Annotated in this window: 47 protein-coding genes, 2 tRNA genes, 1 pseudogene and 1 riboswitch (1 of these 51 running past the window's edge); of the genes and pseudogenes, 43 read left to right on the top strand and 7 right to left on the bottom strand. The window is 51.9% G+C overall.

Annotated features, from left to right (window positions below; all coding sequences use genetic code 11):
* Window positions 1-415, top strand: partial view of a hypothetical protein gene (locus DWX59_RS06855; protein WP_117557477.1) — the 3' portion only. The gene continues 92 nt to the left of window position 1, outside the view; only the last 415 of its 507 coding nucleotides appear in the window; its start codon lies off the left edge, out of view; its stop codon occupies window positions 413-415.
* 154 nt (window positions 416-569) lie between these two features.
* Window positions 570-2,126: a DUF4454 domain-containing protein gene (locus tag DWX59_RS06850; protein ID WP_166460182.1), complete on the top strand. Its 1,557-nt coding sequence runs from the start codon at window positions 570-572 to the stop codon at window positions 2,124-2,126.
* 57 nt (window positions 2,127-2,183) lie between these two features.
* On the opposite strand, the gene DWX59_RS06845 is transcribed toward DWX59_RS06850, so the two are convergent.
* Complete coding sequence (locus DWX59_RS06845) at window positions 2,184-2,948, bottom strand: alpha/beta fold hydrolase (protein WP_117557472.1); 765 nt, start codon at window positions 2,946-2,948, stop codon at window positions 2,184-2,186.
* Window positions 2,949-3,268: 320 nt separating this feature from the next.
* Here DWX59_RS06845 and DWX59_RS06840 point away from each other — a divergent pair, with 320 nt between their 5' ends.
* The 8 genes from DWX59_RS06840 (at window position 3,269) to DWX59_RS06805 (ending at window position 13,396) form a co-directional block, all read left to right on the top strand.
* Window positions 3,269-4,162, top strand: a complete 894-nt coding sequence (locus tag DWX59_RS06840) for a carbohydrate ABC transporter permease (protein ID WP_117557470.1) — start codon at window positions 3,269-3,271, stop codon at window positions 4,160-4,162.
* The gene (locus tag DWX59_RS06835; RefSeq protein ID WP_117557468.1) at window positions 4,159-4,995 is read left to right on the top strand and encodes a carbohydrate ABC transporter permease; all 837 of its coding nucleotides are present in this window, start codon (window positions 4,159-4,161) and stop codon (window positions 4,993-4,995) included. Before DWX59_RS06840 ends, DWX59_RS06835 begins: the two co-directional genes overlap by 4 nt.
* 11 nt (window positions 4,996-5,006) lie before the next feature.
* Window positions 5,007-6,407: an ABC transporter substrate-binding protein gene (locus DWX59_RS06830; RefSeq protein WP_117557466.1), complete on the top strand. Its 1,401-nt coding sequence runs from the start codon at window positions 5,007-5,009 to the stop codon at window positions 6,405-6,407.
* A gap of 70 nt (window positions 6,408-6,477) precedes the next feature.
* Complete coding sequence (locus DWX59_RS06825) at window positions 6,478-7,662, top strand: MGH1-like glycoside hydrolase domain-containing protein (RefSeq protein ID WP_166460181.1); 1,185 nt, start codon at window positions 6,478-6,480, stop codon at window positions 7,660-7,662.
* Window positions 7,652-8,695, top strand: a complete 1,044-nt coding sequence (locus tag DWX59_RS06820; protein WP_117557462.1) for an aldo/keto reductase — start codon at window positions 7,652-7,654, stop codon at window positions 8,693-8,695. The genes DWX59_RS06825 and DWX59_RS06820 overlap by 11 nt, the downstream gene beginning before the upstream one ends.
* Window positions 8,696-8,755: 60 nt before the next feature.
* Window positions 8,756-9,949 carry an oligogalacturonate lyase family protein gene (locus tag DWX59_RS06815; protein ID WP_235844941.1) on the top strand — a complete coding sequence of 398 codons (1,194 nt, stop codon included), beginning with the start codon at window positions 8,756-8,758 and terminating at the stop codon, window positions 9,947-9,949.
* 1 nt (window position 9,950) lies between these two features.
* The gene (locus tag DWX59_RS06810; RefSeq protein WP_117557460.1) at window positions 9,951-11,750 is read left to right on the top strand and encodes a sensor histidine kinase; all 1,800 of its coding nucleotides are present in this window, start codon (window positions 9,951-9,953) and stop codon (window positions 11,748-11,750) included.
* 56 nt (window positions 11,751-11,806) lie between these two features.
* The gene (locus DWX59_RS06805) at window positions 11,807-13,396 is read left to right on the top strand and encodes a response regulator transcription factor (RefSeq protein WP_117557458.1); all 1,590 of its coding nucleotides are present in this window, start codon (window positions 11,807-11,809) and stop codon (window positions 13,394-13,396) included.
* Window positions 13,397-13,479: 83 nt separating this feature from the next.
* Here the strand turns inward: DWX59_RS06805 and DWX59_RS06800 are convergent, their stop codons facing one another.
* A complete protein-coding gene (locus DWX59_RS06800) occupies window positions 13,480-14,430 on the bottom strand; it encodes a DUF4397 domain-containing protein (RefSeq protein WP_235844940.1) in 951 nt (316 codons plus the stop codon).
* A 395-nt stretch (window positions 14,431-14,825) separates the two neighbouring features.
* On the opposite strand from DWX59_RS06800, the gene DWX59_RS06795 reads away from it, so the two are divergent.
* The 11 genes from DWX59_RS06795 to DWX59_RS06750 all read left to right on the top strand — a co-directional run bounded on the left by DWX59_RS06795 (window position 14,826) and on the right by DWX59_RS06750 (window position 22,997).
* Window positions 14,826-15,350: a hypothetical protein gene (locus DWX59_RS06795; RefSeq protein ID WP_235844939.1), complete on the top strand. Its 525-nt coding sequence runs from the start codon at window positions 14,826-14,828 to the stop codon at window positions 15,348-15,350.
* A 126-nt stretch (window positions 15,351-15,476) separates the two neighbouring features.
* Window positions 15,477-15,971, top strand: coding sequence for an NADH-quinone oxidoreductase subunit NuoE family protein (locus tag DWX59_RS06790; RefSeq protein WP_117557454.1), 495 nt, complete (start codon window positions 15,477-15,479; stop codon window positions 15,969-15,971).
* Window positions 15,972-16,077: 106 nt separating this feature from the next.
* Complete coding sequence (locus tag DWX59_RS06785) at window positions 16,078-16,488, top strand: DUF2500 domain-containing protein (RefSeq protein WP_117557979.1); 411 nt, start codon at window positions 16,078-16,080, stop codon at window positions 16,486-16,488.
* An 89-nt stretch (window positions 16,489-16,577) separates the two neighbouring features.
* Window positions 16,578-16,665 (top strand) — tRNA-Tyr (locus tag DWX59_RS06780).
* 47 nt (window positions 16,666-16,712) lie between these two features.
* Window positions 16,713-16,799: transfer RNA gene (locus tag DWX59_RS06775), tRNA-Ser, on the top strand.
* Window positions 16,800-16,920: 121 nt separating this feature from the next.
* Window positions 16,921-17,046, top strand: a complete 126-nt coding sequence (locus DWX59_RS29585) for a hypothetical protein (protein WP_264469739.1) — start codon at window positions 16,921-16,923, stop codon at window positions 17,044-17,046.
* Window positions 17,047-17,111: 65 nt separating this feature from the next.
* Window positions 17,112-17,378: a hypothetical protein gene (locus DWX59_RS06770; protein WP_117557977.1), complete on the top strand. Its 267-nt coding sequence runs from the start codon at window positions 17,112-17,114 to the stop codon at window positions 17,376-17,378.
* A gap of 325 nt (window positions 17,379-17,703) precedes the next feature.
* Window positions 17,704-19,164 (top strand): Na+/H+ antiporter NhaC family protein, encoded by a 1,461-nt coding sequence (locus tag DWX59_RS06765; protein ID WP_117557452.1) that lies wholly within the window; start codon window positions 17,704-17,706, stop codon window positions 19,162-19,164.
* Window positions 19,165-19,219: 55 nt separating this feature from the next.
* The gene (locus DWX59_RS06760; protein ID WP_117557450.1) at window positions 19,220-20,392 is read left to right on the top strand and encodes an NAD(P)/FAD-dependent oxidoreductase; all 1,173 of its coding nucleotides are present in this window, start codon (window positions 19,220-19,222) and stop codon (window positions 20,390-20,392) included.
* Between the two features lie 33 nt (window positions 20,393-20,425).
* Window positions 20,426-22,234, top strand: coding sequence for an aryl-sulfate sulfotransferase (locus tag DWX59_RS06755; protein WP_117557448.1), 1,809 nt, complete (start codon window positions 20,426-20,428; stop codon window positions 22,232-22,234).
* Window positions 22,235-22,325: 91 nt separating this feature from the next.
* Window positions 22,326-22,997 carry a Crp/Fnr family transcriptional regulator gene (locus tag DWX59_RS06750; protein WP_117557446.1) on the top strand — a complete coding sequence of 224 codons (672 nt, stop codon included), beginning with the start codon at window positions 22,326-22,328 and terminating at the stop codon, window positions 22,995-22,997.
* 9 nt (window positions 22,998-23,006) lie between these two features.
* On the opposite strand, the gene DWX59_RS06745 is transcribed toward DWX59_RS06750, so the two are convergent.
* The gene (locus tag DWX59_RS06745) at window positions 23,007-23,651 is read right to left on the bottom strand and encodes a GntR family transcriptional regulator (RefSeq protein WP_180215618.1); all 645 of its coding nucleotides are present in this window, start codon (window positions 23,649-23,651) and stop codon (window positions 23,007-23,009) included.
* A gap of 220 nt (window positions 23,652-23,871) precedes the next feature.
* On the opposite strand from DWX59_RS06745, the gene DWX59_RS06740 reads away from it, so the two are divergent.
* From DWX59_RS06740 to DWX59_RS06730, 3 genes are read left to right on the top strand one after another with little or no spacing between them, the layout of a single operon-like run.
* Window positions 23,872-25,131 carry a 3-isopropylmalate dehydratase large subunit gene (locus tag DWX59_RS06740; RefSeq protein ID WP_117557442.1) on the top strand — a complete coding sequence of 420 codons (1,260 nt, stop codon included), beginning with the start codon at window positions 23,872-23,874 and terminating at the stop codon, window positions 25,129-25,131.
* Window positions 25,132-25,142: 11 nt separating this feature from the next.
* Window positions 25,143-25,658 (top strand): LeuD/DmdB family oxidoreductase small subunit, encoded by a 516-nt coding sequence (locus DWX59_RS06735; protein WP_117557440.1) that lies wholly within the window; start codon window positions 25,143-25,145, stop codon window positions 25,656-25,658.
* 43 nt (window positions 25,659-25,701) lie between these two features.
* On the top strand, window positions 25,702-27,036 hold the full coding sequence (locus DWX59_RS06730; protein WP_117557439.1) for a GntP family permease: 1,335 nt from the start codon (window positions 25,702-25,704) through the stop codon (window positions 27,034-27,036).
* Between the two features lie 407 nt (window positions 27,037-27,443).
* Here DWX59_RS06730 and DWX59_RS06720 read toward each other — a convergent pair whose 3' ends face one another.
* On the bottom strand, window positions 27,444-28,484 hold the full coding sequence (locus tag DWX59_RS06720) for a DUF2156 domain-containing protein (protein WP_227115747.1): 1,041 nt from the start codon (window positions 28,482-28,484) through the stop codon (window positions 27,444-27,446).
* Between the two features lie 138 nt (window positions 28,485-28,622).
* Between DWX59_RS06720 and DWX59_RS06715 the strand changes: the two genes are divergently transcribed.
* The 5 genes from DWX59_RS06715 to DWX59_RS06695 all read left to right on the top strand — a co-directional run bounded on the left by DWX59_RS06715 (window position 28,623) and on the right by DWX59_RS06695 (window position 35,115).
* Window positions 28,623-28,988 carry a winged helix-turn-helix transcriptional regulator gene (locus tag DWX59_RS06715; protein ID WP_117557437.1) on the top strand — a complete coding sequence of 122 codons (366 nt, stop codon included), beginning with the start codon at window positions 28,623-28,625 and terminating at the stop codon, window positions 28,986-28,988.
* A gap of 50 nt (window positions 28,989-29,038) precedes the next feature.
* Window positions 29,039-29,147: riboswitch (TPP riboswitch) on the top strand.
* A gap of 108 nt (window positions 29,148-29,255) precedes the next feature.
* Window positions 29,256-30,563 (top strand): phosphomethylpyrimidine synthase ThiC, encoded by a 1,308-nt coding sequence (gene thiC / locus DWX59_RS06710; RefSeq protein WP_117557973.1) that lies wholly within the window; start codon window positions 29,256-29,258, stop codon window positions 30,561-30,563.
* Between the two features lie 250 nt (window positions 30,564-30,813).
* A complete protein-coding gene (licT, locus tag DWX59_RS06705; protein ID WP_117557435.1) occupies window positions 30,814-31,659 on the top strand; it encodes a BglG family transcription antiterminator LicT in 846 nt (281 codons plus the stop codon).
* Between the two features lie 5 nt (window positions 31,660-31,664).
* On the top strand, window positions 31,665-33,647 hold the full coding sequence (locus DWX59_RS06700; protein WP_117557433.1) for a glucose PTS transporter subunit IIA: 1,983 nt from the start codon (window positions 31,665-31,667) through the stop codon (window positions 33,645-33,647).
* Window positions 33,648-33,672: 25 nt separating this feature from the next.
* Window positions 33,673-35,115 carry a family 1 glycosylhydrolase gene (locus DWX59_RS06695; RefSeq protein WP_117557431.1) on the top strand — a complete coding sequence of 481 codons (1,443 nt, stop codon included), beginning with the start codon at window positions 33,673-33,675 and terminating at the stop codon, window positions 35,113-35,115.
* A gap of 109 nt (window positions 35,116-35,224) precedes the next feature.
* On the opposite strand, the gene DWX59_RS06690 is transcribed toward DWX59_RS06695, so the two are convergent.
* Window positions 35,225-37,207, bottom strand: coding sequence for a sodium-translocating pyrophosphatase (locus DWX59_RS06690; protein WP_117557429.1), 1,983 nt, complete (start codon window positions 37,205-37,207; stop codon window positions 35,225-35,227).
* Window positions 37,208-37,429: 222 nt separating this feature from the next.
* Between DWX59_RS06690 and DWX59_RS06685 the strand changes: the two genes are divergently transcribed.
* A complete protein-coding gene (locus DWX59_RS06685; protein ID WP_117557427.1) occupies window positions 37,430-39,364 on the top strand; it encodes an EAL domain-containing protein in 1,935 nt (644 codons plus the stop codon).
* Window positions 39,365-39,461: 97 nt separating this feature from the next.
* Here DWX59_RS06685 and DWX59_RS06680 read toward each other — a convergent pair whose 3' ends face one another.
* Window positions 39,462-40,400: a hypothetical protein gene (locus tag DWX59_RS06680; protein ID WP_117557425.1), complete on the bottom strand. Its 939-nt coding sequence runs from the start codon at window positions 40,398-40,400 to the stop codon at window positions 39,462-39,464.
* A 280-nt stretch (window positions 40,401-40,680) separates the two neighbouring features.
* Between DWX59_RS06680 and DWX59_RS06675 the strand changes: the two genes are divergently transcribed.
* The 9 genes from DWX59_RS06675 (at window position 40,681) to DWX59_RS06635 (ending at window position 51,409) form a co-directional block, all read left to right on the top strand.
* Window positions 40,681-41,385, top strand: a complete 705-nt coding sequence (locus DWX59_RS06675; RefSeq protein WP_117557423.1) for a DUF5058 family protein — start codon at window positions 40,681-40,683, stop codon at window positions 41,383-41,385.
* 15 nt (window positions 41,386-41,400) lie between these two features.
* Entirely contained in the window at window positions 41,401-42,096 is a 696-nt protein-coding gene (locus tag DWX59_RS06670; protein ID WP_117557421.1) for a hypothetical protein, read from the top strand.
* Window positions 42,089-43,510: an amidohydrolase gene (locus tag DWX59_RS06665; protein ID WP_117557419.1), complete on the top strand. Its 1,422-nt coding sequence runs from the start codon at window positions 42,089-42,091 to the stop codon at window positions 43,508-43,510. The genes DWX59_RS06670 and DWX59_RS06665 overlap by 8 nt, the downstream gene beginning before the upstream one ends.
* A gap of 119 nt (window positions 43,511-43,629) precedes the next feature.
* Window positions 43,630-44,631 carry an ornithine cyclodeaminase family protein gene (locus DWX59_RS06660; protein WP_117557417.1) on the top strand — a complete coding sequence of 334 codons (1,002 nt, stop codon included), beginning with the start codon at window positions 43,630-43,632 and terminating at the stop codon, window positions 44,629-44,631.
* A 26-nt stretch (window positions 44,632-44,657) separates the two neighbouring features.
* Window positions 44,658-45,833 (top strand): MalY/PatB family protein, encoded by a 1,176-nt coding sequence (locus tag DWX59_RS06655; protein ID WP_117557415.1) that lies wholly within the window; start codon window positions 44,658-44,660, stop codon window positions 45,831-45,833.
* Window positions 45,830-46,744, top strand: coding sequence for a DMT family transporter (locus tag DWX59_RS06650; protein ID WP_117557413.1), 915 nt, complete (start codon window positions 45,830-45,832; stop codon window positions 46,742-46,744). The genes DWX59_RS06655 and DWX59_RS06650 overlap by 4 nt, the downstream gene beginning before the upstream one ends.
* 191 nt (window positions 46,745-46,935) lie before the next feature.
* Window positions 46,936-47,691 (top strand): FCD domain-containing protein, encoded by a 756-nt coding sequence (locus tag DWX59_RS06645; protein WP_165641066.1) that lies wholly within the window; start codon window positions 46,936-46,938, stop codon window positions 47,689-47,691.
* Between the two features lie 197 nt (window positions 47,692-47,888).
* A complete protein-coding gene (locus DWX59_RS06640) occupies window positions 47,889-50,657 on the top strand; it encodes a translation factor GTPase family protein (protein ID WP_117557409.1) in 2,769 nt (922 codons plus the stop codon).
* Between the two features lie 8 nt (window positions 50,658-50,665).
* On the top strand, window positions 50,666-51,409 hold the full coding sequence (locus DWX59_RS06635) for an HAD family hydrolase (RefSeq protein ID WP_117557407.1): 744 nt from the start codon (window positions 50,666-50,668) through the stop codon (window positions 51,407-51,409).
* 108 nt (window positions 51,410-51,517) lie between these two features.
* Here the strand turns inward: DWX59_RS06635 and DWX59_RS06630 are convergent, their stop codons facing one another.
* Window positions 51,518-52,384 (bottom strand): AraC family transcriptional regulator, encoded by an 867-nt coding sequence (locus tag DWX59_RS06630; protein WP_117557405.1) that lies wholly within the window; start codon window positions 52,382-52,384, stop codon window positions 51,518-51,520.
* Between the two features lie 267 nt (window positions 52,385-52,651).
* Here DWX59_RS06630 and DWX59_RS06625 point away from each other — a divergent pair, with 267 nt between their 5' ends.
* The 4 genes and pseudogenes from DWX59_RS06625 to DWX59_RS06610 form a co-directional block, all read left to right on the top strand.
* Window positions 52,652-53,953: an ABC transporter substrate-binding protein gene (locus DWX59_RS06625; RefSeq protein ID WP_117557403.1), complete on the top strand. Its 1,302-nt coding sequence runs from the start codon at window positions 52,652-52,654 to the stop codon at window positions 53,951-53,953.
* A 57-nt stretch (window positions 53,954-54,010) separates the two neighbouring features.
* Window positions 54,011-54,892 (top strand): carbohydrate ABC transporter permease, encoded by an 882-nt coding sequence (locus tag DWX59_RS06620; RefSeq protein WP_117557401.1) that lies wholly within the window; start codon window positions 54,011-54,013, stop codon window positions 54,890-54,892.
* A gap of 23 nt (window positions 54,893-54,915) precedes the next feature.
* Window positions 54,916-55,749 carry a carbohydrate ABC transporter permease gene (locus DWX59_RS06615; RefSeq protein ID WP_117557399.1) on the top strand — a complete coding sequence of 278 codons (834 nt, stop codon included), beginning with the start codon at window positions 54,916-54,918 and terminating at the stop codon, window positions 55,747-55,749.
* 21 nt (window positions 55,750-55,770) lie between these two features.
* A pseudogene (locus DWX59_RS06610) lies at window positions 55,771-57,671 on the top strand (alpha-galactosidase); the annotation flags it as partial.

Genomic DNA, 57,671 nt, shown 5'->3' with positions numbered 1-57,671 from the left:
ATCGTTTACCTATATGGGTGAAAAAGAGGCAGGGCCGGTGGAGATGAAGACAGAATCCTTTGAGTATGCATTTGAGCCGAAGGAAGAAGGCCGGTTTCGGATTGGCTGCTATGGCGGCTATCAATTCGAAAAAGAACTGGTTCAGGACCCGGATGTGCCGGAGAACACGGTAAGGTTCCTGCTGACCTACAATTCCAAGGCCATAAGACCGTACCTGGAGTATGGGGACGGGGATGGGGCATGGATTGATTACAATTATATATCCGATGATTTTGTGACATTCATGGAATGCAAGGACCAGATTATGAAGGACCTGAAGGAGAGGAAGATAAGCTCATACCATACCCCCACCATCCAGGAGTTTAAGGTGCTGGTGAATCCGGCAACCGTGGACCGCATAGAGCTTATCAGATGATGGGGGTCTGCCCTGGCGGCAGACCGGCGGTAATGAATGTTTCAATTATCGAAAGGGAAAATTAAGAGTTTCCTGCTGCTTCCTGTAGTATACTTTTAAGTAATAGAGGCGTGGATAGTATTTACATGGAGAAATGTGGGCAGGTGTTGGTTGTATGAAAAGAAAAAGATGGTTGTGGTACATATTAGCGGCAAGCCTGGTCCTTTCCTCCTGCCAGGCAGTAAATCCCGGCATGGACGGACAGAAGACGGACGGGGGATATGGGACCGGGGATGAAATCGGACATGGGAGCGGAAATGAGAGCGGAAATGGGACTGGACATGAGAGCGGGAATGAGACTGGAAATGCGCCAGGACATGAGCCAGGGCAGTCCCCGCAGCCAGGGGGCATGGAATCAGCGCCAGGACAGGATCTGACCGCGGGCCAAGATCCGGTTGTTATCAGCGAAGCAGCCCGGAATCTTGGGGCGGACAATGGGATACTGACAGGCACTTTCTTTCAGGCTGGGGATATCCGGCGGCGCCTTACCCTGCGCCCGGCAAAGGGCGGCATGGAATCCGAATGGCTGGAGTGCGGTTTTTCAGTCCAGGATGAAAATCATGCAGATGCTTTTTCCGGTACGGGCAGCGCTGGGATTTTGACGGAGAAAGGTAAGGTTTCATATGAAATCCGTCCTCAGGCCTATGGGGCGGACGAAGGAAATGGGTCGGAGGCGCCTGTATATACGGTTACATTCCACGTGGCCCCTGATTTGTCGGATAGACACATCTCAGTTGAGGGAAGCGGTGCTCTGGCAGGGGATTACTATCCCATGGAAGGAAGCTTCCTGTTCCCGGATGTTTTTGTCAGGTATCTCAGCAAGGCTGATTTATGCATGTGGCCCACAGAGGACCTTTCATTGCTCAGAAATGAGATATATGCGGCCCACGGGAGGATATTTAAATCAGATATACTGAACAGCTATTATTTAGGTAAATTGTGGTACAGGGGAATCATCCAGCCGGATGTGTTTTCCGAGTCAGTTTTATCCGATGTGGAAAAGAAGAACATTGCTTTTATAAAAGAAATGGAGGCGGATCCGGACAGGAACCGCCTGGACGGTCAGACGAAGTACGGTCTGGAGGACCTTCCGTTTGCACCGTATCTGCCCCTGCTGGGGGCGCATGGTGAGACAGGCCTGTACGCGGATTTATCCACGGCCAGGGATATGGGGGCGTATTATATTGTGCAGGGATCCATTTCCATACCTGCATCCATTACTGCAAGGCAGAGGGAGCTTTTAGATGACGGCAGCGAAGTTTTGGTGGTGCTCAATGAACTGACCGGGGAATACAGGACGCTGGCCCCAGATCCCGGGGCGGAGGGTCAGGAGACCGCATATGGATATCTGCTGTATGAGGAAGACGGCTATCCGGATGGGAGGGGATGCGAGACAGGGCTTAGCCTGAACCATGGGACCGGGAACTATGAACTGTGGCAGACAAGCGCGGATACGGTGATGAAGACAATCTACGAAGGGGATATCTATATTCTGAAGGGGGCGGTGCAGGGGGCTTATACCAGTGTATCCATGGCCTCCAGGGACCAAAAGGAGATACTGCCTGCAGATGGGGAACAGGCCATGGACAGGATCTGGGATGTGTTGGCAGGCAATTGCCTCTGCTATAATTCAAGAGGCCACTTTACCGCAGTGTATTCTCTTGGGGATTAATAATGGTAAGTAAAGGGGCAGACAGGGCCAGAGGAGCAATCCTCTGGCCCATGTTCTTTAATCCTCTAAGAAACGGCTGCTTATTTCAATAAATCCCTGCTGGTTGGAGAGCATGGCCGGATGGCCGCCCGTATCAAACAGATGGATCCTTCCGTGCCCGATTTTCCTTATGATCTCCCCATAGACGCGTTCAAAGTAGTCCTTCTCAAGGGAACAGATAAACTCGTCCTCCCTGCTGCCGGTCAGCAGTATATCCGGAACAAAACCCTCCAGGGGTTTGTGGAAGAACCTGCCAATGGTCTCATCGTGGCGCCGGATGGCCTGGGTGTCGCAATCCACCACATGCTCCCAGTCATCACCATTCATGTAGTAATAAAACATCCTGGCATTTTCATCCTTTTTGGAAGCTTCGCGGTCCTCTGTGATGTTCTGGGTAAACGCCTTCAGGGGTGTTTCTCCTTCAAAGCTGTCAGCAATGACTTTCCCTACCAGCTCCGGCGCTTCCAGGGCCACGTTGATTGCAGCCAGTGCGCCCCCGCTGCTGCCAATGATATCTGCTTTCCCGTATTGCCTGGACTTTATAAGCTCTATGACCTGCATGGCCTCATCAAACCATAGGTCTGCCGGGAATTCAGGCAGCCTGTCCGACCTTCCGTGTCCCAGGAAATCCATGAGGATTACTTTGTGATGCGCTGCATATTTTCCGGTTATCTCATAAAACATATTGGATGAAGCCGTGTTTCCGTGCAGCAGGAGCAATGGCCTGCCGTTTCCTGTTTCTTCGTAATAGATATTCTTTCCCTGATATTTAAAATATGACATATTGGCCTCCTAATCTGTTGTCAATCAGCAAGGCCCCTGACAGGAACCCTGCAATGTTATCTGGAAGCTGTGATCCTCATGTTTCCACCCCTTTCCGCTTATGACGCCATATTTCCAATCCTTCTTTATTTTAACATGTCCAGAGGTAATTAACAATCTGATATGCGTGATTGGAAGGAATGGCAGCGGCTTCTGCATAAAAATATTATAGATTTTTGTATAAATTATTTCATTTCAAATTTTCCTTTTATCCGGTACTATAATGTTACAGTTCAGACATGACCGGATTCGGAATCAGAATGGAAAAGGGGGATGAGGATATGAATAAGAAGATTGGAAGCAGATACCTTCCATATTGTTTTTTAACGCCGGCAATCGTGTTTTTGCTGCTGTTCATGGCATACCCGATCCTGAATGTGTTTTATTACAGCCTTCAGAATTATGCGACGAACAAGCCTTACCTGAGAGGGTTTGTGGGACTTGACAACATGATGAAAATCCTGACAGGGGATAAGGTATTCAGGGCCAGTCTTCTTGTTTCAGTTAAATGGGTGGTTGTCCAGGTGGGGCTTCAGCTGGTATTCGGGCTTATGATTGCCCTGGTCCTGAACCAGAGGTTTAAGGGGCGCGGCATCCTGAGGGCCATTGTATTCGCGCCATGGGCCGTGTCAGGTGTGCTTACATCCATGATGTGGTCGCTGATGTACAATGAGAATATGGGGGTGGTCAATGACCTCCTCATGAAAATGGGAATCATCAAGAAAGGGATTGCCTGGATATCGGGTTACGGAACATCCTTTGCAGCGCTGACCGTCGCGGAGCTGTGGCGGGGCATCCCGTTTTTTGCCATCATGCTTCTGGCAGGCCTTCAGAGCATACCGGATGAGGAGTATGAGGCGTGTTCGGTTGACGGAGGGACCAGATGGAGCAAATTCCTCTACATTACCATGCCGCATCTTAAGGAAACCATTGTGCTGTCCACCCTATTGCGGGCGGTATGGGAGTTTAACAATGTGGATGTGATATATAACCTGACGGGAGGCGGACCGGTGAACCGCACCATGACCCTGACCATGTACATCACCCAGACAGCAATCCGGGACAGTAACTTTGGATATGGGTCCGCCATTGCAGTGATTTCATTTATCATCCTGGCGGTGTTTGCAGCGGCCTACATTAAGCTGACAGGATTCGGGGAGGAGGAGAAGGCATGAAAGCCAGGAAATGGAAGGATTTAATCATATACCGTCTGCTGCCGCTGGCAGCATTTGTGGGCTTTATCTGTTTTCCCTTTTACTGGACCTTGGTCACGTCCCTTAAGGTGGAAGGGGACATCATAAAGCGTCCGGTGCGCTACCTGCCTGACCCGGCAACCATCCAAAATTATGTTACGGCCTGGAGGGATGTGGGCTTTTCACAGTATTTCCTTAACAGCCTCCTGGTATCTGCCGTGGCCTGCCTCATGACGGTTGCCAGCGCCCTGTTGGTGGGATACGCCCTTTCCAGATTTAAGTTTAAAGGGAAACAGCCGTTTATGCTGGTACTTTTATGTACCCAGTTCATACCCAGCGCCATGCTGATCATCCCCTTGTTCATTACTTTTTCAAAGCTGCACCTGATTAACAACCACTGGTCCCTGATCCTGGTTTACACCACGTTCCAGATTCCGTTTTCATCCATCATGATGAAGGGGTTTGTGGAGAAGATACCGTATCATCTGGAGGAGGCTGCCTATGTGGACGGATGCTCCAGGTTCCAGGCCCTGGTTAAGGTGGTGCTGCCGGTGCTGACACCGGGAGTGGTGGCGTGTGCGTCATTTTCCTTTATATCCTGTTGGAATGAATTCCTGTTTGCCCTGATGTTTGTGAACAATACAAAGAAATTCACCATACCGGTAGGGCTTTCATTCATGCAGGGGCAATTTGATATTAACTATGGGGCGCTGGCAGCAGGAAGCATGATTGCGCTGGCCCCGGCGATTCTGATGTTCATATATGTGCAGAAGTATCTGGTCGGCGGTTTGACGGCCGGAGCTGTAAAAGGATAAGGAGGTTCATTATGAGGAAGAAATTATTAGCAGTAACACTGGGGGTGTGTATGGCAGGTTCCATGCTGTACGGATGTGGTTCCAAGGAGGCGCCGGCTGCCCCGGACGGACAGGCCGCCATGTCCCTTGACAGCGCGCAAGAGGACGGGGATGCAGGAAAGGCGGATAAGGACAAGGCAGCTTCAGGGGAGGTCAGGACCGTTGTTTTCTGGGATGAGAATGCAGGCCCTAACCGGACGCCGTATTATGAAGAACTGATCAAGCGGTTTGAGGAGCAGAATCCGGATATCAGGATTGAGTATGTGGGCCTTCCCAACAGTGATGCAAAAAATAAGATTGAGGTTGCGGTAACCGGCAACGCTGCCCCGGACGTGTGCGGCATGCCGCCCCAGTGGCAGGCGGGATTTATCTTGAATGACGCCCTGGAACCGCTTGATACGTACTTTGACTCATGGGAGGAGCATGACAAGATTAACCAGTCCATCGTGGAATCCCTGCGCACCTTGTCCGTGGATGACAAGCTGTACTGCATACCAAACACATCTACCTTTAACCCTATGTTCTGGGGAAGGAAGGACTGGTTTGAGGAGAAAGGGGTGGAGGCGCCCGGGACATGGGATGACTTCTATAATCTGGTTGAACTGTTTACGGACAGCGATGCAGGCACCTATGGGTTCAGCATCCGCGGCGGGGCAGGAGGGCCCATGCAGCTTCAGGAATACCTTTACGCATATTCCGGCATCACACAGCCATTTACAGAAGACGGGAAATCCACGATTAATGATCCGAAGAACGTGGAGGCCCTGGACCGGCTTAAGGACATCTATAACAAGTACACACCGGAAAGCGATATTTCCAACGGTTATAAGGAAATGGTAGCTGCTTTTGATACAGGAAGCGCGGCAATGATACAGCATAACCTGGGGTCCTTTGGCGAACACAGCAAAACCCTGGGAGAAGGCAAATTCTTTGCATTCGCACCCCCTGTATCGGCCACGGGGAAACGTGTGATTTCCGGCGGTTATCCGGTCAATGGCTATGTCATGTTCAAACAGTCCCAGGTCAAGGATGAGGCATGGAGGTTCATCAGTTTCTTATGCTCCGCAGGGTCACAGAGCTACTGGAACCAGAATATCGGGCAGGTTCCTACCCATACGGACCTGACAAATGAAGACTGGGTAGTAAATACCCAGCACATCAATGAGGCGATGAAGATGCAGTCTGATGACAATACGGTTGCATTCCCGTATCCGCTGTATCTGCCGGATTACCAGTCCATCCAGGATTCCATTGCAGCGCCGGGATTCCAGGCAGTACTGGCAGGACAGAAATCCTCGGAGGAGTTCCTGACAGAATGGGCAGATGCCATGACAGGTGCACAGGCAGAATACACGCAGCTGATTAAGAAATAGCGGACCGCAGGGAGGGGTACGGATGACAGGAATCCGTATCCCTTCCTGCAGGTATATGAGGAGGAAAATCATGAATTACGGTAAAAGTGAATGGAGGCCCCTGCTGGATTATGTGGAAATGCTTCATGGAAAAAGCCAGTTCAGGCCCCGGGGCGTGCTGCCATATCCATGGGAGGATATCGGCCCCGGCTATTGCTATGGTCCGGCCTTCGGGCATTGGGATGCAGTACACATTGCACTCGACCTTCTGGAAGACAATCCGGACCAGGCCAGGCACCAGGTTGACAACCTGATAAGCCTTCAGCAGGAGGATGGTATGATCCCAAGTATCATATGGATGAGGAGGGATGCCCCGGCGGACTGGGCGCCGGGCCAGACCCATCCCCCGGTATGGGTGTCTGCAGCGGATATGATATATCAGATAAGCAGGGATAAGGCGTGGTTAAAAACCTGCGCAGATGCCCTTAAACGTCAGGTATCATGGTTTGAACACAGCCGCAGCACGGCAGATGGGGGATTTTATTATACGGATATAAAAAACCATCTCTGGGAAAGCGGCGTGGATGAGGGAATCCGGTTCATGCAGGTTCCGGAAGGGGAAAAGTCCTGTGTGGATGCTTGCTCCCATGTGTATCTCATGTATGACCGGCTTCTGGCGTGGCAGCAGGAACTGTACGGTATCAGGGACAGGACCCTTGAGGAAAAAAGGGATTATCTTGGGCAGTATATACGGAATGTCCTGTATGACCGGGAAACAGGTTTCTTCTATGACAGCTGGTCCGTGGACTGTCCGGAAAACAGGCATCTTTGCTTTGAAGGATTCTGGCCGGTGATTGTGGGCGCCGCAGATCCTGAACAGGCTGGATCTGTCATTGAGCGCCATATGATGGATGAACAGGAATTCCTGTCACGGCACCCCATGCCCACAGTCTCCCTGACAGATCCCTTGTATGAGAAGCGGATGTGGAGAGGCCCTGCCTGGAATTCCATGACCATGTGGGCTGCCATGGGGTGTATGCGGTATGGAAAATATGAGGAGGCAGGGCGTCTGCTGGAAGCAGCCCTTGACGGGACTTACCGGATTTATTCCCAGACCGGCTGTATCTGGGAATTCTATGATTCCCTTGGGGGAAGGCCGGAACAGGTACAAAGGAAACCACAGACAGGATTTAACATGCCCTGCAGGGATTATCTGGGCCATAATCCATTGCATTACATGGCAAGGCTTTGGGAGGAGTGCAGGCATGGAGGATGAGAGAGGGGGCTGCGGCCGGCCAGGGGACTTTGTCCATATAGAGGGCTGCGGTCAGATGAATGACAACCCAAGATACAGCGCAAGGTTCAGCTGCGCGGATGGTTCCCCTGTCAGCACCATAGCGCTGGGAACCATGTACTTCGGCAGCCGGATAAACATGACAAAGTCCGAGGAGCTGCTCCATACATATACATCCCTGGGCGGGAACCAGATTGACACGGCCAGGAGTTATGCCAGCTGGCTGGATGGACGGGACGGCACAAGCGAGCAGGCCATCGGCAGGTGGCTGAAGGAATACGGACAAAGAGAAACGCTTTTTATAGGAACCAAGGGCGGACTGATGCCAAGAGGATATAACAGGGACAGGGGCTGTCTGTCCTGTTCCCATCTGGAAGAAGAACTTCATAAAAGCCTGGATGCCCTGGGCACAGGATATGTGGATGTGTTCTGGCTTCACAGGGATGAGAGGGAGCGTCCGGTGGAGGAGATTGTGGATACCTGCGATGCATTGGTCCGGCAGGGACTGGTCCGCTATATGGGCGCTTCCAACTGGAGTACGGAGCGGATCCAGGCAGCCAATGCCTATGCAGGGGCAGCGGGGAAACACGGGTTTTCCATGAGCCAGATACAGTTTGGCCTAGGCGTCTGCACACCCAAGGCATGGGGGGACGGATCCGTTGTATGTATGGATCCCCTATCCTATGAATGGTACAGGACAGCTGATATCCCCCTGTACGCCTATTCGGCCCAGGCCCAGGGATTTTTCAGCCTGTACCTGGAACAGGGGGAGGATGCATTAAATGAAGACACAAGGAGAAAATATCTCACAGAGGAAAATATAGCAAGGGCCAGGCGGCTCAGGGAAGCCAGCCTGAGGACCGGAATTGGTGTATCCGCCCTGGTCATACAGTATGTGCTGACCAGGGAGTTTGAAACCTTCCTGGTCCTTGGATGCAGCAGGGCTGCACGGATCCGGGAGGCATTTGCGTCCATGGATGTGAAGATACCGGATATTCTGGATGTGAGGGAATAAATGTGATATAAATGGTATATGCGCCGTCCGGCCGGCAGCCACACTGACCGGATGAAGCATATGGAAGTTTTTACAGGAAAGGGGACCGCCATGACAGGTGACAGATTTCCGTCAGAGATTAAAACGTATACGGACAGGAAAAGCGGGCTGCGCATCAAACAGCTGACGGACAGACATGTGAATTTCCATATGTATTTTACAGATAACTCCTTTGATGGGGATAGCGGATCCATATACTTTTTCTCGGACCGCTGTAATGGCAGAGGTATTTATAACCTGTTCCATATGGACCTGGATACAGGCGTGATGACCCAGGTAACGGATGAGCCCGAGGGGGTCTGGCTGAGCACGGCCACCAAGACAAGGGACAGCCGGTATCTTGTATACTGGTCCGGCTGCCGGTTAAAGGTAATGGATACCGTGGAGAAAACAGTGAAAACAGTATATGAGGACCACGATATGCTGGTCCAGAATTTTTCGGTCAGCAGCGACAGGAAACGGATTGGATTCATACGCAATGAGGATGTGGGGGCCGGACAGGACGGCGGCCCTAATTATTCAGGATTTAAAGATAAAATGTATGCAATCAAGGACAGCCGGATTTCTGTGGTCAACATGGATGGCACGGGCTTTCATGATGTATGGAGGGATACCAACTGGCTGTCACATTTCCAATTTTCACCGGATGATCCCTCCCTTGCCATGTTCTGCCATGAAGGGCCCTGGAACTGCGTGAACCAGAGGATATGGCTTATCAACATGGACAGCGGGGATGTGTGGCCCTGTTTCCGGCAGGGGGAGGAGGACTGCGTGGGACACGAGTTCTGGACAAAGGACGGGATGATTGTGTTTGATAACCGGGGGGCAGGCCATGACGGCACCATTTCCTCGGACAGGACCCAGGTATTTACACCGCCTTCCCCGGGAAGCCGGCAGCCGTACTTCGGCATTGCGGATAAGACAGGACAGGTACAAAGGACGGTGCCCATGCCTTTTTACTGTAACCATTACATGGCCAGTCCGGTAAAGGATGAGTTTGTGGGGGACGGAACAGATGACATCGTATTAATCCGCATGGGAACGGATGGGAAACCGTGCCTGCGGGTGCTGGCAAACCATAATACCACATGGCTGTACCAGCATTCCCACTGTCATCCCACGTTCAGCTGGGACGGCCGCAAGATCCTGTATGCGGCTGATACGGATGAAGGACACTGTAATCTGTTTTTGATTGAGGATTGGGAGCAGGAATGAGATGGGAGGAAATGGAACCGGCCGGAAAACGGCAATGAAGCACATACCGGTTATGTGGCTTTTAGTGATTGTGTTCGTGCCTGTGATGGTGGCGACAATCCTTATTATGGGCACTACGTTCCAGCGCATGTCATATAACCAGGTGACGGAAAGCTCAAGGGCCAATATGCTTAATTCGCTGACCCAGTCAACCAGCGTGCTGGACAGCCGCATGGCGGATCTGATGGAGCGGTTCCAGTATATTGAGAACAGCAGTGACATGCTGTCCCTTGCCCTTGTGATGTCCCAGGAAAATGTGGACAGGGACAAAGGACAGTATTATATCAATCTGAGGAAAAGCATTGATGACCAGTTTGTGTCATCCGGGTCTTTTTTGGATTCCGTAATCATTGATTTTAATGACGGGCGGTTCAGGATGTACCGATGCGGGGATATACCGGTAAAGATAGATTTTAACTATGACGCATGGTATGAACACAATCAGTCCATCTATAACTGGAGCTTTCTTCACGATGATACGGTTTTTCAGGTGACGGATGCGGAAAACAACCGCAAGAACAACCGGGTGTTTTCCCTGTACAGGCTGTATGGCAGGCCGGGGCAGCCCGGACAGGGCGGAATCGTGTTTAATATCAGGGAATCCATGTTCCGGGATATGCTGACCATACCGGATATCAGTGAAAATGGATATGTGGCCCTGATACATGACGGCAGTCTTATATGCTATAAGGATGTGGATGAGTCTTATACGCTGTCAGCACAATCCCTGCGCCAGCTTCAGCAGATGGCGGATATATCCGGAGGAATCAAGGTCAGGAGCGTATCCGGACAGGAAATGATGGTCTATACAAGGCACCTGAAGACAAACGGATGGCTTGTGGCTGCCTTACTGCCAACCAATGAGATGTTCCACGATGTGCGCATGATGCAGAATTCCATCCATTTTACCATGATTGCGGTGATTGTGTGCAGCGTACTGGCCTGTGTGGTGCTGAGCCGTCTGATTGTGCTGCCCATCAAGCGGCTGACCGATACCGTATCGGTTGAGGATGTCACCTCAATATCCAATGTTTCCTCAGGCGGCGCCAGGGAGATACAGATCCTCAGCGGCAAAATCAATGAATTGCTGTCCAGGGTAAGGCAGCTGATTGAGCAGGTGAAAGAAGAACAGGAAAAAAAGAGGGAGGCAGAGCTCTCCCTGATGCAGGAGCAGATTAACCCGCATTTTCTTTATAATACGCTGTATTCCGTGCAGCAGCTCTGCGAACTGGATGAATCAAAGGAGGCCAGCGCCATGGTCCTTGCTTTGTCCAATTTTTTCAGGACCGGATTAAGCCGTGGGGAAGATGTGGTAACCATAGATACGGAAATCAACCATGTGAAAAACTATCTTGTAATCCAACACATGAAATATGGGGACAAATTTGAATATGAAATAGAAATCGGGCCGGATATACGCAGCTGCCGTATGCTTAAGCTGACATTGCAGCCCCTTGTGGAGAACGCACTGCATCACGGGATACAGAATCAGGCGGGAAAGGGAACCATCACCATTGCCGGGAAACGTGAGGGCGGGCGTATCCTATTTGAAGTAAGGGATACAGGAGCCGGAATGAGCCGTGAACGGCTGGAACAGGTCCAAAAAAGCATGAATCAGGAAGAGGGATACAGCCAGATAAGCTTTGGGCTGAGGAATGTGTATTCCAGGCTTATGCTTTATTATAACGGGGAGGCCGGGCTGGAAATTGAGAGCGGTCCGGGGCAGGGAACGGTTATAAGGGTGTATATCCCGGTAACCTAACATACCTGGAACCTAACATACCTGGAACCAATTCCGGCTGTTGAAAAGGAGGTTTTATGTACCGTGTATTGATTGCAGATGATGACGCCATCATCCGCAGAGGACTTAAAAAGACAATTGACTGGGAAATCTATGGAATGGAAATCGTGGGAATTGCATGTGACGGTCAGGAAGCCCTTGCCATGTTAAAGGAACTTGCGCCCCATCTGCTGCTGACGGATATCAAGATGCCGCAGATGTCCGGAATTGAACTTATGAAGGAGGCCCGCAGGCTTTACCCGGATATCCAGGTCATCCTCCTGACTGCGTATGAGGATTTTGAGTATGCAAAAGAGGCAATTAAGCATAAGGCATGTGATTATCTCCTGAAGCCGCTGGCAAAGGAGGAACTTTTAGAATCAGTCCTGAATACAAAAAAACAGTTTGAGAGCCGTATGAGGGATACCCACCGGAAAAATAAAAGCATACCGCTTTTAAGCCGTCAGTTTATCAATGACCTGATGGCAGGGTATTATGGGAAAGCCAGGATAGAGGAAGCTGTTCAGGAATTGGGGCTGAAGATATACAAAGAGAACCTGATTGCCCTTGACCTGCTTATCGTGGATTATTATGATAAGACCAGGGATTTATGGGGGGAACTTCTCAAATATGCGGTTTATAACTGTGTCCAGGAACTGGGGCAATCCGTGGATATCTGTGCAGTGGAGGTATTCCAGGGAAATGCCGACCATGTGTATATCATCCTGTCCAGCCAGGATGGGGGATGTAACCTGGAAGAACAGGGGGCAGGATTTGCAGGGAGGATACGGGGGACCATCCTGGAGGTGCTGGAGGTGGAGACAGCGCTGGGAATTGGAAACCGGTATTCCGGCCTGGAACGGATGGGGGACTCCATACAGGAGGCGTTTACAGCCTTAAAATACAGACATTTATCAGAGCGGGACGGTTACTCTGTGTTTCATGAGGCCGTTTCCTGGGAATCCGGGAAAAAGGCGGAACTGGGCGAGGGAAATAAGCTTCTTATCCAAAAAGTCCTGATGGGCAACCGTGAGCAGGCCCTGGGACTTCTGGAGCAATGCAGGGCCAAGGTGCTGAAGGAGGGGATTACCTTTGGGAACCTCCGCATGTGGTGCATCGGCCTTACCGCCCATCTGCTGCAGGAAACAGGGAACTGGAGCCGTCTGGAAGGGAGCCTTGATTATTATGAATACTGTGACAGGATCTGTGCCAGCTCAGACTTATCACAGATATTCGGGATTGTGGCAGACCTGATCCGGGATATCTGCACAGGGGTTAACGAGACACAGGCAGACTCAAAAACAGTCCTTGCGCACAAGGCGGAAACGTATATAAGGAATAATTATCCGGATAGTGAGCTGTCCCTGAATGATGTGGCAGAGGAACTTCATGTAAGCCCGGTCTACCTGTCCATCCTGTTCAAGAAGACAAAGCAGGTTACATTTTCCGATTTCCTGTCGGAAATCCGGATGGAAGCAGCCAGGGAACTGGTGGAGCATACCGGTCTTAAGGCATATGAGATTGGGGAACGGGTAGGATATGTCAATGCCAATTATTTTTCCTGTCTGTTTAAACGGCGCTACCATGTGTCGGTGTCGGAGTATAGGAAACAGTTGGGGGCCACATGATGGGAAAGCAATTTTCAAACTTCAAACATACCCTAAGGGACACCAGGCTCAGCCCGGTGTCCCTTTTAGGTCAGATGGTCCCCTTACTGTACCGTTGTCTGAAGCCAGAAGTTAGAGCCTGAGCCGGCCAGGGTAACGGTCGTGGACGTGTTCCTCTGGAATGACATCCAGGTATCCACGATTGGCGTGCGCATGTTATTGCCGCTGTAAATGGTAATACGGTAGCGGCCAGGAGCCACATTATAGAACCTGGTGAAATCCATAAAGCCAAGATTGGATACAACCAGACGGTTATTCACATAGATTTGAACGGGGCCTCGGAGTGCCGCATTATAAAACCGTACCCTCGCAATGGAAATAGGGAAGACCGTACCTGGAAGGATGAATCCCCAGTTCCATGACCAGTCCGGATTCAACACAGGAGGAATGGGCCTTGGAGGAATGGGCCTCGGAGGAACGGGCCTCGGAGGAATGGGTCTCGGAGGAACGGGCCTTGGAGGAATGGGTCTCGGAGGAACCGGCCTCGGAGGAATGGGCCTTGGAGGGATAGGCCGGTCAGGCCGTCCGGGAGGATTAGGCCGGTCAGGCCGTCCGGGAGGATTAGGCCGGTCGGGCCGTCCGGGAGGATTAGGCCGGTCAGGCCGTCCGGGAGGATTAGGTCTGTCAGGAATAGGGGGAACCGGCCGGTCCGGTAAAGGAGGGACCGGTCTGTCCGGCCGGAACATTGCGGGCTGGTCCTGCATGGGCTGGGCAGTGCGTCCGGTCATGGGATTGCCAAAAGCCTGGTCATCTTCCTGGTTGTCTTCATACGGGATGATCGGGTCATACTCCTGGGAATTAACCCAGTCTTCTGAATAGCCCATATCAGGTGATAAATCATCAGGCTGCAATTCATCTGCCTGCAGATCATCAGGCATGGTTTCATCTGTCTGCAGATCATCAGGCTGTAATTCAGAACCTGCTGCAGGGTAAGGATAAATGTCTTCCGGCATGGAAGGATAGTATTCGTCGTAATACATACAGTAACCTTTCATAATATGCTTTGTCATATCTTATGCAGCGGAAACGAAATGGTGAGTTGGCTATGTGCCTCCAGGCGGTTTTAGGACGATTCGCTGAATAAAAAAACGAAATGGCGTTCTGCTAATGACAATCCTGAAGGGATGTTCTCCCGGTGATTCCAAAGGTGTGATGAAAGAATATGGTCCAATTGTCAGGTGGTGGTTTAATGGGTGTGTAAAAGTGTATGTTCTTGCAACAGATGGAAAGATTGATTATAATAAAAGGAGATACATATGGAGATGGCAGTGAAAAACAGGCAGACCGTTAAGCGTCTTAAGGAACTGACCCTGCTGGACCGCTTTTTATTTGCGGAAACCATGGAGGATAAAAGGAACCTTCAGTTAATACTATCAATCTTATATCCGCCATGCCCTTTGATTTATGGGGGTATGGGAGATATAAGTATACCTTCAGGATGGCCTGCCAGGAACAGGCAGGATTGCTGTTGGAGGATGGGGCAAGCAGGATATTCTTAAACACCCATGGGACAAATGGGGAGGGAGTGGACACGGAACTGATAGAACTGCTCCATTATATGGAACAGACTACAGACCAGGCGGCATCCCACAGCACCAGCCAGCGTATCAAGGAACTGCACGGACGGGTCAGCCAGCTAAAAGCAAGTGAAGAGATTGGGGTGAAGTATATGCAGGAGTGGGAAGAGAAGATATATTTACAACAGGAAGCCAGGGCAGCAGGCGAGGCAGCAGGTGAGTCCGTGAAGTTAATCAGGCAGGTAAGGAAGAAGGCTGCAAAGGGGATTCCGGCAAAGGAGTGTGCGGATATGCTGGAAGAGGAGGTTTATCTGATAGAAAAAATTTATGACATGGTGAAAGCAAACCCGGACTGGGATGAGGTCAGGATATATGAGGCTTTGAAAACCACCGGATAAAGGAAGTGGAGGCGCCTTTTTTGGGATATCCGAAATCCTGCATGCATCATAGGATGAATAGAACAATCCGGAAAATCAGAAGATATGGATAAGAGAAAAAGGATATTTTGGAAAAGGAGTATGTATATGCAGTCAGGCCATGATGAAAAGATGGATACGGAAGTAAGGGAAATACTGGATTATTACAGAAGACTTCCGGATCGCGGTTCCCAGGAGGTGATCGTAAGCATGCTGCGGGAGCTTCAGGATGTATGCGGATGGATTGGACCCTCCATCCTGGAGGCGGCGGCACAGGCGGCCGGGGTTAAGGTATCCCTGATTCAGGTCATAATGAAACGGTATCCCAGCCTGAAAAAATCCCCTTATGTCCATGAGATTATTGTCTGCACAGGCAGAAACTGTGCAGGCAGGGACAATCTTAAGGTCCTGCAGGAGGTGAAGCGGCTGCTTAAGATAGGCAGTGACGGCATCTCTGAGGATGGAAGGGTTTATATGAAAACAAGGGCATGCCTGAAACAATGCAGGACAGCACCTAATATTATGGTAGATGGGAAAATATGCAGCGGAAAAAGTGCAGAGGAGATTATTTCCATGGTCATGGGCCATGGGGCGGATATATAAAATAGTCAGATTATATTAATCAAAATGTAAGACAGCCTCCTTACCGATGTGCTACTATGTAAATATAAAATTTCTGGAAGTGGACCGGAACAGGAGGGATGTACATTTGTTTATGGATTCTTTTTTCTGGGGAGGCGGTTTTGAAGTGATATTTTCCCTGATGTCTGTCATTGTGATTGGCATGTTTATAGTAGTGGCGGTAAAGGGAATCGGGCAGTGGAATAAGAACAATCAGTCGCCAAGGCTGACCGTTCCTGCGTCGGTAACCGCAAAGCGTACCAACGTGAGCCGTCATCAGCATGCCAATGCAGGGGACGTGACCGGCGCCCACGGATTCCATTCCACCTCGACCACCAGTTATTATGTAACATTCCAGGTGGAGAGCGGGGACAGGATGGAGCTGTCCGTGACCGGCAGGGAATATGGGATGCTTTCAGAGGGCGATGCAGGCAGGCTGAGTTTTCAGGGAACCAGGTATCTTGGGTTTGAGAGACAGGATGTGGGGTCCGGGATATAAAAATCTGCATAAAGCAGTAAAATAATGCATATCTGCACAGGTTGCCGTGTTATATTACATTCATCGGAAACGTAAATAACCGATAACACGCGCCGGTATGCAAATGGCTGAAGCAAGCGGTCTGTAAAACCGTGACCCTGGTGGCAAACATTGTTGGTTCAAATCCAACCCGGCGCATGCGTGTATTTGGGAGTCAGGTCCTGATGTCCTGATACACCGTTCGGGCAAATGTGGCAGAGTGGCTGAATGCGGCTCCCCGCTAAGGAGTTGGCCGGGTAACCGGCCCGAAGGTTCGAATCCTTCCATTTGCGTACTTGACATGGATAAAGGATTATGTATATACTGTAACCGTGAAATGCAGGGGGGTCATCACACCCCGGCAAAGAGTGTAAAGAATCGTATAAAGAATCATGGAAAGGAAATGAGTGGATTATGGCAGTCAGGAACATGGTCAGGGAATTGAGTTATGGGCAGTCCGGTGTCAGCAGTTATGAGTATGGCTGCGGCAGCGGACGGATTGGCGTAACAGAGAACCAGGACTGCCAGGGCGCCCATTAATAAAGAATGGAAATATGGGGCCTTAATGCAGGCCCTTTTTGATGCAGAAAGAGAGGAAGGTTACCGTGCATCAGACCATGTTTCCATTACTGATCATGAACATACTTGAAAACCATGCCACAAAGGACCATCCCTTAACCATTACAGAGATTACGGATTTCATTAACCGGGAATTTGCCCCGTTTGCAATGGAAAAGGATAACGTTGTGAACCGTTCCACTGTCATGCGGATCCTGGATGCAATGGAGTTCTGGACAGAAGGGAATCTGTTTAATTTCCATGTGGTGCAGTGCGGGACAGACGGCAAGAAAATGTTCTGTCTGGAACGTTGAAAAATAAACAATCAACTGGCAAAAAGATAAGCAAACGTGATATGAAAAGGGCTTCCAGGCATCCGGGCGGATGCGGGGGTTCTTTTTTTATGAAAAACAGTGGTTAATTATGCACAATTAATAATGGATAATGGAACATATAATGGCAGTATTGACATTGAATTGACGAACCAATGCCCGACAGTACCCGCACTAATGACCTTATTATATAAAAAACACGATAATAAATTATAAAATTTTCATAAGTGTTGGAGCTCCAACATATCTCCTGGAAAAAGCCTGTTATAATTTTAACTATCTTAAGGGAGGGATTGGTGGAACAGATATGAAGACAGAGGAAACGAAACTTACATTTTATGGTAACCAGGCGTTTGCCATGCTGCCGTTGGTGGGATATATACTGATTGGCGGGACTTTTTCAGTCGGACTTCACTATTATTCCATGAAAGGCCTGTCCTTTGCAGCGGCGGTCTCCCTCTTTGCAGGCTTTTTCCTTTGCAGGGAGAAGGACAGATATTGGGACAGCGTGGTCCATGGTCTGGCCCAGTATGGCAATTCCAGGCTGATATTTGTTTTTATGGTCATCGGCATTTTTTCCAAGCTGATGAATACAGGAGGGATTGGGGACGGGTTTATCTGGCTCAGTCTCAAACTTGGGATTTCAAGAAGCGGATTCGTGGTATTCAGTTTCCTGGCCTCAGCCATGATTTCCATGGGCGCAGGTGCACCGATTGCAGCCATGTTTGCAGTGATACCGATTTTCTATCCGCCGGGAATCCTGCTGGGAGCCAATCCTGCCATGCTGGCAGGGGCTTTAATCAGCGGTATTTTCTTTGGGGATGCAATCTCCCCAAGCTCACAGGTCATCAATACAACCGTGATGATACAGCATGACGGCGTGACGGGACATCCCGCAGACCTGTTGGAGACCCTGAGGATGAGGACACCCTACATCCTGGCGGCAGGCGGGTTAGCCATGGTGGTTTATCTGATTTTTGGCGGACGCGGAGGCACCATGGGGGATATTTCCCAGATATCAGCCATGTCCTCCCCCCAGGGACTTTGGATGCTGATTCCGTTGGCAGTGCTGCTGCTTGTCTGTTTCAGGACCGGTAACCTGTTCATGGGATTGTCCTTTGCAATTGTGTCGGGATTCGTGGTGGGACTTCTGACCGGGGTTCTTTCCCCTTCCGACATCGTGGCCATTGATTATGGCACTTTGGGACTGAAAGGCGTTATCTTTGAGGGAATCAGCGGAATGCTGGATGTGGTGGTTTCCACCATCCTGCTGTATGGACTGATAGCGGTGGCCGTGGATGGAGGTATGATGGAGCGGTGCTGTACCTGGCTTTTACGCAGGAATATCATGGGAACCGCCCGCGGCGCAGAGACCGTACTGACAGCCGGAATCATCCTTACCAATATACTTCTGGCAGGCTGTGTGCTGCCGTCCATCCTGATGTTCGGCGGCATGGCGGACAGGATTGGGCAGGAAAGCGGCATATCCCCGGAACGCAGGAGCATTCTCCTGACAGCCAATGCCACCAACTTCAGCGCCATTATCCCTATCAACAGTGCATTTGTCATGGGCAGTGTGACAATTATCAATGAGATGGTGCAAAAGCATGGTTATCTTCCAACGGTGTCCCCATTCCAGATTTTCAGCGCGGCGTTTTACTGCCTGTTCCTTACAGGAATCTGTGTGATCTGGGTGGCTTTGGGAGAAAGGGCCGGAAAGGGCGGACGCCAAAAGGCACAGGAAATTTCCCCGGTAAGGGGGAGCTGAAACAGGAACTGATATGGATTGAAACCGTGTTTTATGATAGAAAGGAGAGTTGGTTATGGACGCAGTATATGATCTTATTATCGTTGGCGGCGGACCGGCAGGGCTGTCAGCGGCTATCTATGCCGGACGTTCCGAGCGCCGGACACTGCTGCTGGAAAAGGGAAGTTATGGCGGAAGGATTAATGATACGTATGAAATCAGGAATTATCCGGGAACCAAAGCGGACAGCGGGCAGCACCTGATGGAGCTGTTCAGGGAACACGCTGCCAGCCATCCCACGGTAGAACTTAAGCGCACCACCGTGACAGGAGTCCGGAAAGAGGACGACACGTTCATTGTGGAGACAAAGCGGCGCGGGGATTTCATGGCGCGCAGCGTCATCCTGAATCTGGGCACCAGGCCCAGGGAACTTAATATCAAGGGCGAGAGGGAATTTACCGGGCATGGGGTTGCCTACTGTGCGACCTGCGACGCGGAATTCTTCAAGGGAAAGGAAATCTATGTGCTGGGAGCCGGTGACCAGGCCATTGAGGAATCGGATTACCTGACCGGCTTTGCATCCAAGGTGACCATTGTAGTGCTTCATGAGGAAGGACATCTGGACTGTAACGAGGTTGCGGCCGAGCATGCGTATAAGAACCCGAAAATTGATTTTGTGTGGAGTTCCACGGTACAGGAAATCAAGGGAAGCGGCCATGTGGAGTCACTGGTATTAAAGAATGTTGACACGGGCCGGGAAACAGAGGTGAAGGCTGACGGGCTGTTTCTGTTCGTGGGCATGGTGCCCCAGACCGAACTGGTGAAGGACATGGTGGACTGCGACAAGGCCGGTTATATTAAGGTCAATGAGAAAATGGAAACCAATGTTCCGGGACTTTATGCGGCGGGCGATTGTACCCAGACGTTCCTGCGCCAGGTCGTTACCTCGGCGGCGGACGGCGCGGTGGCGGCAGTTGCGTCGGAGCGCTATGTAAAGGAACTGGAACAGATACAGGCAATCCTGGGGCCGGATTCGGGCAGGACCGCATTTTTATTCTACAACCCGTACAGCAATGAGGAGATTGAGAAGACCGCCCGGCTGGAACAGGAGTTAAGCGGACAGTGGAAGTTATACAGGCAGGACGTCACAAGGCAGAACCTGCTCTACAACAGCCTGAAGCTGGAACGGACGGTGGCGGGGGCATTTTACGATAACGGAAAGCTGGTTGAAATCAAACAGGCTTTTTAACAAATAATAATAATATGATGGAGGATATGAAATATGGGACAGCCACTTGTTTTTCCACACGGAGTCACTGTTTACAACCCTGAAAAATGCTGGAGCGGTTATACGATTGTTCCGTTAATCAATGATGGTGTGTTATTGTTTGACATGAACGGCAACGAGGTAAGGCGCTGGAACATACACGCCATGCCGCCAAAGCTTCTTCCCGGCGGATATGTGATGGGCCTTTCCGGATACCGCCATCCTGACTATGGCATGCAGGACGGGGTCAACCTGATTGAGATTGACTATGACGGCAATATTGTATGGGAATTTGACCACTTTGAAAACATCGACGACCCTGGCAGGGACCACAGATGGATGGCGCGCCAGCATCATGATTACCAGAGGGAGGGCAACCCGGTTGGTTATTACGTACCCGGAATGGATGCAAAGCCACTTTCAGGCAACACCCTGATCCTGGTACACCAGACCATCCACAATCCTAAGATTTCCGATAAAAAACTGCTGGATGACGCCATGATTGAAGTGGACTGGGATGGAAATATCCTATGGAAATGGTCCATCAGCGAGCATTTTGATGAACTGGGATTTGACGAGGCCGCCAAGAACGTGCTGTTCCGCGACCCCAACCTGCGCGCATCGGACGGCGGTGTGGGCGATTACCTGCATGTGAACTGCATGAGCTACCTGGGACCGAACAAATGGTATGACCAGGGAGATATGCGTTTTAAGCCGGACAACATAATCTTTGACTGCCGGGAAGCCAATATCCTGGCAATCCTGGATAAGGAAACCGGAAAGATTGTATGGCGGATCGGACCTGATTTTAACGCAACACCGGTGCTTAAGAAGCTGGGATGGATTATCGGGCAGCATCATTTCCACATGATTCCCAAGGGGCTGCCGGGTGAAGGCAACCTGATGGTCTTTGATAACGGCGGCTGGGGCGGCTACGGGACCCCCAACCCATCCTCTCCAATCGGCGTCAAAAATGCATTGAGGGATTACAGCCGTGTGCTGGAGTTCAATCCCGTTACACTGGAAGTGGTATGGAAACTGACTCCCAAGGAACTGGGCCATGCGATTCCCACGGACGCCAGCAAATTCTACAGTCCCTATGTCAGCAGCGCGCAACGTCTGCCCAACGGCAATACCCTGGTAACCGAAGGCTCGGACGGCAGGCTCATTGAGGTAACGCCGGACCATGAGATTGTTTGGGAGTGGATTTCACCGTATTACACGCACAATGAAAAGGGGCCCAGGAACAATATGATTTACAGGGCCTACCGTTACCCCTACAGTTATGTGCCGCAGGAGCCGGTTCCGGTGGAGGTACCCATTGAGCGCATTGACAATGTGACCTACCGCGTTCCGGGCGCAGGCGCGTTTGGGGCAAAAAAGGTGATTGACGTTGAGGGGACTTTGCCGTATTATCAAGATGTGGCGCTCTGCGTGGCAACGGATGATGAGGAAGACCTGTCACAGAGGGAAAAGGTTTTTGAAGTGGATACGCAGGTATTCCATCCCGCCGACGCGGCCAGCTGGAAGGATGAGGTCCTGGCAGTGGAGGATAAACCGGTCCTGGTACTGTTCGGCGCAGAACGCTGCGTTCACTGTAAGGCCCTGCACCCTGTGCTGGAAGAGGCCCTGAAGGAAGAATATGACGGGGCATACGAAATCCGTTATGTGGATGTGGATGCAAACCAGGATCTGGTGGACACCTACAATGTGGGAGGTATCCCGGTGGTAGTCATATTCCGGAATGGAAAGGAAGTACTGAGGTTTAACGGCGAGATGGATTATGACGATCTGTGTGATATCCTGGACCGCCCATTGGGATAAAGCCTGAACCTGCCATAGGCAGTGATAGAAAAGACCAGAAGAGGAGCTGTTTGGAACAGCCCCTCTTTCCGTGGTTCATGGAGGAAGGAATATGCGCGATTTTTTCACGATTTCAGATAATGCATGCAGGGTCCCCTTTGCAGACCTCTGCAAAAGAAATGAGGAGTACCGCACCTATTTTGTGCGCAGGACCTATGAGGCATCCCAGTGCATACACCCCCAGGGAACAAAAATCAGTTGTTTCGGGATCGTGGAGAGCGGTATCCTAAAGGCTGTGAACAATACAATCAATGGCGTGGAACAGTGCCATTCGTATTTTGAGGCCAAGGACCTTTTTCCTGAATTCCTTTATTTTACCGGCAGGAAGAATTATGTATATACATTGATTGCAGAGAAAAAATCAACGGTTCTCTGGATTCCGGTCCATGTGCTGGAGGAAATGCTGGAAAAGGACCAGGGGCTGATGTATGCGCTGCTGCTCTATGTCTGCCAGCGGGGACTGAAGGACCAGCTGTACCTTAACTGCCTCAACTATCAGACCATTCGGGAACGGATTGCCTACTGGATTGTGGGACTCCACAACCTGTCTCCCGTGGAAAGCGTCCATATGCCCGGTTCCCAGTTGATCCTGGCCAATATGCTTCATGTGAGCCGTTCATCCCTGAACCAGGAGCTGAAGCTGATGCAGAAGGATGGATACTTTAAGGTCAGGGGGCGGGAAATGTATGAGCTGGACGAGGAGAAGCTGAATGCGCTGCTTTAAGCTTATGGGCTACTGGGCGGCGCGGTAGCTTTTCAGGATATTGTTCATGCTTCGGGTAATATGCTGCTCCATCATCTGACGTGCTTTTGCCGCGTCCTTGGAGCGTATGGACTGCAGTATCTGTATATGCTCCTCGGTGGATTGGACATAGTGGTCCAGCTCTGAGTTGGCGCTGCCGGTGCTGGGGCCATTCCAGAGACTCATCAGGAAATTATACAGTTTCTGGTTATCCGCAGCTGTCCAGATGGAAGTATGGATTTCCTGATTCAGTTCCGTGTAATAGGGACGGTCCAGGGTGGAGAGGTTGTCCGTCAGATGATACAGTCTGGCAAGCAGTTCCGATACATCCATGCCGTTTCTGGCCGCCCTTACGGCTGCTTCTGATTCCAGAAGGATCCTCATCTCATAATGGTCCGTGATGAATTTCTGGTCAATCTGTTTAACGATTGCCCCCTTATTCATACGCAGTTCAATCAGGCCCTCGGCAGCAAGGGTCTGGAATGCTTCACGTACAGGAGTCCTGCTGACTCCAAGTTTTTCTGCTATCTCGGTCAGGCTCAGTTCCTGGCCGCTTTTATATTCCCCTGCAAGGAGTGCTTTTTTTAATATAGATGTAATACGGACCCTTGCAGGCATCATTTCCAGAGATTCCATTGATTTCACCTCGAACGTTTTGTCTTTATCATCATACCATACCCCTATTTTTATTGTCAAATGCCATAACTGAGTGCAGGATGAATTGTGGAATATACACAAAAATATAAAGAAAATCAAAATAAATGTTGCGTTATTTATTCAAATATGATAATGTTTAACACGTAGATTGAATATCGTATACGATATACGATTTTTACGGAGTGAAGGAGGAGAAAAAATGCATGCAATTGAAAAGATTCTTGCAAAGAACAGCGGCCGTACCCATGTAAAGACCGGGGAAATCATCACTGCAAAGATTGATTTTGCTGAGATCAACGACCTGTATCTGCAGACCGTGTATTCCTTTTATGAAATGGGCGGGGAGAAGGTCTGGGATAACACCCGGGCAGCATTTGTATTTGACCATTATGCACCTGCGCCAGATATTAAAAGTGCGGCCAACCACGGGGAAATGAGGGAATTTGCCAGGAAGAACCAGCTAAAGTATCATTTTGACACCAATTGCGGGGTCTGCCATCAGGTGATGCCTGAGGCCGGGGTGATTTATCCGGGAATGATAATCGTGGCTACGGACAGCCATACCACGACCCACGGCGCCTTTGGAGCCATGGGAACGGGCTGCGGTGCAACAGATATGGCCACAATCCTGATGACAGGGGAGCTGTGGTTCCGGGTTCCGGAGATAATTGAGGTACGTCTGGAAGGAAAAGCGCCTGAGGGAGTATTCCCAAAGGATGTCATCCTTAATGTCCTGGGCAGGATAAAGGCGGACGGCGCTGTTTATAAGGCCATTGACTTTACCGGAAGCTATGTGGAGAGCCTGAATGTTGCGGGCAGGATGGTCATCTGCAACATGGCTGTGGAGATGGGGGCGAAGACCGCATATATGCAGCCGAACCAGGATGTCCTTGATTATGTGTCAAAACGTGCGGTACGCCCTTTTGAGGTACAGGATACGGACCCTGGCTTTGAGTATGGCGAAAGCCATGTGTTCGATGTGTCAGGAATGGAACCCCAGCTGGCATGCCCGCACAGCGTTGATAATGTGGATACGCTGGCCCATGTGACTGCAAACCGGGAGATAAAGCTGAATCAGGGATACATAGGAAGCTGCACAGGCGGACGTGAGGAGGATATCGCAGTTGCGGCCAGGATCGTGAAGGGAAGACACATACCTCCGTACAGCAGGCTGGTGGTGGTGCCGGCATCTTCTGAGGTCATGCTTTCCTGTATGGAAAAAGGATACATACAGGATTTGATGAATGCAGGGGCAACCATAACCACGCCTGGGTGCGGCGCTTGCCTGGGCGCCCATGAAGGAATCATTGCGCCGGGTGAAACCTGCATCAGCAGTACCAACCGGAACTTCCCGGGACGGATGGGATCCAACCAGGCATCCATATATCTGGCGAGCCCGGCCACCGTGGCGGCCAGTATCATCAATGGCCGTATTACAGACCCGCGGGATTATTTATAGGAGGCAATAAGATGAATACAGAGATGACAGGAAAAATCATTGTTTTGGGCAATAACATCGACACGGACCAGATTTATCCGGGAAGGTTCCTGGCAATTACGGACCCTGGGGAGATTGGCAGCCACTGTCTGGGCGGGGTGGATGAATCCATTGCCTCCTCATTCCCGAAAGGAGGTATGGTGGTCGCAGGCACTAATTTCGGATGTGGTTCCAGCAGGGAACATGCGCCCATTGCCCTGCTTAACATGGGTGCGTCTGCTGTGCTGGCTGATTCATTTGCACGGATTTTCTTCCGCAACTCCATTAACCTGGGGCTGCCCCTGATTATATGTAAGGGCATAAGCAAAGAGGTCCGTGACGGCCAGACTTTGAAGCTGGACATAAGAAAAGGCACGGTTACAGTGGAAGAAACAGGTAAGGTTTATGCCTGTGAGCAGCTGGGTGAGCATGCGCTTAACATCCTGGAGGCAGGAGGAATCAAGCCCTTGATGCGGGAAAGGTTTAAGAAGGATGAAAAAGAAGGATGAAAAAAAGGACGAACACAAATCAATAAAATAGGGGGATTCAATTATGCCAATGGAGTTTGTATTTATAATAGGTATGGCCGTGCTTTTGTTCCTGTGCCTCAAGGTAAGGGCCAATGCGTTTATTTCACTGCTTGCAACCGCACTTGTCATGGGACTGCTGTCCGGAATGACAGGAGCTGACACAATCGGGGCCATCACAGGCGGATTTTCCGGAACCGTCAAAAGTATTGGCATCATCATTATTTTCGGGATCATGCTGGGCAATTATCTGGATGCGGCAAAGGGAACCAACCGCATGGCGCTGGACGCGGTCCGGCTGGTGGGACAGAAGCGCGCAGGACTGGCCATGGCAATCACTGGTTATATCGTGTCCATACCTGTATTTTCAGATGCAGCCTTTGTCATCCTGACGCCGCTTGTAAAGGCAATCCACAAAAAGACCAGGATACCCCTGGCAATCCTGGCGGTCAGTCTTTCAGCAGGCCTGCTGGCAACCCATGTGTATGTTCCGCCAACGCCAGGCCCTCTGGCAGCGGCAGGGCTTCTTGGGATTGATATCGGGCAGGCAATCATGTACGGGGCGTTTGCAGCGGTTTTCATGACCTTATTCGGATGGGGGTTTGCAGAGATATATTTCCGCAACAAACCTTCCAGCTTTTATTCCTTCCAGGAATCTGGGAAAAAAGAGGAGGAGGGTCTGGATATTGAGGATGAAACAGACCTTCCGGGAACCATGGCAAGCCTTCTTCCATTGGTTGTGCCGATTCTTCTGATCCTTGGAAAGACAACATGCGACATGCTGTGCCCGGAAGGTTCTCTGCTGCTTACCGTCACATCTTTTATCGGGGACTCCAATATTGCCCTGGCAATCGGTGCAGTGCTTGCTATGGCAACCCTTGGAAAAAGACTGGGAGGTAAGAAGGTGTTGGAAATCATGGACAAAACCTTAAAGGATGCCGGACCCATTGTATTCATCACTGCTGCAGGAGGTGCTCTGGGACAGGTGTTAAAGGTATCCGGCGCAGGTGACAGCCTTGCTGCGATGGTAGTGAATACCGGGCTGCCATTTATCCTCATACCTTTCGTGATTTCCGGACTGTTAAAGATAGTCCAGGGCTCAGGCACCGTAGCCGTGACAACCGCAGCCACCTTGTGCGCGCCCATTGCAGCCAGCCTGGGTCTTAATCCAATCCTCATATTCCTGGCATCCGGCGCAGGTGCGCGGGCCTGCTGCCATGTAAATGACAGTTATTTCTGGGTATATACCAACTGTATGGGATTTGATATGGAGACAGGACTTAAGACCTTGTCCATCAGCAATGTGATGATGTCCCTGGGGGGCCTGTGCGCCACCTTTATCTGCAGCCTCTGGCTGTAGGGAATATTAAAATCAACTATGCTTTCCAGTCAGTTTCAGATATAATCATCATAGGGGAATAGGACTGGACAAAGGATTTTATCTGCGCCCGTGCAGGGGTGCGGACGGAAAAAACGGAGGACAACACTGCCGATATCCTTTTATGGGACAGGGATGGTGCTGAGGGGAATGGGTACAGTGGGAAACTGGCCATTGTGGGGCATACGCCTGTGGTTGACCCTGTTTATCTGGACGGAGTTTCTGTGCCTGCGTGGAGCGGATTGGATACGCGCCCGCTGCATTTGAGGCAATCAGGAAAGGGATACTGGAGGCGGACAGGAAGGGGATGGAACAGGGGAGATGAAGCAGGGTTACAGGAAGCAGGGGTGAAGGTTCCGTCTGCTCCCATATATGGATATGCGGTCCGCTTATTCCCAGCGGGCCGCATATTTATTCAGCATAAATGCAGGATAGTAGGATTCCTTGGCCTTTCTCAGGTTCCCCATCCCCATATCTTCCTCGCGGTTGATATAACGCAGTCCGGGGTAGGCCTTAAGCAGGTGGCGGACAAACTCACGGTTAATCATCTGGTATGTGCCGTGGACCGTGATATCGGCTTTTTCGAACCGCACATCAAATCCATGCCTGCCCACCGGCTCCCCAAAGGTAAATGCCAGAAGCCGGTCACCGGCATAGAGGACGCCGCCTGTAAGTCCCAGGGCATCATAATGCCTGAAGGCTCTGAGGATGGCTTCTTTTTCCGCTTCCGGCATACCGCTTTCAAGTCCTTCATGATTATCTTCCCAGCTTTGCAGCAGTGCAAGGCAGGCCTCTATGTGTTCCTGCCCCAGCACTTCAAAATGCCAGTCCGGACATTCCTGCTCAAAGCGGTTGCAGTGGTTCCGTTTATTGTGCAGCTTTTTCCCGCCAAGACTGGCAAGGGTTCCGGCCTCATAGATATAATCCGCGCTGTCCCGCAGCTCCTCAAATTGGAACTGCGCGGGGAATTCAGCCAGGAGGCACTGCTTCTGTGCTTCGGTCACGCCTTTGATTAAGAGAGGCTGCCCCAGCTGTTCTGCCAGCCGCTTCATATGGGTGACCGCAGGCTTCAGGGTATTGCTGCCGGCCGGATAGGAGAAGAACAGGCCATCCTCTGTACGGTACTTTGCAATCATCCGGTCACCTGCATCCGCTACAGTCATCCCATAGGCCCTGCCCCAGAGATAGAATGTGCCAAAGCATCCGTCGGATGCCAGGCTGTCCTCAGCCGCAAGGATTGGGGCCATCCATGAACGGTCCCTGATGGAAAGTTCCCTGAATGTAAGGGGGGTGCTGTGGAGGATGCTTGGGGCATTGCCGTCCCAATCCATGGACAGGGCCGTATTTCCTGAAACCTGATAGCTGCCGGTCTTTGCACAGCATTGGCTGACACAAGGGCAGCCCTGTTTTTTAGTGCATGTTTTATCCATTATCTGATTACGCTCCGTCATTGACTTTTCTTTTTAGACATATTATAATTTTAACAGTATCACTATAAAATACAAGTACGAACATCAAGGTGCGGTACTAACATAAAAGTATAGTACTTACCTGAAGGAGAGTGTACTATGGGAAAATGCTCCATATCACAGGCCAACCTTGGAGAGACCGGATTCAGCTATACCCTGTCCCTGATCAATGGCAAATATAAGATGACGATTCTCTACACCCTTATGGAATTTGGGGTGGTGCGGTTCAATGAGATGAAAAAGTACATTGGGGAAATCTCATATAAGACGCTCAGCGTCACGCTGAAGGAACTGGAGAGCGACCAGCTGGTGCACCGCGAAGAATATCCCCAGATACCGCCCAAGGTGGAATACAGCCTGACAGAACGGGGCAAATCACTGATTCCCATCCTGGACATGATGTGCGAGTGGGGGGAGAAGCACCGCCTGCCTTCCAGGAGGACGCAGAAAAAGGTTGACATTTGAGACAATACCGAATAAACTGATGATACGGATATCAGAAGTTTTAATATGATATGACTACAACAGGGAGCTTGTGAAGCAGGCTGAGAGGAAGTAATCGAACTTCGACCTATTATACCTGATTTGGATAATGCCAACGTAGGGAAAATATGGAAATACATCAACCGTGCATCAGACTGCGCGGCAGATGCAGCGCATGAGTTTATTCATGGTCCATTCCTTGACGGAGCGGGCCATTTTTATTTACCAAAAAAGATGAGGAGGAAAAACATGGACTACACAACACAGATGGATGCGGCCAGAAAGGGAATCCTGACAAAGGAGCTGGGAAAGGTGGCTGCAAAGGAACAGTTTGAACCAACAGAACTGATGAGGCTGGTGGCGGAAGGGAAGGTGGCCATTCCTGCCAACAGAAAGCATGGATGCCTTGAACCAAACGGAATCGGCTCCATGCTGAAAACAAAGATTAATGTTAACCTGGGGACGTCCAGGGACTGTAAGGACCTGAATATGGAACTGCACAAGGTAAATGACGCGGTCCGTATGGGAGTGGAATCCATCATGGACCTAAGCTCCTTTGGGGACACCCGTACCTTCAGGAAGATGCTGACCCGTGAATGCCCGGCCATCATAGGCACGGTTCCCATTTACGACGCCGTGGTGTATTATCACAAGCCGCTAAAGGATATCACCTCCCGTGAATGGATTGATATCGTGAAAATGCATGCGGAGGACGGGGTGGATTTCCAGACCATCCATGTGGGCATAAACAGGCGGACCGCGCAGCGGTTTAAACAGGCCAAGCGGCTTACCAATATTGTTTCCAGGGGCGGTTCCATCATATTTGCATGGATGGAGATGACAGGGCAGGAGAACCCGTTTTATGAACATTTTGATGAGATACTTGACATCTGCCAGGAGTATGATGTGACATTGAGCCTGGGGGACGCATGCCGCCCCGGATGTATTGAGGACGCTTCGGACATTTCCCAGATAGAGGAGCTGGTGACATTGGGGGAGCTTACCCAGAGGGCATGGGATAAGAATGTCCAGGTCATCATCGAAGGCCCGGGTCACATGCCCTTAAACCAGATTGAGGCCAATATGAAGATACAGCAGACCATCTGCAAGGGCGCGCCCTTTTATGTCCTGGGGCCGCTGGTAACGGATATTGCGCCGGGATACGACCATATAACTGCCGCCATCGGAGGGGCATTGGCTGCTGCCAGCGGGGCCTCCTTCCTCTGCTACGTGACCCCGGCAGAACATCTGCGGCTGCCGGACCTGGAGGATGTGAAAGAGGGAATCATGGCATCCAGGATCGCGGCCCATGCAGCAGATATTGCAAAGGGCGTCAAAGGAGCCTCCCGGTGGGACCATGAGATGAGCACTGCCCGTAAGAACCTGGATTGGGAGCGCATGTTCCAGCTCTCCATTGACCCGGAAAAGGCCAGGAGGTACCGGGCGTCCGCAAAGCCGGAAAAGGAGGATACCTGCTCCATGTGCGGCAATTTCTGCGCGGTTAAGAATATGAACCGGATACTGAGCGGGGAGATTGTCAGCATATTTGATGAATGACAGGAGGATTTGAAATGCCAGCCTTCCAGGCACTGTAAATTTTCCATAAAATTGATTGGAAATAGGGCTTGACATTGTAAGAATTATTATATAGAATAAAAACCAGAGAAAAACTTAGAAAAGAAAACTTATGTGACTAGGGAGTCACGAAGTGAGTATGTTACTGGTATGCAGGCAGAACTCAGATTACACTGAAAATTTTTATTTTCCGTGTAGTTTGAGTTTTTTTTTCTGGAAAGGAGGATTTGTTGTGAAGATAAGTCAGATTTTAAATAACAATGTTGCAGTGGTGAAAAAAGGGGGCAGTGAACTGATTGTTTACTCCAAAGGCATATCATTCAGAAAAAAGGCCGGCCAATCCATAGGAGAAGATGAGATTGAGAAAACATATGTATTAGACTCCAATGACATGCTGGAGCATTTCAGCTACCTGCTTGCCAATACGGATGAAGAATATCTGAACATTGTCAATGATGTCATTGCATCCGGAGAACAGCTGCTGGGGCAGAAGGCTAATGATTATTTATATCTGACCTTATTGGATCATATTGACTTTGCACTGAAACGGGCGGGAAAAGGCCAGTTCATCCGCAGCCCCCTGACCTGGGAGGTAAAGAAATTCTACCCCGGGCATTTCCAGGTCGGCCTGCATGCGCTGAAGCTGTTAAAGGAACGGTTCCATGTGGAGTTCCCTGAGGATGAGGCGGTGTCCATCGCCCTCCATTTTGTGAACCTGCAGTCCGAGGGAAAGGACCTTAAGGAGACCATAGAGGCCATGCAGGTGCTTAAGGACATCCTGTCCATCATCCAGTACCACTATAACATACGTCTGGATGAGTCGTCCGTGAACTATATGCGCCTTATCACCCATCTGCAGTATTTCATACAGCGCCTGCAGGCCGGACAGGTATTTGAGGACAATGACAAGGCGCTGAACTCCCAGGTCAGGATGCTGTATCCCGCCGCGTATGGGTGTGCCGGGAAAATCCGGGCATATGTGAAGGAAACATTTAAAATGGAACTTACAATTGATGAAGAAACATATCTGATCCTGCATATACACAGGGTTACCAACCGTATGGAAAAGAAGGAGTAAGAGTGATGAAATATCAGACATTGAATGAAAATATCATCCGCCTGGTGGGCGGCAGGGATAACATCAGCGCCGTGGTGCACTGCATGACAAGGCTCCGTTTTACGCTGAAGGACAGGAGCAAGGCGCAGACCGAAGAGATTAAAGCCATGGATGGGATCATTGACGTGGTTTCCAATGACGTGGCATACCAGATCATCATCGGCACCCATGTTTCAGAGGTGCATGAGGAGCTGGTTTCCATGCTGGGAATCAGCGGCCAGGCGCCGGATTCACGGACCGGGGGCAGGAAGAACCCGTTTAAGGCAGCTCTTGACCTGGTGTCGGAATCCATGACCCCGTTGCTGGAGCCTATTATCGCGGCAGGCATGCTGGCCGGGCTTTTGTCCCTGGTATCCCTGACCGGGCTGGTGTCGGCGGACAGCCCCACCTATATTGTGCTGGATTCCATCCGGGGGGCCGTGTTCTTCTTCCTTCCCGTATTCATGGCCATGGCCTGCGCCAAGCGGCTGAATGCCAGCCCTTATCTTGCAGTGGCATTGGCGGCAACCCTGCTGTCATCTTCCATAAACGGGGTGGAAGGCCTTAGCGTGTTTGGAATCCCGCTTCCGGCCATAACCTATTCCAGTTCCTTTATCCCAATCCTGCTGGCAGTATGGTTCATGGGATATGTGCAGGCGATTTTAAAGAAAATCATACCGAACCTTCTGCAGTATTTCCTGATTCCGGTATTTACACTGGTGATAACCCTGCCTGTTACCCTGATGTTCTTTGGTCCCATCGGAACCTGGATTGGCGAAGGAATCAGCTTTGTGTGCACCTTCCTGGCCAATACACTGGGCAACTGGAGCGTGGTGGCTTTTTACGCGGCCATCCAGCCCTTCCTGATCATGATGGGTGCGGGAAACTTCATCATGCCGGTTGTCATGGCATTCCTGGCGGAAATGGGGTATGACCCCTTGTTCCTGGCAGCCTGCACCATCTCTGATATCGCGGTGGGAGGAGCCATGTTCGGATACTTCCTCCGTTCCAAGGACCCAAGACAGAAGGAACTGTTCGGAACCGTAAGCTTCTCTGCAATCCTGGGCTGCACGGAACCGGCCGTGTTCGGCGCTTTCGTAAAATACCGCCGTCCGTTCCTGGCCGTCATAATCGGCGGCGGCCTGGGAGGCCTGTTTGCAGGCCTGATGGAGGTTAAGACCTACACCATGGCCTGGGGCCTGGCAGGACTTCCTTCCTATATCGGCGTCAATGATTTCAATAACTTCTATTATATGATAGCTGCGGTTATCATTGGATTCGTGGCAGCGGCCATTGCAGGTTTCATCCTTTGCGTGCCAGAGGGGGAGACCCAGGACACAAGAAGGCCCTTGTTCCGGTTTGGGAAGGCCCGCTTGGCGCAGGCGGCCGGCATGGGCACGGATGGTTTTGGTGCGGCAGGAGCCGGTGCGGACGGTTCTGGCGCAGAGGGGTCTAAAGCAGAGGGTTCCGACGCCGGTGATACGGACGTAAAAACCGCGGAAAACAAAAACCTTCACAAAGAGTGTTTAAGCGCTGTGGCAAAAGGCCAGGTGGTCCAACTGTCCCAGGTAAAGGACATGGCATTTTCCAGCGGGGCCATGGGAAAGGGGATTGCCATAAAACCGGCCTGCAATCAGGTCCATGCGCCGGTAAGCGGCCAGGTGGCATGCCTGTTCCCGACCAAACATGCCATTGGAATCAAAACCGATTCCGGCGTGGAGCTGCTGATCCATATCGGCATTGACACGGTCCAGCTGGACGGTAAGTATTTTACGGCCCACATTGAACAGGGACAGCGCGTGGAGCGGGGACAGCTGCTGGTGGAAGCGGATATGAAAGCCATTGAGGCGGAAGGTTATGATACCACCATCATGGTCATCATCACCAATACGGCCCAGTTCCTGGATGTGATCCCGGCTGTATGTGAAACCATCCGTTTAGATGAAGAATGCCTGAGCGTTGTATTTTAAAAGACAGAAAGAGGAGCAGATAAGGATGAGGGAAGACTTTTTATGGGGCGGCAGCATTGCTGCCCACCAGTGTGAGGGAGCATGGCGTGAGGGCGGTAAGGGAACCGCAATCATGGACCTGGTGACCAGCGGCTCCCATGAAGTGCCAAGGGAAATCTGTAAGGAAATTGAGGACGGAAAATATTATCCATCCCACAAGGGGATTGACTTTTACCACCGTTACAGGGAGGACATCGGGCTGTTTGCGCAGATGGGCTTTAAGGCCCTGCGCATTTCCGTGGACTGGTCCAGGATTTATCCCCTGGGGGATGAAGAAACACCCAATGAGGAAGGCATCCGCTATTACACGGATGTGGTGGATGAATTACGCCGCCATGGGATTGAGCCAATCATTACCCTGTACCATTTTGAACTGCCCTATCACCTGGTGACGGAGTATGGCTCCTGGACCAACAGGAAGGTCATTGATTTTTATCTCAGGTACTGCGGCACCATGTTTAAGGCCCTGAAGGGAAAAGTAAGGTACTGGGTCACCTTCAATGAGATGAACCATATTGACCCTGCCACCCAGGCTTCAGATATATTCACTTACATGATAGCAGGACTGAAGTTCTCGGAAATGGAGGATCCGGCCAGGACACTGGCCACCGTAGGCTATAATATGACGGTGGCCGGCGTAAAGGCGGTGGAGCTGGGGCACAGGATAGACCCGGAAAACCAGATTGGATGTGTATTCGGACTTCAGCCCGTGTATGCCTATGACTGCAGGCCGGGGAACGCGTTCCGGGCATTTCAGGAGATGTACCGTGATTTTTATCAGGCGGACGCCATGTGCATGGGGTGTTTCCCCAGGTATAAGCGGAAGGAATATGAGAAAATGGGCATTTTTTTAGACGGTGTGGAGGAGGACGCGGAAAGCTTTAAGAATGGCGTCATTGATTTCATCGGCGTTAACTATTACTCATCCAGTGTTGGCCACCATGATGGGGAAGACGGGGAGGAAACCTTGTTCGGGGGCATCCAGAACCCTTATCTAAAGCAGAGCAGATGGGGCTGGGCCATTGACCCGGAAGGCCTTCGCTATCTCCTGAACGCAGTGTACCGCAAATACGGGAAGCCCCTGATTGTGACTGAGAATGGCCTGGGCGCAGTGGATACACTTAAGGAAGATGGGACCGTGGATGACAGCTACCGGATTGAGTATCTGAGGCTCCACCTGGAACAGCTTAAGCTGGCCGTGGAGGAGGACGACGTGGAATGCTTCGGATATCTGATGTGGGGCCCCATTGACCTGGTTTCCGCCACCACAGGGGAGATGAAGAAACGCTATGGCTTCATCTATGTGGACCAGGATGATGACGGAAGCGGAAGCGGGACGCGCCATGCCAAGGAATCCTTTTACTGGTTTAAGGAAACCATTGGATCCAACGGAGGAAATCTTTCAAAGCCTGGTTGTCATTGCGGATGAGGAGGCGCCTGACTGCCGGATAAAATCGGTTCGTTTGAAAAACCATGGAATAGTGAACGGGTTCCTGCCTTTGTCTGGCGGGAACCCGTTCTGCCGTGGCGCATCCGTATCAGAGTAAGCCTCCGTACTGCAGGAACAGCGGGGCAAATACAAGGGATACAATGGTCATAAGTTTAATCAGAATGTTGATGGAAGGTCCTGAGGTGTCCTTAAAGGGATCGCCTACCGTATCGCCAACCACGGCTGCCTTGTGGGCCGTGCTGCCTTTTCCGCCATGGTTGCCTTCCTCGATGTATTTTTTTGCATTATCCCAGGCGCCGCCTGAGTTGGACATGAAGATTGCCATCAGGACACCGGTCACAAGGGCGCCGGTAAGCAGGCCGCCAAGGGCGTCCGGGCCAAGAATCAGTCCGGTGGCCAGGGGCGCCAGCACTGCCATGAGACCGGGCAGGAACATTTCCTTTAAGGCCGCGTTGGTGGAGATGGATACGCAGGAAGCGTAATCCGGCCTGGATGTCCCTTTCAGGATTCCTGAATCCTCCCTGAACTGACGGCGTACTTCTTCAATCATCTGATGGGCTGCCTTGGAAACAGACTCCATGGTCATGGCAGAGAAAAGGAAGGTGAGCATGCCTCCGATGAACAGGCCGATGATGACATGGGCGTTCAGGATATCAATGGTGCTAAGCTTTACTGCCTCCGCATAGGACACAAACAGGGCCAGGGCGGTCAGTGCGGCGGAGCCGATGGCAAAGCCCTTGCCGATGGCAGCAGTGGTGTTGCCCACGGAATCCAGCTTATCGGTGATTTCACGCACGGATTTGTCCAGGCCGGCCATTTCCGCAATCCCGCCCGCATTGTCAGCAATGGGGCCGTAGGCGTCAATGGCAACCGTGATCCCGGTGGTGGAAAGCATTCCCACAGCTGCCAGGGCAATTCCGTAAAGTCCCATAAGCCGGTTGGATATAAGGATGCCGATACATACCAGAAGGATGGGGATGGCCGTTGACTGCATGCCTACTGCAAGGCCGCTGATGATGGTGGTGGCTGAGCCGGTTTCGGACTGCGCGGCCACCTTTTTTACAAAACGGTAATCGCCGGAGGTGTAGATTTCCGTGACAAATCCGATGATGACGCCTACAAACAGGCCTGTGATAATGGTCAGGGCCGCAAGATAATTGCCGAAAAAGGTGCGGCTGAGGACAAGGGCGCTGATGACCACCAGCGCGGTTGCACTGTATTCCCCGGTTTTTAACGCCTTGTGGGGGTCGGTGTTGCCGATGGCCTTAACCAGCAGCGCGCCTATGATGGAAGCCACGATGCCGGATGCAGAAAGCAGCAGCGGGAACAGGATGCCGGCTTCCTGATAAAATACAAGCCCAAGGGTCAGGGCAGAGATAAGGGAACCCACATAGGACTCAAACAGATCCGCACCCATGCCTGCCACATCCCCTACGTTGTCGCCTACATTGTCAGCAATGACAGCCGGGTTGCGGGGGTCGTCCTCAGGGATGCCTGCCTCTACCTTACCCACCAGGTCAGCGCCCACGTCGGCTGCCTTTGTATAGATACCCCCGCCCACACGGGCAAACAGGGCAATGGAGGACGCGCCCAGGCTGAAGCCGGACAGGACGGACACATCCCTGGTGATGATATAAAGCGCGCCCACGCCCATCAGGCCAAGGCCAACCACGGCCATACCCATGACACTGCCGCCGGAAAATGCAAGGGACAGGGCCTGGCGCATACCGGAGGTACGGGCCGCGTTGGCGGTGCGGCAGTTGGCGCGGATAGCCGCGCTCATGCCCAGATAACCGGCAGTGGTGGAGAAAATACTTCCAACCAGGAAACATCCGGCGGTTACCCAGCTGCGGGTCCCAAGCCCGATTACAACAAATAATATGGCAACAAAGACAATAAGTATACGGTATTCAGATGTGAGGAAGGCTCTTGCGCCTTCTGCGATTGCATCTGCAATCTCCCTCATTTTGTCATTGCCCGGGTCCTGTCTGATTACATAAAGCCTTAGAAAGACAGCAAACAACAGGCCTGCAAGACCTACCAATGGGACTAAAAATAACATTTGTTTCATAATACCCTCCTGATTTTTGTTGATATTGTAGATTGCCTCTCCATGAATTGTAACAAATATAGTAGAAATTATCAACAAAAACTTTTAGAATATCTAAAAAATATTGCAAACGGAAATATATTACAAAATATTCTTTTCAAATTGGATATTGCTGTAAATGTAATTTGGGTATATGATAGAACATAAAAGGAACGCAAAAATGGGAAACGGCAGGTGGGGACAGTGAGGTGGAATATAGCTCCTGAATCAATATCATTAGTTATCCTGGGAATCATATGGGTATATTCACGGAAAGGAAGCCATCTTCCAAGTCTTAAGAACCGGATGTTCCAGGGCTGTCTTACCGTAACCTTTGCAGCCATGACGAGCAACATCCTTTCCACGTTCATGCTCTACCACTATGTCCGGGTGCCGGTACTGATGACCTGGGCTGTTACCACTGTTTATTTTATCCTGACCCCGCTCATGGGTCTGGTGTATTATCTTTATGTTGTGTCCATTATCTATGAGGAGAGGCCGCAGCTAAAACCCATGGTCCTGGCAGGGGTCATACCGGCAGTGTTCTATGCAGGACTGGTCCTGTCAAACCCCTTTAACAGGTGTATGTTCGATATAATTGAGGGGGATTATGTGCAGGGGAGCTGCATTTTCCTTACATACTTTGTCTTTTATGCCTATTGCCTGGGCTGCATCCTGGTGGCTGTCAGGAACAGGATTTATATTGACAGGCAGATTTATCATATACTGGCCGCATTTCCGGTCCTGGCCGTGCTGGTCATCCTGTTCCAGCAGTTCTATCCTGAAATCATCCTTTCAGGTTCAGCCGCAACCTGCGCCCTGCTCATCATTTACCTCCATCTGCAGAACCGCCAGATTTCCCTGGATTATCTGACCAATGTACCCAACCGTCAGGAACTTCTCAATATGCTGGACCTGATGTTAAAAAAGCATCCGGAGAAAGATTTTGTGCTTATGGTTGTCTCCATCCGGGATTTCCGCCAGGTCAACAATGTATGCGGACAGCACGGAGGGGATGAGTTCCTGAAGGAAGTGTGCGGGTTCCTGTGCGGGATTGGGCCCCGGGGCAATGTGTACCGCTTCAGCGGTGATGAGTTTGCGCTTTTGTTTGCCGATGACAAGGAGGGGGTTGACAGCCGTGTGTCCAAATGTGTGGAGGATATACAGGCCCGCATGGCACTGCCCTGGCAGAACAGGGATTATCAATTCATCCTTCCTGCGGTCATTGGGATCATCCGGCGCTCCGGGTATGTGAATACCCTGGAATCAGCGGTCAGCGCCATTGAATATGCGGTGTACCAGGCAAAGACAGGGTGGTACGGCCAGGTACTCTACTGTGACCAGGAGATGCTTGGCAAGCTGGAGCGCAGGAAGCAGATCATCCAGGTATTAAAGGAGCAGCTGTCTGAAAAAAAGGTAGAGCTGTACTATCAGCCCATTTATTCCGTGGATACCGGGGACTTCAGGTTTGCCGAATCCCTGATGCGGATGAACCATACGCCGATCGGCCCTGTTTATCCGTCTGAATTCATTCCCATTGCAGAGGAGACAGGCCTTATCATTGACCTTACCTATGTGATCCTGGAGACGGTGTGCAGGTATATTAACCATCTGTTGGAAAAGGGAATCCCCATAGAAGCCATCCATGTCAACTTTTCCGCCATCCAGTTCTCACAGCCGGATCTGGCGCAAAAGGTGCTGGACATCATAAAACGCAATGGGACGCCCATGGGTGCTGTGAAGATTGAGTTTACGGAAAGCACCCTGGCGGAGAATCCGCAGGTGGTGACGGATTTTGCCATAGAGATGAAGAAACATGGAATCAGGATGGGGCTGGATGATTTTGGGACCGGTTATTCCAATATTGCAACGGTAATCCGCATTCCCTTTGGCACGGTCAAGCTGGACAAGAGTTTTGTCCAGGCATCCATGGACAACAGGAAATCCGAATTGACCATGAGACACATGGTCCATGCCTTTAATGATCTGGGCATGTCGGTTGTGGCAGAGGGCGTGGAGACAGAAGAGCAGAAGCAGATGGTCATTGATTTGGGCGTGGAGCAGATCCAGGGGTATTATTATTCAAAGCCGCTGCCCGGGGACGAGATGGAGGGGTTCCTAAAGGCAGCAGTAAAATAAAAGCAGAAATATAAAAGCAGCCAGGAAATTCCTTAAAAACAGGATGTTCCTGGCTGTCTTCTGTAAAATGCCTTACATGCGTTACGCTTGGCAGTCGTCATTCTTTAATAATCTCATACTTTGTAATATCCGGGTGAAAGGTGTCCTTGTCCGTGTCCCATGCCCCGGTTGGGCCAAGCCAGTAATAAAAATCAAGCTCGGTTGACTTGATATAGCAGTTGGTCTGTACATATCCGTCATAGTTAAAATAATACCACTTATTATCGATGCACCGCCATGTGTTGGTGGGATATGCATTGTTCTTATAGACGTAGCGGCGTCCAATCCGGTCCCTCTTCCATGTCCCGTTATCAAAATACCAGGCATCTTCCTTGGTGACGGTATATGGCTCTGACCGCTCAGACCAGGGGCCTGCCTGTGATTTGTATGTGCCGTATGCCCTGACGCAGAATGTATAGTCACCTTCCATATTGATGTAGGAACGGAAATCAAAGCGGTCATGTTTGGCCTTGACCGTTGACATCAGGCGGTTGTTCCGGTAAAGCTGGACTTCATAGCTTTTGGAACCCTCCACCTCGTCCCACACAGCGTTGCTGTTGCTCCAGCTAACGGCAGTGGAAGCCGGGAGCATGCTGTCCAGGGTGGGGAATGTAACCTGAAGCACAAGTGAGTTGCCGTCAGAATCCATGGTGGCCTTTTTAAACTGCGCTCCGCATCCAAAGAGGGAAAAATACTTCCTGCTGTTACTTGTAAAACGGTAACCGCTCTTGGCAGATAATGCTACTTCCACAACCGGACGTTCACCGAAAACCCACGTATCATCTCTTTTATAATAGGAAGTCCCTTCCACTGTAAACTGTCTGCTGGTGGTATTGGCATAGACCTCTCCTACCAGGTCTCCGGCTTTGGGCACCTTATCCCAGGAAAAGGATAAGGGAACAGAAGTAATAAGGGTTTCTTCGCCATAAGCCGGTATGAAGATGCCCAAGGACAGGATGGCTGTGAGAAAGACCAGTAAAAATGTCCTTTTTTTCATGGCATTTACCTCCTTCTTACGAGTTATTATCATTGTACTGTAAAATGGGGGAAATGTCCAAGATATTCATTGAAAATTAAGAATTGGATGGAATCTGGCCCGCAATATTGTGCGGGACTGCACGGTCAGTTAGAGGATGCAGCAAGAATTACATGAGAGCAGAGGGAAAATAAAAAATATATAAAAATTCTGTTGCTTTTTTGTGAAGTTGTAGTTATAATGAAATTAATAAATCATCAGTGATGATTTAAAAAACAGTAGAGGAAGGGGAAATGTGTAAATGGATTATCTCAGCATTGCAAACAGTGGTTGGATGTGGTTTGCGGTTGCCATTCCCATGGCAGTCCTGGCAGCGCAGGTTTTTCTGCTCCTTAGGCGGTCATTAAAGGACGGAAAGCGCATGGGTGTGAAAGAGGAACAGATTAAGAGCGCGGTAATTGCCAGTGCGTCGGCTTCAGTGGGGCCTTCCGTGTCCATCCTGGCGGGAATGGTATCCCTGATGGTCATGATGGGCGCGCCGATTGCATGGATGCGTCTGTCCTACATCGGAGCGGTCATGTTTGAGATGACTTCCGCGGATGTAGGCGCCCAGGCTGTGGGAGTGGCCTTTGAACAGTCCTCCATGACGGCAGAAGCCTTTGCCAATGGCGTATGGGCCATGGTCCTGGGCAGCGTTGGATGGATTATTGTGTCAGGCCTGTTTACACACAAGATTGACGGGCTTCGGACCAGGATGGCCGGGGGCAATCCGAAGGCATTGCCAATCATCACTGCTGCGGCGACACTGGGATGTTACTGCAGCCTGACCTTCAACAAAATGTACCCGGTGGATATGAGCAATAAGTCCATCTTTGCGGTCCTGGGCGGGGCTCTGACCATATGGCTGCTCACTGCCTGGAACAAAAAACGCAAAGCCAAATGGGTATCCAACTGGAGCGCCACCATTGCCATGATTGTGGGTGTGCTTTTTGCCTGCATCTTTTAACGGGAGGGAACAGGAATGAATGATAATCAGAATCTGACTATCCAGCAGGTATATGACAAGGAATATATTCCTTACTGTATTAAATGGGGCCGCCTTACCAGTCTGGTCGGCGTCGTGGTCAGCTTTGCACCGCTGGTGATCCTGGCAGTGGTGTTTAAGATCATGCCCCCTTTGAATGCAATCCTTGCCGCTGCCACCATCCGTATCAGCGCATGCCTGGTATATTACTTTATTGAACCGATTTCCTTCCAACCCGTGCTGGGGATTCCGGGAACCTATATGGCTTTCCTGTCCGGCAATCTCTCCAACCTGCGCGTCCCCTGTTCCTCTGTGGCGCAGAAGGCGGCAGGGGTGGAGGAGGGCACGCCGGAGGGCGCTGTTTTTTCCACCATAGGCGTAGCCGTATCCATTGTGGTGAACCTGGCTATCCTGACAATCGGCGTGCTGCTGGGCGTCCAGATCATCAGCCTGATCCCGGCTTCCTTTGTAAGCGCCCTGACCTTCCTGGTACCGGCCCTTTATGGCGCCATGCTGATGCAGATGGTACTCTACACTCCTAAAATCGCCCTTATTTCCGTTCCTTTGGGTATCATCACGCTGATAATCAGCAAGACCGGCCTGTTTGACAGTTCGGTGGCAATCCTTATCAGTGTGTTTGGTTCCATCTTTATCGGACGTCTTTTAATGAAAACGGGGTGGTTAGATGATTAGGGAAAATGAACAGGCCTGCCTTGCTTCGGTGGATGACCGCGAAGATGCCCTTGTGGATCTTTCCCGGCGGATTTGGGAGTACGCGGAGCCAGGCCTTAAAGAAGTGGAATCCTCCAGGGCCATCGCTGATTTCCTCCGTGACGAGGGATTCCGGGTACAGCTTGGCGTGGGGGAACTGCCAACGGCTATCTGTGCGGAGTATGGTTCGGGCGGCCCAGTCATTGCCTATTTAGGGGAATATGACTCCCTGCCCAGGCTGAACCAGGTGGTTGCCGCACACAAGGAACTAAAGTATGCGGATGAGCCGGAGCAGCCCGGCCATGGCTGCGGCCATAATAATCTGGGGGTAGGCGCGGCAGGCGCGGCGCTGCTGCTTAAGGATGCAATCCAGTCAGGCAGGGTGAAGGGGACGGTCCGCTTTTATGGCTGTCCTGCCGAGGAAACCCTGGTAGGGAAAGTGTTCATGGTGCGGGACGGTGCGTTTAAGGATGTGGATTGTGCCATGACCTGGCATTCCCATGCCTACAACGGAGCCTGGGGCGCGTGTTATACCTGTATGAATTCCGTGAAGTTCCATTTCCACGGTAAGGCGGCCCACGCAGCAGGACATCCGTTTGACGGCAGAAGCGCCCTGGATGCGGTGGAGCTGATGAATGTGTCCGCCAATTATATGAGGGAGCATGTGATACCGGATGTGAGGCTCCACTACACTACCATCTGCGACTGTGTTCCAAACGTGGTGCCTGACGAGTGTACGGTATGGTATTATATCCGGGCGCCCAAACGGGAGGACGTGGATTACGTATACCGCTGGCTGTGTGACTGTGCAAAGGGCGCGGCCCTTATGACCCAGACAACCTTTGATATTGAATTTTTAACCGGCTGCAGCAATGTGATGCCAAACGATGTGCTGGAAAAGGTCATGCTGTCCGCTTACAAGGATGTAGGTGCGCCAAAGTTCACGGAGGAGGACCATGCCTTTGCCCGGCAGATGGCCCGGACGTACCCGGATGTGCTGGAACGTGACCGCCGGATCATGAAAGAGGAGTATGGCGTGGACGGCGATGACAAATTCCTCTGTGACGTTGTATTTGATAAAGTCATTGAAAACAGGCTGGTGGCTCCTGGTTCCACGGACGTGGGGGATGTGAGCCATGTGGTGCCCACCTATCAGATTTATGTGGCGGGGCAGGGGATTGGATGTCCGGGCCATTCCTGGCAGATGACGGCATACAGCGGACACCACGTGGGTTTTGCCAGCATGCTCTGCGCGGCAAAGGTGCTGGGAGTGTCAGGGCTGCGCCTGCTGGAGGATCCGGAGCTGATCCGGATGGCCTGGGAGAATTTCCATGAGAATCAGCAGGTCCCCTATGTCAGCCCCCTTCCTTTGGACCTTAAGCCTGATTTTACTTAGTATGTGACCAAAATTGAGTTATCCTGGATGCAGGGGGGATGCCTTGCCTATCATGCCTGATAGGCGGGCATTTCTGTCAGTAACAGGCCAAAACGAAAATGAAAAGGGGTTGATAAAGGATGGACAAAGTATTATGGCTGTCTGGTGAAGATGTGGCAAAGACCGGGGTTTGTCAGATGGAGGCAGCGGTAAAGCTGGTTGAACACACGTTTCAGCTTTTTGACCGGGGAGATGCCCGGATTGCTGAGGAATCTGCCCTGCGCATCCATGGGGACGGGGTAGACCAGGCGTGTTATGCCCTTCCTGCATATGTAGGCGGGACCTGTGATGTATGTGGGATAAAATGGACGGCCCACGGGGCTTTTGCAGATATAAAAGAGGATGTTTCCCGTATTCAGGCAGCAGTCGTACTCAGCCGGCCGGACAGGGGGACGCCTCTGGCCGTCATGAACGGAACCAGGATAGGCGCGGCGCGCACAGGGGCGGTGACGGCCCTGGCACTTTCCAGCCTGGCCCCGGAACATGTGGGAAAGGTAGCCATATGCGGGGCAGGAGGTCAGGCGGTGCAGCAGCTTCAGGCAGTATTCCATGCCCTGCCCCAGGCACGGGAGGTGGCGGTGTGGAGCAGGGGGGAGGTCCGGGCCAGGCAGCTGGTCTGCCGCTTCCAACAGGAAGCCCCTATGAGGCTGTATGCCGCGTCCACGGTGGACGCGGCAGTGGAGGGAGCGGATGTGATTATTGGGGTCACCTCGGCGCCGGAACCGTATTTAACAGCCCAGAGGGTGCAATCCGCATCCCTGTACTGCCATGTCGGATATCACGAGATAACCTCAGAGGCAGTCAGCTGTTTCAGCCATGTGGTGGCGGATACCTGGGAGGAAGCAAAAAATGTCAGCGGCCAGTCCCTGTTCCGTTACTACCGTTCCGGGCAGTTCCCGGAGCAGCGGCTTACCGGGACATTGGGAGCCGTGCTGTCCGGCCGGCTGTCAGTGCCCAGGGGCACCAGGGAAGAAAAGGTGCTGTTTGATGCCTTCGGGCTGCCTGTTTTTGATATCAGCCTGGCAAAGGAGGCATATATCCGGGCAAAGGCAGAGGGCCTTGGAATGGAACTGTGGTGGTAAGAAACGATATAAAGAAGGAAAAACGTATGAGAGTGGATTTTAATCAACCGATTCAGAGAAAAAATACTTTTTGCACAAAATATGACGGCATGGCAGCTTCCTTTGGAAGGGATGACCTGCTGCCGCTGTGGATTGCCGATATGGACTTTCCTGTCCCCGATGAGGTGACACAGGCAATCGCGCGGCGGATCTCGCATCCGGTGTATGGTTACAATGTGGTTCCTGCGGCATATTATGACGCTTTTGCCGCATGGCAGGAAAAACACCATGGATGGACAGTGGAGACAGGGTGGCTGTGCCACACCCCCGGAGTGCTGACAGCGCTTTCCGCAGCGATTCTGGCTTTTACAAAGGAAGGCGATGAAATCCTGATTCAGCCTCCGGTGTACTTTCCTTTCAGGAGTACAATCGAGGCCCTGGGGCGGAAGGTGCTCAACAGCCAGCTTCAATATGAGGACGGGAAGTTTTCCATCCATCTTAAGGATCTGGAGGAAAAGGCGAAGCGGGCCAGGATGCTGGTGTTTTGCAGTCCCCACAATCCCTCGGGCCGGGTTTGGACCAGGGAGGAGTTGGAACAGGTGGAGGGAATCTGCAGGAAGCACGATCTCCTGGTATTTTCCGATGAGATTCACAGCGATATTGTCTATGCCCCTAATAAGCATATTGTGTTTGCCAGCTTATCACCGTGGAGCAGGGAACACTCCATTGTAGCCATGGCGCCCAGCAAGACCTTCAATATAGCCGGGCTGGAGATGTCTGTCGTTGCCATTCCCAACCGTCAGCTGCGGGAGGATTACCAGTATCTGCTGCGTTATGGCCTTCACGCGGCCAACCCCAATACCTGCGGCCTGGCCGCTGCCCAGGCTGCTTATGAATATGGGGAGCCGTGGTACCGGGACCTCTTGTCCTACCTTGAGGGGAACCTGGATTATCTGGACCGCGCCCTGCGTGAACAGGCACCCCAGGTGCGTCTGGTGCGCCCGCAGGCAACCTATATACCGCTGCTGGACATGGGGGCGCTGGGAATGGACAGCGCGGCATTGAAGGATTTCATGGCCAACCAGGTGGGGGCGGCATTGAACGCAGGAGATACCTTTGGACCAGGCGGGGAGCAGTTCATGCGGATTAATGTGGCCACACAGCGGGAAAACCTGGAGCAGTTTGTTTCACGGCTCCGTCTGGCCCTGGAGCGTCTGGTATGAACGGGCGGGCTGGCGCCGCAGTGAAATACCTGCCCATTCTTCTGGTCATGGTGTTCTGGGGGTCCATGGGAGTCCCATCCACTTATGCGGTGGCGGAGCTTTCTCCTTTGTGGGTGCTGTGCCTGCGCAGCGGGATTGCCGTAATGGTGCTTTTTCCCGCTGCCCTGCGCCGGAACAGGGGATTGCGCCCGGCTCCCGGAGAAGGGGGACTGCTGGCTGTCCTGTCCCTGGTGGGCGTGGTGGGCTGCAATTATCTGTACTATTATGCCGTGCAGAATACGGCCCTTGCCAATGTTGCAATCCTCTATGCCCTGGGACCTATCATTACAACGGTCTTGGCCGGTATATTCCTCAAAGAAACCGTGAGGCAGGGCAGATGCCTGGGGATTGTGCTGGCCTTTGCCGGGGTGGCTGCCCTGATTACCAACGGGGATATAAGCGCGGTTTTTTCCATTCATTTTAATAGAGGGGATCTGGCAGAACTGGGCTCCGCGTCATGTCTGGCAGCATACACGATTCTAAGCAGACGGCTTAAGAAAACGCCTCCGGAGTGCGCGGTCTTTTGGCTGATGCTGATTGCCTTTGCTGCTACGCTGCCCATGGCCCTGGTCCTGGAAGGGGGACCAGGTCCCCATATCAGCATACGGGGCATCCTTTCCCTGCTGTATCTGGGCGTACTGTGCTCCGGGCTGGGGTATCTGCTCCAGCAATGCTCCATCCGGCAGATCGGCGCGTCGGCGTCGGCTGCATTCCTCAATGGCATCAGCCCCATCACAATCCTTACGGCGGCCCTTATCCTGGGGGAACACGTCACCTTCAATCAGGTATTGTGTATGGCAGTGGTGTTCTCAGGCCTGTACCTGAACGCGTCCAACCAGAATCTGTTTTATAAGAAACACCGCGCTGCCTGAATGGCTGCCAGCTGATGGGAATCCGTGGTGGGGGTGGTGGGGGTGGGGGGATCCGGAAAATCCAGTGGACTAATCTGGCGGATTATTGTATAATATCAGCAATACCAGCAGCCGGTGGGGGGACGTTTCCTGCTGTGTCAGCGATGTCTGATATGACAGGGAATATTATATTTTGCAAAGAGAGGATACAGATGGGCAATTACTATGCGGAGGATGTGGAATATTTGCTGCTAAAGGCAGTGTCAGAATGCCGGGAGCCCGTGGGCGCCGGCTTTCTTGCTGAAACCTTTGCCAACCGGAAGGACCTGGCGCTTAGCGAGGCTACCATTGGCAGGCATTTGCGGCGGCTGGAGCAAAAGGGCTATTTGTGCTGTGAACGGTACAACGGACGTTCCCGGGGCCGTGTTATGACAAAAAAGGGCTCTGACCGGATGAAGGAGCTGGCAGCCGGACAAAAGCAGGTCAAGGCCGTAGCAGACGTGATGGAAGTGCTGCGGGACGGGAGCGGAAGGCAGCTGCGCAATGTGCTGGTCACCCGGGAAATCATTGAGCCGGAGGCAGCGGCCCTGGCTGCAAGAAACGCCACGGAAGAGAACATCCGGGCAATCCATGAGGTGGTGGCCAGGATGGTCCGGCTGACGGATGAGGGCCGGAGCATGGCTGCTACAGATGGGCCGTTCCATGTGGAAATAGCCAGGGCTTCAGGGAATTCCGTGCTGGAGATGGTGGTGCGGATGGTCCGGACGGACCGGGATTTCTCACCGGAGATTGAGTGTATCATCAACGCTTCCTCAGTGGAAAAGCCCAGTGACCACTGGAACATTTACAAAGCCATTGCCGAACACGACGAGGAGAAGGCCCGCCGGCTTATGAAGCAGCATATCCGGAACATTATTGACGCCATTGACGCCTACGAAGAAAGCCAGGCGGACAGCTCCGGGATATGAAAATTCCCACAAAATCATTGCGCCCCATAAAAAAATAAGCTAAACTATAGGAAGAATCAAACATTTCGGTTACAATAACCCATAATGCCTAATAGAGGAAGATGAAAGGACTGCCACGGCAGTCCATTACTTTGGCCGGAAGCAGATTGCTCCGGGCAGTGAAAGGATTGACGGCGTCCTGCCGGAGAGAACAGTGTATGTGTAATCAGCCAACACCCCTTGTACTAGGAATATTGGCCCATGTGGATGCGGGGAAAACCACGCTGTCCGAGGCGCTTTTATATCTTGCGGGAAGCATCCGCAGGCTTGGGAGGGTGGACAACCGGGACGCATTTCTGGATACCTATGCCCTGGAGCGGGCCAGGGGGATTACCATATTTTCCAAGCAGGCAAGGCTGACGTGGGAGGGGATTCCCGTCACCCTGTTAGACACGCCGGGCCATGTGGATTTTTCAGCTGAGATGGAGCGGACCCTTCAGGTACTGGATTATGCTGTCCTGGTCATCAGCGGCAGCGACGGGATTCAGGGCCACACCGTGACCTTGTGGCGTCTGCTTGCAAAGTACAGGATTCCCACATTCCTGTTTATTAATAAGATGGACCAGGCCGGAACGGACCGCGATGCTCTGTTAAGTGAAATCAGGACCAGGCTGGATGATTCCTGTGTGGATTTTTCCCAAACAGGAACACAGGATTTCATGGAGCAGGTGGCCATGTGCGATGAGGCGGCGCTGGAACATTTCCTGGAGACCGGGGAGGTGGCGGAGGAGACAATCCGGCGGCTGGTCTGCGGGCGCAGGCTGTTTCCCTGCTGCTTTGGCTCTGCCTTAAAGCTTGAGGGCGTGGAGGAACTGCTGGGAGGTATCATACGATATGGAACGGTCCCGGAGTATCCGCAAACCTTCGGGGCAAAGATATTCAAGATATCCAGGGACGACCAGGGGAACCGCCTGACCCATATGAAGATAACCGGAGGATGCCTGAAGGTGAAGTCCGTGCTCACTGGGCCAGGGACAGGCAGGACGGATGTTTCCGGTAACAAGGCCGGAGGGCCTGCCCCGTCCGGGGCCGGGAGCCAGGACGGGGCCTGCTGGGAGGAAAAGGTAAATCAGATCCGCATTTATTCCGGGGAAAAGTATGAGGCTGTTGCAGAGGCCGGGCCTGGAAGTATCTGTGCGGTAACCGGCCTGACGCGGACCTTTCCGGGCCAGGGGCTTGGGGCGGAGGCGGCTTCCATGGAGCCTGTGCTTGAACCGGTCCTTACCTATGAGGTAAAACTGCCGCCGGGCTATGACAGGGCCGTGATGCTGCCGAAACTTAAGGAACTGGAGGAGGAGGACCCGCAGCTGAATGTGGTGTGGGACGGACACCTGGGTGAAATCCAGCTCCAGCTCATGGGCGAGGTGCAGATTGAGGTATTAAAAAGCCTGATAGCGGAGCGGTTTGGGGTCGAGGTGGAATTTGGGACAGGCAATATAGTCTATAAAGAGACTATCGCCGGGTCTGTGGAAGGCGTGGGGCATTTTGAACCCCTGCGTCATTATGCCGAGGTCCATCTGCTGCTGGAACCAGGGGAAAGGGGAAGCGGGCTTCAGTTTGCCGCCCGGTGCAGCGAGGATGTGCTGGACCGCAGCTGGCAGCGCCTGGTACTCACCCATCTGGAGGAAAAAGTCCATAAAGGCGTCCTGACCGGCTCGCCCATTACCGATATGCGGATTACACTGGTGGCGGGCCGGGCCCACATAAAGCATACGGAGGGCGGGGATTTCCGCCAGGCAACCTACCGGGCGCTGAGGCAGGGGCTGATGGAAGCAGACAGCATCCTGCTGGAGCCATGGTATGAATTCCGGCTGGAAATCCCGGACACCTCCATTGGACGGGCCATGACGGATATAGAAAAACGGTCCGGCACGTGCTCCATTGCCCAAAGTTCATCAGGGATGGCAGTGCTCACAGGAAGCGCGCCTGTGGCAGCCATGGGAGATTACCAGACAGAAGTGACCGCCTATACAAAAGGATGCGGAAAGCTTACATGTACCATGAAAGGGTATGAACCATGCCATGATACGGAAGCGGTCATGGAACGCATTGGATATGACCCGGAGCGGGACACGGATAATCCGACGGGGTCTGTGTTCTGTGCCCACGGCGCGGGTTTTGTGGTTGGCTGGGACCATGTGAAGGAGTATATGCATGTGGACAGCGGTATTTTAAAGGAACGGCTGGAACAGGGGCCGAATCAGGAGGACGGACCTGCCAAGACCATGCCGGAAGGCTCCCTCAAGGAGGAAATATGGCTGGGGACAGAAGAAATAGACGCCATATTAAACCGGACTTTTTATGCCAACAGCCGGGATAAGGCACGCCAGAAAACCGGGATACCGGGAAAGGGCGGCAGCCGCAGAAGCTTTAATCCCCCGGAGACACGCACCTACCATGGGGCGGCAAAACAGGCGCCTCAGGAAGAATATCTCCTGGTGGACGGCTACAACATCATCTATGCGTGGGAGGAACTGAACGTCCTGGCAAAGGATAATATGGAGGGCGCCAGGGGACGGCTTATGGACCTGCTGTGCAATTACCAGGCCGTGAAAAAGTGCAGCCTGATTGTGGTATTTGACGCATACCGGGTGAAGGGACATGCAACCGAAATCCTGGATTACCATAACATCCATGTGGTATACACAAAAGAGGCGGAAACAGCCGACCAGTATATTGAGAAGTTTGCACATGAAAATGCCCGCCGTTATGATGTTTCCGTGGCCACCTCCGATGGGCTGGAACAGATTATCATCCGCGGCCAGGGCTGCCGCCTGGTATCTGCAAGGGAACTATGGGAAGACCTGGAACGGGTAAAGGTCATGCTGCGGGAAGAATACCTGGACAAGCCCCAGCTGAAGCGGAACAGCCTGATTGACATGCTGCCTGAGGAGGCGGCAAAGGAGCTTGGACGGCTGAAGGAGTGATACGGGATATGACAGCCATATTATTTGATGTGGACGACACCTTATATGACCAGCTGGAGCCTTTCCGGCTGGCCTGCGGTCAGGTGCTGGGAACGGATTTCAGGGCGGATTATGAACGCCTGTTTGTACGCAGCAGGTACTACAGCGAGCTTGTTTTCAACCAGTCCGAATCCGGCCGGATGGCAATGGAGGATATGTATGTTTACCGGCTGGTCCATGCATTTGCCGACCTTGGACTACATCTGGCCCCCCGGGACGCGCTCCGGCTCCAGCACGCATACGGGACGTACCAGGAAAGGATTAAACTTCTCCCCGGCATGGCGGGAATCCTGTCAGCGGCTCAGGCAGAAGGCGCCCTTCTGGGGCTTTTGACCAATGGCCCCTCCGTACACCAGCGGGATAAAATCCGCGTGTTGGGACTGGGACAGTGGATAGAGGAGAGCCATGTGTTCATCTCGGCTGAAATCGGGGCGGCAAAACCGGATATCCGCGTATTTAGGAAGGTGCAGGAAGCCCTGGGCCTGGATGCTGGGCACATATACTATATCGGGGATTCATTTGCCAATGACGTTGCCGGGGCCAAGAGGGCAGGCTGGAAGGCGGTCTGGTTTAACCGCAGGCATCATGCGGTCCCTGGCCGTGATGACTATCCGGACAGCCGTCTTGGCGCAGGCAGCGGGATTACCCCTGATTTCACGGCCGCGGGGGCGGAGGAGCTGGCTGGGATTGTAAGGGGTATCCTTAAGGATTAGATGTTGTTATGATAAATGAATCCATAATGCAATGGGACCGCTGCTTATCAAAAGGCAGCGGTCCTTTTGTCATACATCCCAAAATCCCATACATGGCTATCCCCCCATCTACCCCTTCCCTGCCGCGGATGCAATCTTATTCTCCGAACGCCATTCCCTTGGGGATATGCCGTAGGTTTTCTTAAAGGCCCTGGAAAAATGAAGCTGGCTGGGATAACCCACGGCATTGCCTATGTCCTTTATGGTCAGCTCTGTCAGCTTCAGCAGTTCCGCGGCCTTGGTCATGCGGTAGCTGATTAAGAATTCCTGGGGGCTTTTGCCCACTGCGTCACGGAATATCTTGCCGAAATAGCTTCTGTTCAGATTACAGAAGGCAGCGATGTCCTCCACAGAAATATCATTCTGGAAATTCTGCTCTATAAAGGATGTGGCTTCACGGATATAAAAATCCTGAAGCTTCCCGCCGCGCATCATTCTCCTGGATGAGGAGGAGCGGGTGAGATAGTCCAGGAACAGGTACAGGTGCCCGATTAAGTGGAAGGGCGACTGGTCTGAATGGTTGGCGATGTAGAGCATCTCGTTCTTTAGTTCCAGGCTTAAATCCCTTGCATTGGAGTGGTAGACCGGATTGTCCATGGTAAGCCCGGCCAGCTCCAGGGCCTCTTTCACCCTGAGTCCGTCAAACTCCAGCCATGTGTATTCCCAGGGATGGTCCTTGTCCGCGCTGTAGGTGTTAACCTGCTTTGGGTGGATAAGGAACCCTTCCCCGCTTTTGATGTGATAGGTATTGGTCATGCCTTTGGAATCCGTGGACATCAGGGTCCCGGCCCCTGATATCACATAGTGGAACAGATAGTGGTTGCGCGCATAAGGGCCATAGGAATGCAGGGGTTCACACTGCTCCCAGCCATATTGGTATAAACCCAGGTCCACAAAACGTTCATTGGGGAAAATGGAAAACAGGACATTGCTCATGGGACTCCTCCTTTGGTATCATTACCAGCCTGTCATGCCGGAAACAGCCTGGATCCATATTGCTTATATTTCATTATATACCCAAATGCTTCCCTATATCAACCTATAAACACAAAAATAGCATTTGGGTATATAAGTGGCATTAACAGAACATTTACCCTGAGAAAACAACGTGATATCATAAGATTAACAGAAAGAAACAGGGAAATAAAGGCAACAAAATGGTTTATTTAAATTGAAAAACGCAGGTATAAGAGGGGGAACACTATGCACAAAACGTTAAAATGGTGTCTTGCATTCGGAGCAGCCTCACTGTTGGCCGCAGCCATGGTCACAGGGTGCCAGAGGGTAGGAGAAACAGGGGACGGGAAGGTGAAGCTGTCTTTCCAGATATGGGATACGGCCCAGAGGAACGGAATGGAGTCCGTGGCCAAAGCCTACATGGACCGGAATCCGGATGTGGTGATTGACGTCCAGGTGACCAGCTGGGATGAATACTGGACCAAATTGGATGCTGCGGCTGAATCCAACCAGCTGCCGGATATATTCTGGATGCATACCAACCAGATCCTTAAATATGCTGACTATGGAAAGCTGGCGGATGTGACAGACCTTTATGATCAGGAGGACCCGGATTACTACACAAAACATTTTTCAGAAATATCCCTGAACAATGCAAAGGGGTCGGACGGACGCATCTACGGGGTGCCAAAGGACAAGGATACGGTGTGCCTTGTATATAACAGGGAAATGTTTGACAATGCCGGCCTTGCCTATCCGGATGATTCCTGGACATGGGACGACCTGACAGAGGCGTCCGCGGCGATTTATGATAAAACAGGGAAATACGGCTTCATGGCATATGCGGATGAGCAGCTGGGGTACTGGAATTTTGTGTACCAGGCAGGCGGCCATATCCTGAATGAGGATAAGACAAAAGCAGGTTTCATGGACCCGGCCACAAGGAAAGGAATGGAGTTTTACATTCATTTACAGAAAGAACCATGGTGCCCGGACCAGAAGTATTTTGCAGAAACCAATCCCGGAACCGCCTTCATATCCGGGCAGGGCGCCATGTACCTGGAAGGCAACTGGAACCTGATGTCCATGATGGAGAATAATAAGGACATGGAAGGAAAATGGGATGTGGCGGTGCTGCCCAAATGCCCGGACCCTTTAAACGGGGACGGCAGGGCAACCATTTCCAACGGCCTGTGTTATGCCACCGGGGCAAAGGGGAAGAAGCTGGAACATGCAAAGGATTTCCTGAAATTCGCCGGTTCTGAGGAGGGGCAGAGGGCCCAGGGGCTGTCAGGGGCAGCCATCCCGGCCTATGAAGGGCTGGAACACACCTGGGTACAGGCCTTCAGCCAGTTTGATTACAAGCTGGACGTACAGAAATGCGTGGATATGTTCCCCTATGGGGTACAGAGCGTGAACAATGCATCAAGACCCAACTGGAAGACGCAGATCAATGATGCCCTGCTTAAGATATACAGCGGCGAGGTAGACCTGGATGAGGGGCTTGCGGCCATGCAGAAGCTGGTAGATGAGGCAAAGGCGCCGTAATGGAAGGGGACATACCCTGACGCTGATTATGGAAACTCTCTAAAAATGGAGGAAGATATGGGAAAGAAACATATTTTGACAGATGACGCAAAATGGGGCTACCTGCTGGTTGCGCCCACCATCATAGGACTGATTGTATTAAATGTATATCCATTCATCCAGACACTGGTGCTGAGCTTTTCAACCACCCACCCCTTTGGGATTTATGAAGTCACGGGAATCCAGAATTATGAGCAGATGTTTGCAAGTAAGGAATTCTGGAAAGCAACATGGAACTCCATCTATTTCTGCATCCTGACCGTGCCTATTGGCGTGTTCCTGTCCCTGCTGGCAGCCGTGCTGCTGAATGCAAAGATTAAGGGGAAATCCGCCTTCCGGGCCATCTATTTCCTGCCCATGGTAGTTGCCCCGGCAGCCATCGCAATGGTGTGGAAATGGATTTTCAATGCGGAGTACGGCATCATCAACCAGATCATCGGAACAAAGGTGAGCTGGCTTACCACGCCTGGACTGGTGCTGCCTGCCTGCGCCGTGGTAGCCATATGGAGCGCCGTGGGGTATGATGCCATCCTGCTCCTGTCCGGAATCCAGAACATTTCCAAGAGCTATTATGAGGCGGCCAGCCTGGACGGGGCCACAAAGATACAGCAGTTTTTCAAGATTACCCTGCCAATGGTAAGCCCCACCTTGTTTGTGGTATTAATCATGCGGCTGATGGCCTCCATCAAGGTCTACGACCTGATTTACATGATGGTGGACCAGACCAATCCCGCCCTGACCAGCGCCCAGTCCCTGATGTATCTGTTCTACCGGGAATCCTTTGTGGCAGGGAACCGGGGATATGCTTCGGCCATCGTGATCTGGACCGTGGCATTAATCGGCATTATTACGGCCCTGCAGTTCTGGGGACAGAAAAAATGGGTTAACTATGAGGTTTAGGAGATAAATAAGGAGGAGATTCCATGAAATCATACCAAGAAAGCCGCAGGATTAATACCATACTCGTCTATGCCATGCTGGGGGCAGGGGCCGTGCTGATGATATTCCCCTTTTTGTGGATGCTTCTTACCAGCTTTAAATCAGCCGGTGAAAGCGTGCAGATACCGCCCACGATCCTGCCAAAGGAATGGCTTGCAGACAATTACGAGAAGGCATTAATCGCACTCCCTTTCATAAAACTGTATACCAACACCGTCCTTCTGATCCTTTTCAGGGTAATCTGCGCAGTGGCATTCTCATCCGCGGCCGGATTTGCATTTGCCAAGCTTAAGTTCAGGGGAAAGAACCTGCTGTTCTCACTGGTCATCATGCAGATGATGCTGCCGTCCCAGATATTCATCATTCCCCAGTACCAGATGCTGGCGAAAATGGGGCTGACCAACAGCATATTTGCACTGGTATTCCCTGGACTGGTCAGCGCCTTCGGGACCTTTTTCCTGCGCCAGGCTTACATGGGGATTCCCGATGAACTGGGCGAAGCCGCCTACCTGGACGGATGCACCAAATGGCAGACCTTTACAAAGGTAATGATGCCCCTCACCAAGGCATCCATGGCAGCCCTGACCATTTTCACCGCAGTGTTTGCCTATGCAGACCTGATGTGGCCTCTGATTGCCAACACGGATATCAACATGATGACGCTGTCGGCCGGCCTTTCTACCCTAAGGGGCCAGTTCACCACCAACTATCCGGTCCTTATGGCAGGTTCCATGTTGGCCATGATACCTATGGTCATCCTGTACCTGGTGTTCCAGAAGCAGTTTATTGAGGGCATTGCCATGACAGGCGGAAAATAGACATATAAAAGGAGACAGACAATGGCAATCCTATATCAGGAAGAACAACGGCTATTTACCATACATACCATCCAATCGACCTACCAGATGAAGGTGGACCGGTTTGGGTACCTGCTGCATCTTTATTACGGGGACCGCTCAGAGGGGTCCATGGAATACCTCCTTACCTATGCGGACCGGGGGTTTTCAGGAAATCCCTATGAGGCCGGTGAGGACAGGACCTATTCCCTGGACGCCCTTCCGCAGGAATATCCGGTCCTTGGAACCGGGGATTACAGGAGCACGGCGTTACAGGTGAGACAGGCGGACGGTTCCATGAGCTGTGACCTGCGCTACTGCAGCCACGTCATAAAGCAGGGGAAATACAGCCTGCCGGGACTTCCGGCCATGTATCAGGCGGAAAACGGCGGCACGGGCAGGGATACGGCCGGGCAGGCTATAGACAGCGGCCGGGACATGGATTGCGAAACATTGGAAATCACCCTTGAGGACAGGGCCGGCGGGCTTGTGGTGACTTTATTATACGGGGTATTTCCGGTCTGGGATATCATAACCAGGGCAGTAAAGATTGAGAATACGGGAAATGGTCCCCTGGCGCTTGAAAAGGTGCAGAGCGCCTGCCTGGATTTCCTTTATGGGGACTATGACTGGATACAGTTTTACGGCAGGCATGCCATGGAGCGGAACTGGCAGCGGACAGAGGTATCCCACGGCGCCCATGTGATTGGAAGCAGGCGGGGAACCTCCAGCCACCAGTACAGCCCCTTTGTGATACTGGCTGAAAAGGATGCAACGGAGGATGCGGGGAAATGTTACGGCATGTCATTTGTCTACAGCGGCGCGTTCAAGGCAGAGGTGGAAAAGGACCAGTTCGGCCAGACCAGGATGCTGATGGGACTTCAGGATGAGATGTTCTCCTATGGATTGGACCCGGGAGATACCTTCTTTGGGCCGGAAGTCATCATGAGCTACAGCGGCAGCGGACTGTCCGCCCTGTCACGGCATTTCCACAAAGCCATCCGCCGCAATCTGTGCAGGGGAAAATACAAACTGGCCCCCAGACCGGTGCTGGTTAACAGCTGGGAAGCAGCTTATTTTGACTTTACAGGGGAAACCATATATGAGACAGCCAGACTGGCCGGGGAACTGGGAGTGGAGATGCTGGTGCTGGATGACGGCTGGTTTGGCAGACGGGACAGCGACAGGTCGGGACTTGGGGACTGGTCTGTCAATGAAGGAAAGCTGGGAGGTACGCTGAGGTCCCTGGTGGAGCGGGTTAACGGCCTGGGCCTGAAGTTCGGGATCTGGATTGAACCGGAGATGGTGTCCCTGGACAGCGATTTATACCGGGCCCATCCGGACTGGGCATTTACCATTCCCGGAAGGAAGCCGGTCATGAGCCGGAGCCAGCTGGTACTGGATTTCTCCAGGAAGGAAGTGGTGGATTATGTGTTTGACAGCATCTGCCGGGTATTTGACAGCGCCAATATTGAATATGTGAAATGGGATATGAACCGCAGCATTGCGGATGTGTACTCGGCGGTGCAGGAACGGGACAGAGGAAAACTGCGCAGATGCGGGAATACACAGGATGGGGGGGACATTCAGGCCAAAAGTACCATGAATCCGGGAAAAATCATGTATCACTACGTGCTGGGATTATATGATTTCCTGGAACGCCTTACAAAGCGGTATCCGGATATGCTGATTGAAGGATGCAGCGGCGGCGGCGGACGGTTTGACGCAGGCATGCTCTACTACACGCCCCAGATATGGTGCAGTGACAACACGGATGCCATTGACCGCATCCGCATCCAGTACGGCACGTCCTTTGGTTTTCCCGTATCATCCGTTGGTTCCCATGTATCCGCATGTCCCAACCATCAGACCGGAAGGCGGGTTTCCATGGAAACCCGCGGCGT

The sequence above is a fragment of the Enterocloster aldenensis genome, assembly GCF_003434055.1.
GTDB lineage: Bacteria > Bacillota > Clostridia > Lachnospirales > Lachnospiraceae > Enterocloster > Enterocloster aldenensis.
This window is presented reverse-complemented; position numbering and strand designations above follow the sequence as displayed.

What these genes read in the sequence shown, in the direction of transcription:
- DWX59_RS06850 (WP_166460182.1), top strand. Translation starts at nt 570, where the DNA reads ATGAAAAGAAAAAGATGGTTGTGGTACATATTAGCGGCAAGCCTGGTC.
- DWX59_RS06845 (WP_117557472.1), bottom strand. Translation starts at nt 2,948, where the DNA reads ATGTCATATTTTAAATATCAGGGAAAGAATATCTATTACGAAGAAACA.
- DWX59_RS06840 (WP_117557470.1), top strand. Translation starts at nt 3,269, where the DNA reads ATGAATAAGAAGATTGGAAGCAGATACCTTCCATATTGTTTTTTAACG.
- DWX59_RS06835 (WP_117557468.1), top strand. Translation starts at nt 4,159, where the DNA reads ATGAAAGCCAGGAAATGGAAGGATTTAATCATATACCGTCTGCTGCCG.
- DWX59_RS06830 (WP_117557466.1), top strand. Translation starts at nt 5,007, where the DNA reads ATGAGGAAGAAATTATTAGCAGTAACACTGGGGGTGTGTATGGCAGGT.
- DWX59_RS06825 (WP_166460181.1), top strand. Translation starts at nt 6,478, where the DNA reads ATGAATTACGGTAAAAGTGAATGGAGGCCCCTGCTGGATTATGTGGAA.
- DWX59_RS06820 (WP_117557462.1), top strand. Translation starts at nt 7,652, where the DNA reads ATGGAGGATGAGAGAGGGGGCTGCGGCCGGCCAGGGGACTTTGTCCAT.
- DWX59_RS06815 (WP_235844941.1), top strand. Translation starts at nt 8,756, where the DNA reads ATGGAAGTTTTTACAGGAAAGGGGACCGCCATGACAGGTGACAGATTT.
- DWX59_RS06810 (WP_117557460.1), top strand. Translation starts at nt 9,951, where the DNA reads ATGGGAGGAAATGGAACCGGCCGGAAAACGGCAATGAAGCACATACCG.
- DWX59_RS06805 (WP_117557458.1), top strand. Translation starts at nt 11,807, where the DNA reads ATGTACCGTGTATTGATTGCAGATGATGACGCCATCATCCGCAGAGGA.
- DWX59_RS06800 (WP_235844940.1), bottom strand. Translation starts at nt 14,430, where the DNA reads ATGAAAGGTTACTGTATGTATTACGACGAATACTATCCTTCCATGCCG.
- DWX59_RS06795 (WP_235844939.1), top strand. Translation starts at nt 14,826, where the DNA reads ATGCCCTTTGATTTATGGGGGTATGGGAGATATAAGTATACCTTCAGG.
- DWX59_RS06790 (WP_117557454.1), top strand. Translation starts at nt 15,477, where the DNA reads ATGCAGTCAGGCCATGATGAAAAGATGGATACGGAAGTAAGGGAAATA.
- DWX59_RS29585 (WP_264469739.1), top strand. Translation starts at nt 16,921, where the DNA reads ATGGCAGTCAGGAACATGGTCAGGGAATTGAGTTATGGGCAGTCCGGT.
- DWX59_RS06765 (WP_117557452.1), top strand. Translation starts at nt 17,704, where the DNA reads ATGAAGACAGAGGAAACGAAACTTACATTTTATGGTAACCAGGCGTTT.
- DWX59_RS06760 (WP_117557450.1), top strand. Translation starts at nt 19,220, where the DNA reads ATGGACGCAGTATATGATCTTATTATCGTTGGCGGCGGACCGGCAGGG.
- DWX59_RS06755 (WP_117557448.1), top strand. Translation starts at nt 20,426, where the DNA reads ATGGGACAGCCACTTGTTTTTCCACACGGAGTCACTGTTTACAACCCT.
- DWX59_RS06750 (WP_117557446.1), top strand. Translation starts at nt 22,326, where the DNA reads ATGCGCGATTTTTTCACGATTTCAGATAATGCATGCAGGGTCCCCTTT.
- DWX59_RS06745 (WP_180215618.1), bottom strand. Translation starts at nt 23,651, where the DNA reads ATGGAATCTCTGGAAATGATGCCTGCAAGGGTCCGTATTACATCTATA.
- DWX59_RS06740 (WP_117557442.1), top strand. Translation starts at nt 23,872, where the DNA reads ATGCATGCAATTGAAAAGATTCTTGCAAAGAACAGCGGCCGTACCCAT.
- DWX59_RS06735 (WP_117557440.1), top strand. Translation starts at nt 25,143, where the DNA reads ATGAATACAGAGATGACAGGAAAAATCATTGTTTTGGGCAATAACATC.
- DWX59_RS06730 (WP_117557439.1), top strand. Translation starts at nt 25,702, where the DNA reads ATGCCAATGGAGTTTGTATTTATAATAGGTATGGCCGTGCTTTTGTTC.
- DWX59_RS06720 (WP_227115747.1), bottom strand. Translation starts at nt 28,484, where the DNA reads ATGGATAAAACATGCACTAAAAAACAGGGCTGCCCTTGTGTCAGCCAA.
- DWX59_RS06715 (WP_117557437.1), top strand. Translation starts at nt 28,623, where the DNA reads ATGGGAAAATGCTCCATATCACAGGCCAACCTTGGAGAGACCGGATTC.
- thiC (WP_117557973.1), top strand. Translation starts at nt 29,256, where the DNA reads ATGGACTACACAACACAGATGGATGCGGCCAGAAAGGGAATCCTGACA.
- DWX59_RS06700 (WP_117557433.1), top strand. Translation starts at nt 31,665, where the DNA reads ATGAAATATCAGACATTGAATGAAAATATCATCCGCCTGGTGGGCGGC.
- DWX59_RS06695 (WP_117557431.1), top strand. Translation starts at nt 33,673, where the DNA reads ATGAGGGAAGACTTTTTATGGGGCGGCAGCATTGCTGCCCACCAGTGT.
- DWX59_RS06690 (WP_117557429.1), bottom strand. Translation starts at nt 37,207, where the DNA reads ATGAAACAAATGTTATTTTTAGTCCCATTGGTAGGTCTTGCAGGCCTG.
- DWX59_RS06680 (WP_117557425.1), bottom strand. Translation starts at nt 40,400, where the DNA reads ATGAAAAAAAGGACATTTTTACTGGTCTTTCTCACAGCCATCCTGTCC.
- DWX59_RS06675 (WP_117557423.1), top strand. Translation starts at nt 40,681, where the DNA reads ATGGATTATCTCAGCATTGCAAACAGTGGTTGGATGTGGTTTGCGGTT.
- DWX59_RS06670 (WP_117557421.1), top strand. Translation starts at nt 41,401, where the DNA reads ATGAATGATAATCAGAATCTGACTATCCAGCAGGTATATGACAAGGAA.
- DWX59_RS06665 (WP_117557419.1), top strand. Translation starts at nt 42,089, where the DNA reads ATGATTAGGGAAAATGAACAGGCCTGCCTTGCTTCGGTGGATGACCGC.
- DWX59_RS06660 (WP_117557417.1), top strand. Translation starts at nt 43,630, where the DNA reads ATGGACAAAGTATTATGGCTGTCTGGTGAAGATGTGGCAAAGACCGGG.
- DWX59_RS06655 (WP_117557415.1), top strand. Translation starts at nt 44,658, where the DNA reads ATGAGAGTGGATTTTAATCAACCGATTCAGAGAAAAAATACTTTTTGC.
- DWX59_RS06650 (WP_117557413.1), top strand. Translation starts at nt 45,830, where the DNA reads ATGAACGGGCGGGCTGGCGCCGCAGTGAAATACCTGCCCATTCTTCTG.
- DWX59_RS06645 (WP_165641066.1), top strand. Translation starts at nt 46,936, where the DNA reads ATGGGCAATTACTATGCGGAGGATGTGGAATATTTGCTGCTAAAGGCA.
- DWX59_RS06640 (WP_117557409.1), top strand. Translation starts at nt 47,889, where the DNA reads ATGTGTAATCAGCCAACACCCCTTGTACTAGGAATATTGGCCCATGTG.
- DWX59_RS06635 (WP_117557407.1), top strand. Translation starts at nt 50,666, where the DNA reads ATGACAGCCATATTATTTGATGTGGACGACACCTTATATGACCAGCTG.
- DWX59_RS06630 (WP_117557405.1), bottom strand. Translation starts at nt 52,384, where the DNA reads ATGAGCAATGTCCTGTTTTCCATTTTCCCCAATGAACGTTTTGTGGAC.
- DWX59_RS06625 (WP_117557403.1), top strand. Translation starts at nt 52,652, where the DNA reads ATGCACAAAACGTTAAAATGGTGTCTTGCATTCGGAGCAGCCTCACTG.
- DWX59_RS06620 (WP_117557401.1), top strand. Translation starts at nt 54,011, where the DNA reads ATGGGAAAGAAACATATTTTGACAGATGACGCAAAATGGGGCTACCTG.
- DWX59_RS06615 (WP_117557399.1), top strand. Translation starts at nt 54,916, where the DNA reads ATGAAATCATACCAAGAAAGCCGCAGGATTAATACCATACTCGTCTAT.